Source organism: ANME-2 cluster archaeon, from assembly GCA_019429385.1.
GTDB lineage: Archaea > Halobacteriota > Methanosarcinia > Methanosarcinales > Methanocomedenaceae > Methanocomedens_B.
In genome coordinates this window covers 1-50,382 of sequence record JAHYIS010000015.1, presented here as the reverse complement: position 1 = coordinate 50,382, position 50,382 = coordinate 1, and the positions used below count along the sequence as shown (strand labels likewise).

General features: G+C 46.1%; 52 protein-coding genes and 1 pseudogene. 25 read left to right on the top strand and 28 right to left on the bottom strand.

Annotated features, from left to right (window positions below; all coding sequences use genetic code 11):
• Window positions 1-510 precede the first annotated feature (510 nt).
• Both K0A89_06860 and K0A89_06855 read right to left on the bottom strand, forming a co-directional pair.
• Window positions 511-768, bottom strand: coding sequence for a type II toxin-antitoxin system RelE/ParE family toxin (locus K0A89_06860; protein ID MBW6518205.1), 258 nt, complete (start codon window positions 766-768; stop codon window positions 511-513).
• Between the two features lie 2 nt (window positions 769-770).
• On the bottom strand, window positions 771-974 hold the full coding sequence (locus tag K0A89_06855; GenBank protein ID MBW6518204.1) for a hypothetical protein: 204 nt from the start codon (window positions 972-974) through the stop codon (window positions 771-773).
• Between the two features lie 440 nt (window positions 975-1,414).
• Between K0A89_06855 and K0A89_06850 the strand changes: the two genes are divergently transcribed.
• Entirely contained in the window at window positions 1,415-2,563 is a 1,149-nt protein-coding gene (locus tag K0A89_06850; GenBank protein MBW6518203.1) for an NAD(P)/FAD-dependent oxidoreductase, read from the top strand.
• Window positions 2,564-2,669: 106 nt separating this feature from the next.
• On the opposite strand, the gene K0A89_06845 is transcribed toward K0A89_06850, so the two are convergent.
• Both K0A89_06845 and K0A89_06840 read right to left on the bottom strand, forming a co-directional pair.
• On the bottom strand, window positions 2,670-3,677 hold the full coding sequence (locus K0A89_06845) for a HEAT repeat domain-containing protein (protein MBW6518202.1): 1,008 nt from the start codon (window positions 3,675-3,677) through the stop codon (window positions 2,670-2,672).
• Between the two features lie 191 nt (window positions 3,678-3,868).
• The gene (locus tag K0A89_06840) at window positions 3,869-5,419 is read right to left on the bottom strand and encodes an AarF/ABC1/UbiB kinase family protein (protein ID MBW6518201.1); all 1,551 of its coding nucleotides are present in this window, start codon (window positions 5,417-5,419) and stop codon (window positions 3,869-3,871) included.
• 345 nt (window positions 5,420-5,764) lie between these two features.
• Here K0A89_06840 and K0A89_06835 point away from each other — a divergent pair, with 345 nt between their 5' ends.
• Together K0A89_06835 and K0A89_06830 are read left to right on the top strand one after the other, a co-directional pair.
• Window positions 5,765-6,061, top strand: a complete 297-nt coding sequence (locus tag K0A89_06835) for a hypothetical protein (protein ID MBW6518200.1) — start codon at window positions 5,765-5,767, stop codon at window positions 6,059-6,061.
• Window positions 6,062-6,201: 140 nt separating this feature from the next.
• Window positions 6,202-8,247, top strand: a complete 2,046-nt coding sequence (locus K0A89_06830) for a sodium-translocating pyrophosphatase (protein ID MBW6518199.1) — start codon at window positions 6,202-6,204, stop codon at window positions 8,245-8,247.
• Between the two features lie 81 nt (window positions 8,248-8,328).
• Here K0A89_06830 and K0A89_06825 read toward each other — a convergent pair whose 3' ends face one another.
• From K0A89_06825 to K0A89_06785, 9 genes are all read right to left on the bottom strand, one after another.
• The gene (locus tag K0A89_06825) at window positions 8,329-9,279 is read right to left on the bottom strand and encodes a tyrosine--tRNA ligase (GenBank protein ID MBW6518198.1); all 951 of its coding nucleotides are present in this window, start codon (window positions 9,277-9,279) and stop codon (window positions 8,329-8,331) included.
• Window positions 9,280-9,370: 91 nt separating this feature from the next.
• Window positions 9,371-9,739, bottom strand: coding sequence for a response regulator (locus tag K0A89_06820; protein MBW6518197.1), 369 nt, complete (start codon window positions 9,737-9,739; stop codon window positions 9,371-9,373).
• A 60-nt stretch (window positions 9,740-9,799) separates the two neighbouring features.
• Entirely contained in the window at window positions 9,800-12,127 is a 2,328-nt protein-coding gene (locus K0A89_06815; protein ID MBW6518196.1) for a cache domain-containing protein, read from the bottom strand.
• 16 nt (window positions 12,128-12,143) lie between these two features.
• A complete protein-coding gene (locus K0A89_06810; protein ID MBW6518195.1) occupies window positions 12,144-12,470 on the bottom strand; it encodes a hypothetical protein in 327 nt (108 codons plus the stop codon).
• Window positions 12,470-12,769, bottom strand: a complete 300-nt coding sequence (locus K0A89_06805) for a hypothetical protein (GenBank protein ID MBW6518194.1) — start codon at window positions 12,767-12,769, stop codon at window positions 12,470-12,472. Before K0A89_06805 ends, K0A89_06810 begins: the two co-directional genes overlap by 1 nt.
• A gap of 24 nt (window positions 12,770-12,793) precedes the next feature.
• The gene (locus tag K0A89_06800) at window positions 12,794-14,242 is read right to left on the bottom strand and encodes a hypothetical protein (GenBank protein MBW6518193.1); all 1,449 of its coding nucleotides are present in this window, start codon (window positions 14,240-14,242) and stop codon (window positions 12,794-12,796) included.
• 8 nt (window positions 14,243-14,250) lie between these two features.
• A complete protein-coding gene (locus K0A89_06795) occupies window positions 14,251-14,616 on the bottom strand; it encodes a roadblock/LC7 domain-containing protein (GenBank protein MBW6518192.1) in 366 nt (121 codons plus the stop codon).
• 150 nt (window positions 14,617-14,766) lie between these two features.
• A complete protein-coding gene (locus K0A89_06790) occupies window positions 14,767-15,351 on the bottom strand; it encodes a DUF447 family protein (protein MBW6518191.1) in 585 nt (194 codons plus the stop codon).
• On the bottom strand, window positions 15,348-16,268 hold the full coding sequence (locus K0A89_06785) for a triphosphoribosyl-dephospho-CoA synthase (GenBank protein ID MBW6518190.1): 921 nt from the start codon (window positions 16,266-16,268) through the stop codon (window positions 15,348-15,350). Before K0A89_06785 ends, K0A89_06790 begins: the two co-directional genes overlap by 4 nt.
• A gap of 112 nt (window positions 16,269-16,380) precedes the next feature.
• Here K0A89_06785 and K0A89_06780 point away from each other — a divergent pair, with 112 nt between their 5' ends.
• The 3 genes from K0A89_06780 to K0A89_06770 are packed head-to-tail and all read left to right on the top strand — an operon-like array spanning window position 16,381 to window position 18,684.
• A complete protein-coding gene (locus tag K0A89_06780) occupies window positions 16,381-17,538 on the top strand; it encodes an FtsX-like permease family protein (GenBank protein ID MBW6518189.1) in 1,158 nt (385 codons plus the stop codon).
• A gap of 1 nt (window position 17,539) precedes the next feature.
• Window positions 17,540-18,196: an ABC transporter ATP-binding protein gene (locus K0A89_06775; GenBank protein MBW6518188.1), complete on the top strand. Its 657-nt coding sequence runs from the start codon at window positions 17,540-17,542 to the stop codon at window positions 18,194-18,196.
• Window positions 18,197-18,198: 2 nt separating this feature from the next.
• Complete coding sequence (locus tag K0A89_06770; protein MBW6518187.1) at window positions 18,199-18,684, top strand: DUF2318 domain-containing protein; 486 nt, start codon at window positions 18,199-18,201, stop codon at window positions 18,682-18,684.
• An 18-nt stretch (window positions 18,685-18,702) separates the two neighbouring features.
• On the opposite strand, the gene K0A89_06765 is transcribed toward K0A89_06770, so the two are convergent.
• Window positions 18,703-19,461, bottom strand: coding sequence for an AAA family ATPase (locus K0A89_06765; GenBank protein ID MBW6518186.1), 759 nt, complete (start codon window positions 19,459-19,461; stop codon window positions 18,703-18,705).
• 16 nt (window positions 19,462-19,477) lie between these two features.
• Window positions 19,478-20,110 (bottom strand): metallophosphoesterase family protein, encoded by a 633-nt coding sequence (locus tag K0A89_06760; GenBank protein ID MBW6518185.1) that lies wholly within the window; start codon window positions 20,108-20,110, stop codon window positions 19,478-19,480.
• A gap of 61 nt (window positions 20,111-20,171) precedes the next feature.
• On the opposite strand from K0A89_06760, the pseudogene K0A89_06755 reads away from it, so the two are divergent.
• Both K0A89_06755 and K0A89_06750 read left to right on the top strand, forming a co-directional pair.
• Window positions 20,172-20,546, top strand: a pseudogene (locus K0A89_06755) (tRNA (pseudouridine(54)-N(1))-methyltransferase TrmY).
• A gap of 186 nt (window positions 20,547-20,732) precedes the next feature.
• Window positions 20,733-20,933, top strand: a complete 201-nt coding sequence (locus K0A89_06750; protein MBW6518184.1) for a hypothetical protein — start codon at window positions 20,733-20,735, stop codon at window positions 20,931-20,933.
• Here K0A89_06750 and K0A89_06745 read toward each other — a convergent pair.
• The 11 genes from K0A89_06745 to K0A89_06695 all read right to left on the bottom strand — a co-directional run bounded on the left by K0A89_06745 (window position 20,930) and on the right by K0A89_06695 (window position 31,400).
• Window positions 20,930-21,790: a coiled-coil protein gene (locus tag K0A89_06745; GenBank protein MBW6518183.1), complete on the bottom strand. Its 861-nt coding sequence runs from the start codon at window positions 21,788-21,790 to the stop codon at window positions 20,930-20,932. The two genes, K0A89_06750 and K0A89_06745, sit on opposite strands and share 4 nt — an antisense overlap.
• A gap of 457 nt (window positions 21,791-22,247) precedes the next feature.
• On the bottom strand, window positions 22,248-23,531 hold the full coding sequence (gene aroA / locus K0A89_06740) for a 3-phosphoshikimate 1-carboxyvinyltransferase (GenBank protein MBW6518182.1): 1,284 nt from the start codon (window positions 23,529-23,531) through the stop codon (window positions 22,248-22,250).
• 30 nt (window positions 23,532-23,561) lie between these two features.
• On the bottom strand, window positions 23,562-25,148 hold the full coding sequence (gene pyrG / locus K0A89_06735) for a CTP synthase (glutamine hydrolyzing) (protein ID MBW6518181.1): 1,587 nt from the start codon (window positions 25,146-25,148) through the stop codon (window positions 23,562-23,564).
• A 17-nt stretch (window positions 25,149-25,165) separates the two neighbouring features.
• The gene (locus K0A89_06730) at window positions 25,166-25,825 is read right to left on the bottom strand and encodes a hypothetical protein (GenBank protein MBW6518180.1); all 660 of its coding nucleotides are present in this window, start codon (window positions 25,823-25,825) and stop codon (window positions 25,166-25,168) included.
• Between the two features lie 19 nt (window positions 25,826-25,844).
• Window positions 25,845-26,027: a methytransferase partner Trm112 gene (locus tag K0A89_06725; GenBank protein MBW6518179.1), complete on the bottom strand. Its 183-nt coding sequence runs from the start codon at window positions 26,025-26,027 to the stop codon at window positions 25,845-25,847.
• A gap of 264 nt (window positions 26,028-26,291) precedes the next feature.
• Window positions 26,292-27,167 (bottom strand): CBS domain-containing protein, encoded by an 876-nt coding sequence (locus K0A89_06720; protein MBW6518178.1) that lies wholly within the window; start codon window positions 27,165-27,167, stop codon window positions 26,292-26,294.
• A 225-nt stretch (window positions 27,168-27,392) separates the two neighbouring features.
• The gene (locus K0A89_06715; GenBank protein MBW6518177.1) at window positions 27,393-27,758 is read right to left on the bottom strand and encodes a DsrE family protein; all 366 of its coding nucleotides are present in this window, start codon (window positions 27,756-27,758) and stop codon (window positions 27,393-27,395) included.
• A gap of 68 nt (window positions 27,759-27,826) precedes the next feature.
• Window positions 27,827-28,291, bottom strand: coding sequence for an aspartate carbamoyltransferase regulatory subunit (gene pyrI, locus K0A89_06710; protein MBW6518176.1), 465 nt, complete (start codon window positions 28,289-28,291; stop codon window positions 27,827-27,829).
• A complete protein-coding gene (gene pyrB / locus K0A89_06705; protein ID MBW6518175.1) occupies window positions 28,288-29,211 on the bottom strand; it encodes an aspartate carbamoyltransferase in 924 nt (307 codons plus the stop codon). Before pyrB ends, pyrI begins: the two co-directional genes overlap by 4 nt.
• A 51-nt stretch (window positions 29,212-29,262) precedes the next feature.
• Entirely contained in the window at window positions 29,263-30,231 is a 969-nt protein-coding gene (locus K0A89_06700; GenBank protein ID MBW6518174.1) for a methanogenesis marker 12 protein, read from the bottom strand.
• A gap of 767 nt (window positions 30,232-30,998) precedes the next feature.
• Window positions 30,999-31,400: a DUF72 domain-containing protein gene (locus K0A89_06695; GenBank protein MBW6518173.1), complete on the bottom strand. Its 402-nt coding sequence runs from the start codon at window positions 31,398-31,400 to the stop codon at window positions 30,999-31,001.
• Between the two features lie 36 nt (window positions 31,401-31,436).
• Between K0A89_06695 and K0A89_06690 the strand changes: the two genes are divergently transcribed.
• The 3 genes from K0A89_06690 to rnz all read left to right on the top strand — a co-directional run bounded on the left by K0A89_06690 (window position 31,437) and on the right by rnz (window position 33,961).
• Window positions 31,437-32,393 carry a DUF72 domain-containing protein gene (locus K0A89_06690; GenBank protein MBW6518172.1) on the top strand — a complete coding sequence of 319 codons (957 nt, stop codon included), beginning with the start codon at window positions 31,437-31,439 and terminating at the stop codon, window positions 32,391-32,393.
• 302 nt (window positions 32,394-32,695) lie between these two features.
• Window positions 32,696-33,004, top strand: coding sequence for an MTH1187 family thiamine-binding protein (locus K0A89_06685; protein ID MBW6518171.1), 309 nt, complete (start codon window positions 32,696-32,698; stop codon window positions 33,002-33,004).
• Window positions 33,005-33,043: 39 nt separating this feature from the next.
• Window positions 33,044-33,961 carry a ribonuclease Z gene (rnz, locus tag K0A89_06680; GenBank protein MBW6518170.1) on the top strand — a complete coding sequence of 306 codons (918 nt, stop codon included), beginning with the start codon at window positions 33,044-33,046 and terminating at the stop codon, window positions 33,959-33,961.
• Here the strand turns inward: rnz and K0A89_06675 are convergent.
• The gene (locus K0A89_06675) at window positions 33,933-34,796 is read right to left on the bottom strand and encodes a metallophosphoesterase (protein ID MBW6518169.1); all 864 of its coding nucleotides are present in this window, start codon (window positions 34,794-34,796) and stop codon (window positions 33,933-33,935) included. The genes rnz and K0A89_06675 overlap by 29 nt on opposite strands.
• A gap of 121 nt (window positions 34,797-34,917) precedes the next feature.
• Here K0A89_06675 and K0A89_06670 point away from each other — a divergent pair, with 121 nt between their 5' ends.
• The 10 genes from K0A89_06670 to K0A89_06625 all read left to right on the top strand — a co-directional run bounded on the left by K0A89_06670 (window position 34,918) and on the right by K0A89_06625 (window position 44,909).
• Window positions 34,918-35,193 carry a type I restriction-modification system subunit M N-terminal domain-containing protein gene (locus K0A89_06670; protein ID MBW6518168.1) on the top strand — a complete coding sequence of 92 codons (276 nt, stop codon included), beginning with the start codon at window positions 34,918-34,920 and terminating at the stop codon, window positions 35,191-35,193.
• A complete protein-coding gene (locus K0A89_06665; GenBank protein ID MBW6518167.1) occupies window positions 35,190-35,534 on the top strand; it encodes a DUF4258 domain-containing protein in 345 nt (114 codons plus the stop codon). The genes K0A89_06670 and K0A89_06665 overlap by 4 nt, the downstream gene beginning before the upstream one ends.
• Window positions 35,512-35,727 (top strand): DUF2283 domain-containing protein, encoded by a 216-nt coding sequence (locus tag K0A89_06660; GenBank protein ID MBW6518166.1) that lies wholly within the window; start codon window positions 35,512-35,514, stop codon window positions 35,725-35,727. Before K0A89_06665 ends, K0A89_06660 begins: the two co-directional genes overlap by 23 nt.
• Window positions 35,728-35,749: 22 nt before the next feature.
• Window positions 35,750-36,859 carry a Fic family protein gene (locus K0A89_06655; GenBank protein MBW6518165.1) on the top strand — a complete coding sequence of 370 codons (1,110 nt, stop codon included), beginning with the start codon at window positions 35,750-35,752 and terminating at the stop codon, window positions 36,857-36,859.
• Window positions 36,860-36,970: 111 nt separating this feature from the next.
• Window positions 36,971-38,014 (top strand): hypothetical protein, encoded by a 1,044-nt coding sequence (locus K0A89_06650; GenBank protein MBW6518164.1) that lies wholly within the window; start codon window positions 36,971-36,973, stop codon window positions 38,012-38,014.
• Between the two features lie 25 nt (window positions 38,015-38,039).
• Window positions 38,040-41,204, top strand: coding sequence for a type I restriction endonuclease subunit R (locus tag K0A89_06645; protein ID MBW6518163.1), 3,165 nt, complete (start codon window positions 38,040-38,042; stop codon window positions 41,202-41,204).
• Window positions 41,205-41,705: 501 nt separating this feature from the next.
• Window positions 41,706-42,728, top strand: coding sequence for a cobalt-precorrin-5B (C(1))-methyltransferase (locus K0A89_06640; GenBank protein ID MBW6518162.1), 1,023 nt, complete (start codon window positions 41,706-41,708; stop codon window positions 42,726-42,728).
• Window positions 42,725-43,327, top strand: coding sequence for a cobalt-precorrin-7 (C(5))-methyltransferase (locus K0A89_06635; GenBank protein ID MBW6518161.1), 603 nt, complete (start codon window positions 42,725-42,727; stop codon window positions 43,325-43,327). Before K0A89_06640 ends, K0A89_06635 begins: the two co-directional genes overlap by 4 nt.
• Window positions 43,328-43,345: 18 nt before the next feature.
• Window positions 43,346-44,320, top strand: coding sequence for a radical SAM protein (locus K0A89_06630; protein MBW6518160.1), 975 nt, complete (start codon window positions 43,346-43,348; stop codon window positions 44,318-44,320).
• An 85-nt stretch (window positions 44,321-44,405) separates the two neighbouring features.
• Entirely contained in the window at window positions 44,406-44,909 is a 504-nt protein-coding gene (locus K0A89_06625; protein ID MBW6518159.1) for an amino acid-binding protein, read from the top strand.
• A gap of 19 nt (window positions 44,910-44,928) precedes the next feature.
• On the opposite strand, the gene K0A89_06620 is transcribed toward K0A89_06625, so the two are convergent.
• Window positions 44,929-46,308, bottom strand: a complete 1,380-nt coding sequence (locus tag K0A89_06620) for a hypothetical protein (GenBank protein ID MBW6518158.1) — start codon at window positions 46,306-46,308, stop codon at window positions 44,929-44,931.
• 115 nt (window positions 46,309-46,423) lie between these two features.
• Between K0A89_06620 and K0A89_06615 the strand changes: the two genes are divergently transcribed.
• The 4 genes from K0A89_06615 to K0A89_06600 all read left to right on the top strand — a co-directional run bounded on the left by K0A89_06615 (window position 46,424) and on the right by K0A89_06600 (window position 50,046).
• Window positions 46,424-46,615, top strand: coding sequence for a CooT family nickel-binding protein (locus K0A89_06615; protein ID MBW6518157.1), 192 nt, complete (start codon window positions 46,424-46,426; stop codon window positions 46,613-46,615).
• Between the two features lie 61 nt (window positions 46,616-46,676).
• On the top strand, window positions 46,677-47,699 hold the full coding sequence (locus tag K0A89_06610) for a type II glyceraldehyde-3-phosphate dehydrogenase (GenBank protein ID MBW6518156.1): 1,023 nt from the start codon (window positions 46,677-46,679) through the stop codon (window positions 47,697-47,699).
• A gap of 51 nt (window positions 47,700-47,750) precedes the next feature.
• Entirely contained in the window at window positions 47,751-48,812 is a 1,062-nt protein-coding gene (locus K0A89_06605; GenBank protein MBW6518155.1) for a threonylcarbamoyl-AMP synthase, read from the top strand.
• Window positions 48,813-48,828: 16 nt separating this feature from the next.
• Window positions 48,829-50,046, top strand: a complete 1,218-nt coding sequence (locus K0A89_06600) for a U32 family peptidase (GenBank protein ID MBW6518154.1) — start codon at window positions 48,829-48,831, stop codon at window positions 50,044-50,046.
• Window positions 50,047-50,382: the final 336 nt, after the last annotated feature.

Here is a 50,382-nt window from a genome sequence, read left to right as displayed (position 1 = left end):
TGTCTTTAGGGATGATTATTCCAAGGGAGTTGCCCCATCTCTTAAGCTCAACTGTTGAATGGCACATTTTGATCAAATATAAAATTGAAGTCTATTGTATAAATAGTTATACTTAATTGTATAACTCCGCCTCGCGATTCAATCTTTCCACAAACTACTACAGATGACTTGCCGGCTCCTATAGCTGCGGATGGGGACAAAAACGAGGAGTGTAAGATGGTAGAGTGTTTGCATGGCTGTGAAAATATATTTTTTATATCATACTCCGCCGCAAAGAACGCGAAGAACGCAAAGTTAAGGCAACAATGTCTTAGTGAACTTTGCGGCTTTTGCGGTGAGTTATTCAAAAACCAATACCACATTTATTCTGCAACGAACATGCCCCCCATTCGTTCCTGCGCTCTCTTCCCGCCCGCCTGAATCCAGCCCTCTACCCGGCATATAATGGGAATTATAGGTGATGAGCGAGTAATCTGAAAGTAGTGTATAGAAAGAAAACGAAAAAGTGAATTACTTATAGACATGCTCTCTTGTATCTATATCAATAATCACTATACTAAAGTTTTCATAATTAACTCGGTAAAGCACACGAAATTTGCCCACCCTTATCCTGAAAACTTTCTCCTTTATACCAATAATCCTCTTTGAATCGTGAGGGATAGGATCTTCAGCAAGCATCTCAACAACTTCAATAATTCTTTGAGAAATGCTATAATCAAGTTTTTTGAGAAATTTTTGGACAGGAATATCAAGAAAAATCCTAAACATTTCTAATTACCGAAACCTTTTTTGAACTCAGAAAGAGAAACAAGTTTTCCTTCCTTTTCATGCTTAAAACTTTCTGAAACAAGTATTCTTTCGTCCTCACTTATGATCGTATCTGCATCCACCATATGCTCTTTTATTTCATCCAATTCAGCTTTTATATGGGTAAGTTCATCAAAAATCTTCTTTTCAAATGCAATCCCGGCCATAATAATAGATTAATTAATAATTATTTAAACATACCGTCAGAATATCAATGATACGAATATGAATTTGCATTCATTTTATGTTATCCCCAAAAATAGGAAACAAAATTGTACTTCCCATCCGTCTCCTCAAACGCCAATAACTATAAGCGGAAGGTGGGGGAGTGCTGCCATGGCTGTTAAAATATAGTATTTATGTGATTATATAACCTAAACACAGAAATGCTGTCTTGCCCCATTCGTTCTTGCACTCTCCTCCCGCCCTCCTGAATATCACCCAACTGCACCCTCTTGTGATGAGGAAGATGGGGAGTAGGTGCAGGAAATAATGAGATTCCAATATCTGTCATCTGGGGCTTATCATTGGACAGGAAGGAAATCACATGAAATTTAAAATGTATACTTTATTACCTATCATTGAATAAACTATTAAAAGAGAAGATATGGAGAAATATGACATAATTGTGGTGGGAGCCGGACCTGCCGGGCTTGGTTTTTCGGGAACCATTAAAAATAAGAATGTCCTGGTAGTCGACAGGAAACCTGAGCTTGGAATTCCTGTAAAGTCTTCTGCAGGGACGTTTACTGATACGCTTACTGACTTTGAACTGGAAGAGGCTGTACGTCATTCATCAAAAGGATTTAGAATCATCCTTGGGAACGGCTTTACTAAAGAATTCCACTATGAAAAACCTGTACTTCATTCCCTGGACTTTCCACGAATGATAAAAATCCTGTCCGACAAAGCAAGAATGAATTGCGAAATGATACATCCTGCTTCAGTTGAGAACGTTACCCTTAAAAATGGCAACGTCGAAAGTATTGAAATTGAAGACACTCTTTACAAAGCAGACCTTTTCGTTGATGCTTCCGGCGAGGCAAGAGTCCTGTTAAAACATCTTAATCCGTCATATTACCAAAGACAGTGGCTTGCACATGGACTGGAATATGAAGCTACCGGACTTGATTTCGATGCTGATTCTTTTGACTTTTTCTTTAGTAATACTATCATCCCTGAAGGATATGCATGGGTCTTCCCTACCGGAAAGACTACTGCCAGGATTGGCCTGGGAAAACTTGTTTACCAAAAAGGCGGTACAAAAAAAGTGAATTTAAAGAACGCTCTTCATGAGTTCATATCTTCAGGTATTATTACGGTCAAGAATTTCAATGAGAACAATATTAATGAGATCCACGGCGGAACCATGACATATTATCAACCGCTAAAAGATCCATCCTTCAATAATTGTTTTGTGATAGGTGACGCCTCATCACAGTCAAGCTGTTTCCTAGGTGAAGGGATACGTTTCTCATTATTGTCTGCCAGGAAATTGGCCCTATTGCTCAATTCCCATGACCTGGAGACTGCCAGGCTGCATTATCAAACATATATTTCACATATGACAAGGCATTTCAAAATGTGCAAGATGTTTTTGCATTATTATAAACTGGCCCCTGAGAGAGGCATTTACGCATTCTTGAAAGCTCTGTCCGATTATGATGAAACAAATATGTTAAGAATTCTCAGAAGTGAATTCAAAGGAACTGATTTTACCCGGTTATTGTATACAGTACCACAAAACATGTTCTAATATCACAAAACCATAATCCAAAAAACGAATGCATGGCCTGTTCACGCCACTCTCATATCCGCCAGTTGAAATACTCCCCTCATATCCCTCACTTGCCTGCACACCATCACTCGTCGCTGTCCCGGCCCTTAGAGAGTTCCAGGAGGTCATGAGATGCCTGAACCTTATCGGTAACATACTGAAATACCAATCCGATCGAATCGGCAGCCCGTCTTCGCACATTGCGGTCCTCATCACTGGTGAGCGCCACCAGGTCGTTCCAGGCATTGGTTTTATCGGTCATGTGTGGGAATGACGAGCAAAGTGCATCAGCTGCAGCCCATTGCACGAGGCTGTCCTCATCCTTCGTGAGCACCAGTAGCCCATTCCATACCTGTTCCTGGTTGCTCATATACTGAAAAGCCAAACCAATGGCATCCACCGCCCCCCGTCGCACAAGATTGTCCTTATCCTGAGCCAGAGAAAGCAATTCCATAGATGCCTGAACCTTATCGGTCAGATACTGAAATGCAAAGCCAAGTGCTTCAACCGCCCGCCATCGTACCCCCCTATCCTCATCCTTTGTCAATGACAGGAGATTTCCAGATGCGTGGACCTTATCGATTATATGCGGAAATGCCGAACCCAGGGCATCTACTGCCCCCCTTCTTACGAGGCTGTCTTCATCCGTGGTGAGTTTCAGAAGGTCTTCAGATGCATGAAATTTATCAGTAATATGTGGGAAGGCAGAACGCAGGGCATAAGCTGCACGCCACCGTACACCACTGTCTTCGTCTTTTGTAAGTGCCAGTAGTTCAGTGGATGCCTCGTCCTTATCGGTGACATGCTGAAATGCCGAACCCAGGGCATCAGTTGCACCCCTTCGTACGTCGCTTTTCTCATCTTTCGTGAGGGTAAGCAGGTATTTCGTCGCCAGAACCTTGTCACTCATGTCCTTGAAGGCCAGACCCAGGATACTGGCTGCCCCCTTTCGTATACCGCTATGCTCGTCTTTCGCAAGCGAAAGGAGATATGTTGAAGCCTCTTCCTTTTTCGTGTCCAAAAGAATTGAAAAATTATAGTGCATTTGGTCTACTGCTTCTTTATGCCCTTTTGCATCATCATTTAAAGGCATCCCCCGGATTTTAGTATCATTTACCAAAAATATCTACCAATATTACTATTAAGTCATCGGTATTAAGGTATTCGAAATAATCCCTACCCTCTCCCACAGTTCCCTTTAAATCCCGCCCAATATCATCATCTGTTTCCACCCGGGTCATCAGACCGAAATATTCCATTTGTTGATGAGGTCGGCAGGATATTTCAGGTGAACCAGACAAGAATTGCAGCAGCCAATACCGCAATTGAAAGCATGAACATCCCTTTTTTCAAGATACGGTATCTTTGTTGCCGGGATGCCGTATTTCTCTCCATGGACAGAAAAAAAGAATCCAGAGAATTCAATGTCTGTTCAACCCTTTCCGGCAGTGACCTGAACATCATATAATAATTTGTCGCATCCTTCTGGCTATTCTTCGCAACCATTTCGGGACTGAACCTGGCACGCATTGACTTTCCGACCAGTGCTTCTGCCTCGTCCATGATATTGAACGCGGGGTCAAGTTTCATACAGACATCCTCGACCAGGAACAGTGCCCGCTCCAGTCGTGAGAATATCCTGGGCATGGAAATATTGTATTTTACCGCCAGCATCACGTAATTATCGCTTTGCTTCTCCCCGGCCTTACTGAAATGCTGCCTGGATATGAGCATGTCCATGTCCTCCTTGAACGCATGCATATCAATGTTCCTATCCTTCACGAACCCTATCCTGAAGAAATAATCCGCAGCTATATCCACATCTCTTTTATACACCCCGTAGAACAGGTTGAACAGGTTCCACTGGAGTTCACTGTCAAGCACACCAACAGCACCGAAATCCAGCAAGGCGATACTGCCGTTTTCAAGGGCTATAATGTTCCCGCCGTGGGGATCAGCATGGAAAAAACCGTCCAGGTATATTTGTTTCAGGTAACTTTCACTTATCAAAGTTACCAGTCTGTTCCTCGTATCCCCGTCAATATCACGCACGTCCTGTATCTGTGTCCCGTAAATAAACTCCATTACCAGTACCGTGTCGCGGGTATAATCCCAGAATACATCCGGTATCTTCACATTCTCGTTACCCTTGAAATTCTCCCTGAACCGCTCGATGTTCAGGGCCTCGCTTTTGTAGTCAAGTTCCCTGGTAAGCATATCCTTAAAATCGTCCAGGAACCCGTCAACATCAAAGTCCTTCCCGAAACCTAACATACCAAAAAGCACCCTTTTCAGGTCCTTCAAAATCATCAGGTCGAGGTTTATGGTATCTATCACATCAGGTCTGGCAATCTTTACCGCCACTTCCCGCCCCTTGAGCACCGCCCGGTATACCTGGCCTATTGAAGCGCTGGCAATGGGATCTGTATCAAACTCATCATAAAGGTCCAGGATATCATTGCAGTGGTAACAGAAAGGACTGTGTTCTTCAGGTACCGTGTCACATATACAGGTCCCTTCGAATGACCTCCTCATGCTCTCAAAAGGCAATACTTCCACATCGTCATGCAATTTGTCCAGTTCCATAATGTACGGTCTTGGCAGCAGGTCTGGCCTGTTGCTCAGGGTCTGGCCCAGTTTTATAAATGTGGGTCCCAGTTCTTCGAATGCCTTTTTCAGTTTGACTGCATTATTACGGTATTTCTGGTCTATCTGGCATGCACATTTCTTATCAGAAATATAATCCTGCTTGATGTCTGTGTATAACAGGGAGAAAAGATTGTATTTTATGAAAACAATTATTATCCTGAAATATCGACCTGATTTTTCTAACATAATCTGTAAAAATATTAAACGGTATTAGTTAAATCTGTTTGCATAATCTCATTCATCGAATTCGGTTATTAAAAACATAATACAAATATGCCCGGAGTGGTTAGCTCCGGACATGGTCAGTCTGCCGCCTGGGAGGTTTGCTAATAAGGTACGGATACATAGTTTATTTGTTGGGTGGTTGGTTATTTTTTAGATAGAAATCATGTATCCGGGCTGACTTGACCCAAAGATACATATGACTGGCCACATTAACCCTGTTTTGGTTTACAAATGTAAAACATCAATCCAATAAATTTTCAGAATAAATACCCATAACGGAACACGGTATAGAATGGAGATACAACCATGAAAGTTACCATCGAATTCGACTACACCCAGAAGGACCTGATGGGCGACATACAGGTACTGGACATACCGGAACATACTACTCTTCTCGTTTTCCTGGAATCTGTAGATACACTCATCGAAGAAGCCTGCACATTAAAAGGAGTTGGCTCAGGTAAAGTCAAGATACTCAACAGGAACGGTAACCTGAACAGCTGTATTGCCACTGTCAATGATGAGGCGCCGCCGGACCTGCTTGAACACTGTTTACAGGAAGGGGACACCATATCCCTGCTCTATGGATATTGCGGCGGGTAATACCGTCAATTCGATGCCTTCCGATAATCTTTTAATATATGTAAACTATTAAACGCCAGATTTAGCTTTGCTAATACATTTATTGCTGTAATTCAGCAAAAAACTATTAGAATAGTTATTGATTCGAGAGGAGGAAATACATGGACAAATTATTATATCTTGCCCCTCTGGCAGGATTGTTAAGTCTGGTATTTGCCGGGATCTTCGCAAAGAAAGTACTCAAAAGCGACCCTGGCACACCAGAAATGCAGGAAATATCCGGAGCGATACAGGAAGGTGCAATGGCATACCTGAACCGCCAGTATAAGACCATTGCTATAGTCGCAGTGATACTGGCAGTTGCCATGTTCATAGCACTGCCAAAAGAGAACGGATTGAACGTGAAGACAACCATCGGATTCCTGGTCGGTGCTGTGAGTTCGGCACTTGCAGGGTATATCGGCATGAATGTCTCGGTCAGGGCCAATGTCAGGACCGCCCAGAAAGCGAAAGAAGGCTTGAAGAGTGCCATGGATGTGGCATTTAAGGGTGGCGCTGTTACCGGTCTGGCCGTTGTCGGTCTGGCACTGCTGGGTACCAGCGGCTTCTTTATTCTTTTCGGCGCAGAACCTGAAAGTGTTGACATGGTCATTGGCTTTGGTTTCGGTGCCAGTCTTATAAGCCTGTTCGCCAGGGTCGGCGGAGGCATATTTACCAAGGCAGCCGATGTAGGTGCTGACCTTGTGGGTAAGGTCGAAGCAGGCATTCCCGAGGACGACCCCCGAAATGCCGGTGTCATTGCTGATAACGTGGGCGACAATGTAGGCGACTGTGCCGGCATGGGTGCCGACCTGTTCGAAACCTATGTGGTCACAGCACTGGCAGCTATGCTGCTTGGCGGTCTTGTTATTGGCCAGTTCCCCAATGCCATTCTGTTCCCGCTCATGCTGGGTTCATCTGCCATCGTGGCATCCATCATTGCGGTGTTCTTTGTCAAGATCGGTGATGACGGGAAGATCATGAAAGCACTGTATAAAGGCGTGGCGGTAGCGGCTATTATCAGTCTTGTACTGTTCTATTTCGTAACCGATATGCTGATGGGGGATATCAAATTCTATTACTCTGCCCTTATCGGCACGGTCATTATGGTTTTGATGGTAATAATTACCGAATACTACACATCCGGTTCGTTCAGGCCTGTGAAATCCATCGCTGATTCCTCACAGACCGGCGCAGGTACCAATATTATCACCGGCCTTGCCGTAGGTCTTGAAAGCACAGGACTGCCTGTTATCGTGATAGCTACCGGCATCCTGGGAGCGTTCTATGTTGGCGGAGGGTTTATCCCGGGCCAGGAAATTGTCGGCATGTACAGCATAGCAATCGCAGCAGCAGCAATGCTCTCGACCACAGGCATCATTGTTGCCCTTGATTCGTACGGTCCGATTACCGATAATGCAGGTGGCATCGCCGAGATGGCAAACCTGCCTGAAGAAACCCGAAAGACCACCGATGCCCTTGATAGTGTAGGTAACACCACGAAAGCAGTGACCAAAGGATATGCTATCGGTTCTGCAGGACTGGGCGCACTGGCCCTGTTCGCTGATTTCACACACAAAGTTGACCTGACTGCAAGTGACCTTAGTCTTTCCAATCCGCTTGTGCTGGTAGGTCTGTTCATTGGCGGATTACTGCCATTCCTGTTCAGTGCCGTCACTATGAAAGCGGTCGGAAAAGCCGCATTTGAAGTGGTCAACGAGGTCAGGCGCCAGTTCAAGGAAATACCCGGCATCATGGAAGGCACATCCAAACCCGAATATGGCAAGTGTGTAGACATTGTTACCAAAGCTGCCATCAGGGAAATGGCACTCCCCGGCATCATGGCTATCGGAGTACCCCTGGTTGTTGGAATGGTGCTCGGTAAAGAAGCACTCGCTGGCCTGCTCATCGGTATCATTGTAGTCGGTCTATTGATGGCCCTGATGATGGCGAACGGCGGAGGCGCATGGGATAATGCCAAAAAGACCATCGAGAACGGAGCGTACGGCGGTAAAGGTTCAGAGGCACATAAAGCTGCCGTAGTGGGCGATACCGTTGGCGACCCGTTCAAGGATACGTCAGGTCCGGCGCTGAATGCCCTTATCAAGGTAGTGAACATGATCTCGATCCTGTTCGCTGCCCTGTTCATAAATTCCGGGCTGTTTTAAGGATAAAATCTTATTTTAAGAAGGGGCTTTCCCCTTCTTAATACTTTTTTTAAAAAATAATTATTTCAATTCAAGGTCATATTACATCTTTTTGCGCACAGGCTCAAGTATCCTGTTCATGTAATCAGCAGCACCGCTTTTCAGGTCCATGGGATGCAATTCCTTTGATGCAAAGGCAGCTTCCATCTCTTCATAGGATTCATAATGAAGGTCACCACCATACTTTTCAGGCCGCTCGATAATAATTTTTTCGTACCGCGGGATAATGTGGTACTTGAACAGTGCCAGCACCGGGTTATCTGCAATCTCACCTTCGGGACAGAACGCTTTATTGACCTTTTTCTTTAACGCACTCGCTGTGTCATCCATGGAAATGAAGTTATTTGAAGATGAAGACATCTTCTTACCGTCCAGTCCCAGCAGGATAGGTGTATGGATGCAGATTGGTGCTTTGAAACCAAGTCCCGGCAATCCTTCCCTTGCAAGCATGTGTATCTTACGCTGGTCAATGCCACCAACCGCCACATCCACACCCAGCATGGCAATGTCCACTGCCTGCATAAGAGGGTATACCATCTGGGAGACCATAGGATTGTCAGCATTGCGACTCACCTCGTCCATACTCCGCCTGGCACGGTTCAGGGTGGTTGCCCTGGCCAGTTTCAGCACGTTCAACATGTAATCAGGTTCAAGCTGGTAATCAGAACCATAAACATAATTGGTCTTATCCTCATCCAGGCCCAGCGCAATAAAACACTCCTTATTAAAATCTGCAATTTTCCTGACCTCTTCCATGGTTCCCTTTTGGTTCAGGTAAGCATGGACATCCGCCAGCAGCACCGTGACTTTAAAACCCGCATGTTGCAGGTCAAGGAGTTTGTTCACGGTCAGGACATGGCCCATATGGATCTTACCACTGGGTTCATATCCAACATAAGCAGTAGGGGCTTCTTTTGCTTCAATAAGAGCTTCAAGTTCTTCCTGTGTTACAATCTCTTCAGTATTGCGCTTGATAAGTGAGAGTCTGTCCATTACGATTCAACCACCTGGTAGATTCCAGAGTACACTCTTTTAGATAATATAAATATATCTACCGCCTGAACCGGCAAATAATACGCCGTACTTACTCCCCAAGCGCCTTCTTCACACTATCAATGATTTCTTTCCGGCCGAACGGCTTGGTAATATAATCCGTTACACCTATCACATGCAACCCGATCATCTTATCGATCGGCTGGGCCTTGGCAGTCAACATGACAATAGGTATGTCCCGGGTCTCTTCGTCATTGATGATCTTCTTTCTGATTGCCCAGCCATCCATTTTTGGCATCATGATGTCAAGTAACACAAGATCAGGTTTATCGCTCTTGACCTTTTCAAGAGCTTCCTCTCCGTTGTATGCAACAGAGGTTTGAAATCCCTCGGTTTCCAGTACAAGTTTCACAAGGTCTACGGTATCAGGTTCATCATCCACTATCAATATCTTTGCCAAAAAAGTTCTCCTCCGGCTTATATCTATTTCTGAAGTTTATATTATTTATAGCTATACATTTCATTCATTATGCTTTATTGGAAGAATAATGTGAAAAACACTTCCATTGCTCCCATCCGGATTGTTCCGTACCCATATGGCCCCTTTATGCCATTCCACTATCTTTTTCGTTATGGCAAGTCCCAGACCGGTGCCCCCGTAGTTGCGGGTAGAACTGGCATCTACCTGGTAAAACCTGTCAAATATAAACTCAAATTTATCTTCAGGAATCCCAATCCCGGTATCACGAATCTCAACATGAATATGATGTTTATCCTCGTAATATGCATGTATGGATACACTACCACCGTTATTGGTGAATTTTATTGCATTTCCCAGCAGATTAATAAACACCTGCTCCAGTGCATCAGCATCACATTCCAGTACCAGGGTATCCGACACCTCAACAGTCACATCGATACCCTTATCATTTGCCTCTTTCCCTAAATCATCGACAGCATGCTTGATAATCTTCTTCAGTCCAACTTCTCTGACCACCCGTTCCTGCTGGTCAAACCTGGACAGGTCCAGGACATTTGATATCATCCGGGTTAGTCTATCAACATTTCTCAGCACCACTTTCATGCTTTTAAGCTGTTGCTCCGTGGTCTTGCCTAATGTACCATCCAGCAACAGTTCAGTATATCCCCTGATTGAAGTCAATGGCGTGCGTATTTCATGAGATATATTGGCAACCAGCTCAGATTTCATTGTATCAAGCTGTTTCAGTTCTTCATAAGTGGTCTCAAGATTCACGTATGATTCCCTTAATTCGTTTTCGAGTGTCTTTTGCTCGGTAATATCCCTGCGTATCATTACCGTGCCTGTAATATTGTCCTGTTCATCCCTTACCGGTGAACCGGTAATCTCAAAATAGGAGGAAGCACCAACCTCATCGGTAATAATGTGGATCGTCCGTGTGATATTTCCCGTTTCCATCGATATAATCGAAGGGCAGTCATCGCACACCTCACTTCTTCCTTCAAATACCTGATAACAGGATTTTCCAATGATATCATCACCATACAGGTCTTTTGCCATTCTATTCGCAAAGGTGATTCTCATATCCATATCCAGGGCGCAGGCAACATCACTGACACTTTCAAATATGGTCTCTACTTCATTCTTAGATGAGATCAGTTTAGCCATTGTCTGTTGTAATTCCACAGCCATATCATTAAATGCTGTTGAGAGTTTCCCGATTTCATCATGTGTGGTTACTTGTAAGCCTTTAAACTCCCCTTTTGCTATTGCTTCAGTACCTTCTATTAATTTATTGATAGGGCTGATGATAGATGCTGTAAAATAGCGTGATATAAACATAGAAATGAGAAAACCTAATAACAGGAAGCCGATATAGGCTAATAGTATCTTATATCCCGCATCAATATATGGCTGCTCAAGTATCCCCACGTACAATATACCAATGATATCGCCTTCAAAATTGCGTATCGGTTTATAGGCAGTAACATACCAGGCATTCACCACAAAAGCCCTGTCATTCCATGATTCTCCCCTCTCCAGTACTGCATCGTTGACCTCCTGCGATACCCTGGTGGTTATGGCCCGTTCCCTCTCATCTGTCAAAACATTCGTAGATATCCTGAAATCATCCTGGAAGATGGTCACAGTACCCACATTCCTTCCATCGTCCATCTCATCCATGTATAATGCGTCTTTAATCAGGTCCACAATTGCGTAATCACGGTTAATCAGGTCTGCTCCGTACAGCACTCCTGCCAGGGCACCGTTATCGTCATATATGGGAGTGGCCGCCATCAATACCATGCCCGAAGTTGAGTGGTTTTCGTTTCGAGGTTTTGCTTTCGGGGTGAGTGTGAACTCCATATATGCCTGTTGGGCAAGTAATTCATTCTCTTTGAGAAGTTCTTCGCGGCTGATAATTTCTACAGACGATACTGTTTCACCCATTAATGCCTGCCTGATGAGGGGGTTGTTTTCCAACGAATCCCCGAACATTGCAGGATTTCTGGCCCTGGCAACCACTACCCCATGGTTATCAGTAACAGTAAGAATTTCGATCGTATTATTGAAACGTTCATTGTATAAGTCAAAAAGTCCCTGCCGAAGGGTAGCATGATCATTGTTGAGAAGAGGGTCACGTATCTGTGAATAACCTGACGAATACTCTACAATTTCCTCGGTATCAATTAACCGGGTATGAAATATGATATCGGCCGCATCCAGGTCATGTTCAACATCATGCTGGATGGTTGCTTGTATCATAGTATTGAATAAATAAAACCCTACTCCGCCAGCTATGAGAAAAGAAGCTAAAACAATTACTAAAAATGCAAATGCAAGTCTTTTCCTGATGGATGTCTGCATATCGTCCTCATATTCATCAATTTAAAATCTCTTTTATCAGCCATCCCCAGTATTTCAAGGCCGGTAACAGACATAGGGTCACACCAAATGAACGAATCAATTTTACTATGAATATGTACTTCACGATTTCATTATCAGAGATATATGATTGATTGAACAGTATTATAGAATTTGCCATCCAGGAAATGAAAATTATGATACCACCAATAATAAATAGGTAATAATACGGTTTCATCTGCAGGGCTTCACCCAGACGCCGGCTGAGATGGTATAACACATAAATTATCAATAAAAGAGCTATACTGGAAAACTCATCATACAGCAATCCTGATACCTGATGCATCACATGGCTCCTGTCATAGCTCTAAATAATTTTAAGGATAAAAATGAAGCGAACAGTATACCTGATAGTTCGATAAGTTCAACATTTATAAAACCTACAATATAAATATTTAATAACTCGCCTCCATTCAGAACCACGCTTAATGTTAAAACAGCAGACAGAATAAATATATTATAATTAGTCTTGATATTGAATTTTTTCTGGTAAAAGAAACCGATGGCTCCGGTGATAAGGATTAAAATGCTTATCAGTATCCAGGTATACAAATGAAGCAAGTCAATCATTATATGATAGTCCATTATAATCACCCATCTAACGATATGTTATTTTTTGAATGCTTCCACAAAAGCCTGTGATGGAGATTTTACTGGATTACCTGACATCAAACCAGAATATTCAGTGAAGGGTAGTTTGACTTCAACACCCTTTTGATTGATAACCAGTTCCCTGATCTCTTTATCATGGTTGCTGCCCCTCATTTTCAGGACAGAAATAGTTTTTTTCATTTCGCTCTGGATTTCAACATATCGCAACAGGATGATGCTGTCCATCACTACAGATGTACCATTTCCTGTGATGGTGGAAGAACCCATTAGTTCTGAGGTCTCATTGGTAAACAGCGAAATGATGTTCCTGGATGAAAAATACCGTGACAGGACAGATATATATTCACCCATACTCAAATCGTCCAGCAGTGCTATCTTCAAATTATTGACCCCGTCCAGGACCACGCGTTTGGCACCCAATTCCTCAATGATGGTTTTCATTTCAAGAGCCAGCTTGTTCACGTCAAGTTGACTAACATTTGAATATATTATTTTAAGTAAACCATCTGCTTCCAGTTTTTCCAGGTTCCAGCCAAAACGTGCCGCATTATTCCGAAGCAGCACCGGATCCTCTTCAAGGCTAACAATGACACCTGGCTCGCCCATAGTTGCACCATCTACAATGAACTGGAGACCTATCAAGGTCTTTCCGGTTCCGCTCCCACCGCTCAACAACACATTGCTACCCCGGATAAAACCACCATTGGTCATATTATCCAGTCCTTTAATTCCCGTGGGAACATGCTCATAGGTCAGTGATTCCCTTGCACCAGGAAGCAGCGAGGGATAAACCTCAAAACCATCATCAGTGATCTCAAATGAATGTTTGCCGGACAGATACTTCTGTCCCCTCATTTTGAGTACTTCCAGATGCCTCACCCGTTTATGTCTCAATCGTTCATTTGAAAGGTAGATAACCCCATCTGCAATGTAACTGATCGCGTCTTTTAAAATATGTTCCCCGGAAAATTCACCGGTGATCAGTACCAGTGAATTCCATCCTTTCATTTTATTAAATAGATGATAATAGAATTCCCTTTTCTCGCGCTCATCCATCCAGCTTGTAAGCACATTCACCGGGTCAATGACAATGCGGTCCGGTTTGATAACTTCAATGTTACGTTCGATCTCCTGGACAATAGCTGAAGTACCCTTTTTGATCTGTTCCGGGTCAAGTGGAACATACTTCACGTTCCCCTTCCCCATCATAGAAATACTGTAAAAACTAAATCGCGACATGAACGTGTTTATCATGGCAATGGGTTCTGATATGGCAGTAATGTACATGCATATCTCATCTTCCCTTGCGGCATTGAATAGGCTTTGCATGGTAAATGTTGTCTTTCCTGTACCCATTACACCCCCAATAAGAACAGTGGACGGCCTGATAAAACCTTTACCAAGTATTTCATCAAGCCCGGAAATTCCTGATATAACTTGCTTCATAAAAACCCCTAAATGATTTCCTTTATTTGAGCAACTGCCTTTTCAATTTCCAGTAAAATCAAACCGAGTCCGGCATCATGCTCGGTCATAACAACAAGCAGTGCTTTTGGTCCCGCACCCATGCAAATCAATTTCCCGTTTTTCGATTCGACAATAACTCGACCCGGTATTCCTTTATTGAGTTCGGATGCAGCTGTTTCAGCAGCTCCCAGCATAGTAGCTGACATGGCGGCGAATGTTTCACCCAGCACACCCTCGGGCATATCTGAACTCATTAATAAACCGTCACGACTGGCTATTGCACATGCTTCAATGCTTCCCAGATTTTTCAGGTTGGCAAGTATCTCCTGAAGCATTTCAGTTGTTGTAGTCAAGATTTTTCCACCTTCTGTTATCTAAAATTCAGAGTAGTCAGTATATGGTTAAATTAATCTGTATGTCATTGCATAGCTTTGAATAGGTTATTACAGCGTGTTTTAACATCTTAAATTTTTAATTGCAGGTATGTATAGTGAAAATCCTAATTACAATAACCTGAATATGAGCTCATATGCTTTTTTTTCTATACTCCCTCCACATTTATATATAATATTACTGTATGCTTCCATCTGTATTAAATATTTTTCCATTTTAAAAACCTTGTAACGTGTGGCGAGAATCACTGCTTCGATGACCGCATTGAAAGCTCGATTTACCGGTCTTATTTCCTGGGTCCTGATCGTGCCGGTTATGGTTTTCAATTCAGCCACCAGCAGATTTTCACCTCTGGTATGCTCCACGTGAAAAAGCATCCATGCACTGCAATCCACTATTACCGGAAAAATCCTGCCATCGTCTGTCGCTATGAACTCGAACTCTTCCTCTCCCATATCAGACAATGCGCAGCGCACAAACAATACCGGGTCATAGACCATATTGGCTGCCAGCAGACCTGTTTCCATGATATTGGTATACGTATGCGAGCCATTGTATACCCTGACCGTGAGCTTACCGTCATGCCTGATGATACCTATGGGTGCCGCATTGGGTTTCCCATCCAAAGAAACCGTTGTCATAATGACCTCGTTGATACCCTCCCACAAACCGTACCTGTCAAGTTCCGGATTCAAACTTTCAGCCCTCCCATCAATGCAATGAACAAACCGGCTATTATAATGTCTGCAGTTGACCCGGGATTTATACCATCACGTATCAGTTCTTCATCAAAGGTGCGGATGTCATCCTTTGCATTATCAAATCCTGAACGCTCAATGGTATGAATAATGTCCTTTGCCCTTCCAGAAACATTTTCTGCTCTCTGGGTGTCGAACTTTATCCCGATGAACGTATCCGGATTCCTGGCGAGTATCTCAAGGAAACTCCATACAACTGCATCATTTAAGCATATCTGTTCCTTTTTCCCAAGAATGCTGCTTGCACAGGAAAAGGTAAGAGGGAACCCGCCGGTCCACTCCCTCGCGATCATATCATACGAAGATGATATCTCCATCAACTGGTATAATGTGGTCCCATTGCTCCTGATGTTGTCAATAGATGCCGGGTCGTTCAGGTCAAGTTCTGATACATCTTTTACCTTCACCCCTGCCTTTGAAAATGCCCTGTAGACCTCAACCGCATCATCCACAGTAGTATTTTGCACCAGTTCCACGGTCATCCTTTTCAGCTCCGGGAAAATCGCAGGTGTGTTCTGGTTCTTGTTTTCAAGTTTCCCTGCTGCCATTACCAGAGGCATGAGAAGCAGAAAAGCGCCAAAATGAGTATTCCCCCCCAGTTGCCATTTGCCGCTTTCAAGGACGGCCTCGTGGATGTATCTGCCAATACCCATGTTGTCTTGAGAAGCCATCTCAACAACCGGGTAGACACTTACAGCCGAAGCCAGGAAATGTTCAAGTCTGGTATCGGGATAGTTGTGGTCCCTGTCCACGTTGCCGGGTTTGGGAGTGGCACATACTTCCAGTATCATGGCAAGTTGGGCATACTGGGCTATACGGTGATCATTATAGGTGATATGCACTGGGTCTGGCATTCTGGCTGGATTTTATGTGCCGATAATATATTATCCTGCTGTTATTACAATAACGAGGAACTCGTTTACATTTGTCGTAAACTATATATCCTTTTACAGTTATTGTAAAGCCATGCAGATGCTCAACATTACGGTAAAGGATTTGACCAGACGTAAGGCTAAACTTCTGTTAGCTTTACTGAGTGTAGCAATCGCAGTTTCTGCTTTTGCTGCCATTACTACTATTTTTTCGGCAGCCGAGGATGGACTATGGGATGAGGCTTCTAAATACGGCGCCAATATTATCATTAAACCCAGGACAGAACAGGTATCATTGCTTGCCGGCTCCACGACACTAGGCACTCTCGCCACAGGAGACAATTATATCAACGAATCTGATCTGGGACTGATTTATAGCATTGAAAATAAAGCGAACATAGCAGTAGTAGCGCCAAAACTGTACGGGATCATTGAAGTTAACGCCACAAAATCAGTTCTTCTGGGTATTAATTCCGCGCAGGAAAGCCGGCTCAAACCCTGGTGGAAGATAGAAGGTGAATGGCCGGAGGAAGGAGAAGTATTATTGGGCACGGATATTGCACACAATCTCCGCCTTGGAGTCGGGGATGTTTTCCAGGTAAATAATGGCCACGCGCGAAATTTTACCGTTAGCGGTGTACTGGGAGGTACAGGAGCTGCTGAAGATGCATTTATTATTATGAACCTGCATGATGCACAGGCAGTGCTCGAAAGACCTGGTCTGGTCAGCACTGCAGAGGTCCGTGCATTGTGTAATGACTGTCCGGTGGAGGAGATGAGCCGCCAGATAGAGGGTGCCGTCCCTGGTGTGGAGGCAAGGGCCATCAGCCAGATAGTCATGGGCGAGATGGCAATGATCGAAAAGACCAAATCATCTGCAATGGCAGTGGCACTGGTGACGATCCTGGTCAGTGCCATGACCGTAGCATCCACGATGCTGGCGGCGATCAATGAAAAGACCAAAGAGATAGGGATCATGCGCGCAGTGGGTGCCAGTGACGGACAGATAACGTTCATGGTGATGCTGGAGGGCACCATCATCGGATTTATTGGCGGAGTCATCGGGTTTGCCGGGGGAACGGTAGCAGCAATGCTCTTCGGGCCGATGCTCTTTGATGCAGTTGTGCATCCCCTGTATGACCTGCTCCCCATTGTTATCGTTATATCCATGCTCATCTGTATGGTTGCAGCTTACCCCCCGGCCAGGCGCGCGCTTGACATCGACCCGGTGGAGGTGTTGAGGGATGTCTGATATGATAACACTTGCAGGCGTTACCAGGTCATACAACCTGGGCGATCAATCCATCACCATTCTGAATGAAACAGACCTGAACATTGAAAGCGGGGAGTTCATCTGCATCATGGGGCCATCCGGCAGCGGCAAGACCACGCTGCTCAATATCATGGGCCTTCTGGATACCCCCTCCACAGGTACGGTCAGCATTAAGGGTGAAGAGGTGGCGAAGATGTCGAAAAAAGCCATAATCAACCTGAAACGGCGTACCATTGGACACGTATTCCAGCAGTTCCACCTGATACCTACCCTTACCGCAGCAGAGAATGTGGCACTGCCCATGATATTTGCAAATGATAACATGGACGGGCGCGTGGAGGAAGCACTTGAGCTGGTTGGCCTGTCCCACCGCCTGAAGCATAAACCAGGCGAATTATCGGGCGGCGAGCAGCAAAGAGTGGCTATTGCCAGGGCACTGGTAATGAAACCTGACATTATCCTGGCCGATGAACCAACAGGGGCACTTGACCAGAAGACAGGTGCCAACATACTATCCCTGCTCGAATCAGTGTCTGAAAAGGTTACGCTGGTCATGGTAACCCATAGCAAAGCTCTTACTGCGGGTTCTGATAGGATCATCAATATCGAAGACGGAAAAATCATAGGAGAAACATGAATATGAAACCAAAACACATTATGATAACAGTATTACTGGCAGGACTGGTACTGGTCACAGCCGGATGTACCGGAGAGTCTAACACACAATCGGGCCCGGTAAAAGCTAAATGGATAACGGCAACGGTATCAGGGGACCAGGTAAGCATTCCCCAGAGCGATGTTGACAAGTATACCAATGTCCATTTCAATGTGCCGACCAGCAATTATGGTCCGCTTGCATTTATGGCCTACAACCTCGATGGCAAGACATATGTCAGGGCAAATGTATGCCCGCCATGCAACAGTATAGGATTCACCCTGGATAACGGCGTCCTGGTGTGTGATTCATGCGGCACTCTATTTGAAGCCGATACAGGAAATGGTATCAGCGGCGGATGTGTGGCATATCCAAAAGAAGAGGTGGCATATACTGTCCAGAACGGGCAGATAGTCATGAATATCAATGATGCCATAACTGCTTATGGCGATACGGTACAGGTAGGTTGAAGGAAAATTATACTGGTATCAATATTGGCCCGATAACAGCCTGTCTTTGACATCTTTCATTGCATCAACGGCCAGGCCGCCGCTCTTCAAAGGAGGTTGTCCGTTAAGGTCAGCCTCCACCATTGAAATATCATAGGGAAGCATTCCCAGCACAGGAATCCCCAGTGCTTCCAGCCTGGATTCAACAACACCGATATCCCCCTCCCTGACCTTATTTATCACAGCAGCAAACTTCCCTATCCCAAGTTCGGTACCCAACCTCTTTATCCGCTCAGCTGTCTCAAGACTGCGGGAACCCGGTTCCACCACCACTATCATCAGGTCGATACCCTTCGTGGTACCCCTGCCCAGATGCTCGATGCCAGCTTCCATATCCATGATGACCACAGACGATTCCCTGAACACTACATGACGCAGCAATGCCCTCAAGAACGACGACGCGGAACACATGCAACCTGACCCGCCCCGCTCCACGGTACCCATGATGAGCATCTTCACTCCATCAGGCCCGACCACCCCGAAACGCTCCACCACATCGTCTACCTTCGGGTTCAATTTGAACATCCCGTCCGGACCACCCGCCCGCTCGTCAATAAATTCCTTATAATCGGTCAAAGGACCGGGCGGATTATCAATACCCAGCGCAGACGCCAGGTTCATATCCGGGTCCGCATCAATTGCCAGGACATCCATACCGTCCCGTGCCATAAGCCGTGCCAGCGTACCTGCCAGGGTGGTCTTGCCCACCCCTCCTTTTCCTGTTATAGCGATTTTCATACATTGAAAGATGCGTTTATACTTCAATAAGTTCTACGCAAATAGTGTCGTTCAAGATTATCAATGCACCGTACCCATGAGATGCCACCCCGACATTGACCATGGTAGTATTCCCGCTCACAACCAAACCCCTGGCCTCGTGAATATGGCCGCATACGATAAGGTCAAAGTGGTTCAGGAATTTGGCAATTGCATGGCTGCCCACGTGCCCTATAGAAAGTTCATCCACATGACCAAAGGGGGGCGCGTGGCTCAATAATATATTCCTGATACCAGAACAGGACTTCAGCATACCATCAAGTGCTTCTTCCATATCTTCATCAGTCAGTTCGAACGGCGTGTTAAAAGGAGTACTGTTCGAACCTCCCAGCCCCATAAAACTTGCATCACCCATAGAATAACATTTCTTATGCAGGTTAATTGCACGGGAACTATCCAGCACCTCAAGGATGCCGGGCAGGTCACAGTTACCGGGTATGGCCAGTACAGGCATATCGAACATGTCGATAAGTTCACGTGCCCTCTCATCAGGCCCGAAATGAGTAATATCACCCGAAATCAGCACACCATCGATCTCACCCGCATGTTCAAGCAGAGCCTGCACTTTTGAGAAATCTCCGTGAAAGTCTGATAGTGCCAGTAGTTTCATGTAATTACCTATCAATTCATGTACGTTAAACAGATATATGTCTTGTGCATTGTACATTTGCATGCGAGAGTTTATTGTAGTGGGACACAGGGCCGTAACTGACGGACAGTTCAGTCTCAACGACCTTCCGGGTAGTGCAGGCAGGATGGATATAATGTGCCGTTGCGTAAACTCGGCATTGTTCTTAAGCCATGACCTGCGCAGGGATACCGTGATTTACCTGGTACTGCTGGGCGTTCCAGGACCACCGAAGATAGTAAAGATCAGCGGCCGGGATGTGCGTTACCTTAACCCTGACGAGCGCAGCAGCGGTTCTCTTATCAAAAAAGCACTGGAGTTGAAGTCGGCAATCAGGTGGAAAGAATCCACACCCGGCGTATGGGTACGGCAGGGAGGCCTTGAAGACCTGCTGGCCGAATTGAACATCGACACCGGTATTGATGATGGGAATGGGAATAGTAGCGATAATGATGCCGGCGGAAGGGTAAATAAGGATGCCGGCAGGGAGATAGATGATGATACCAGGGGGAGAGAAAATGAGGATGTCGGAGCGAGTGCTGTTGAAGACATAGGATGCAAACTGTATTACCTCCATGAAGACGGTATAGATATAAGGGATGAGATGAAGGGACCCTTGCCCAAACGGGCTATATTCATCCTGGGCGACCATGAAGGTATGACAACCGATGAGGAGCAAAAAATTATAGGTGCAGGTGCCAGCTCCCTGAACGTGGGACCCTTGAGCCTGCATGCTGACCACTGTATCATTGTGGTCAATAATGAACTTGACAGAAAAAATAGTAGAAGGAAAGGGTGCGATTAAAGCAACCCTGACCTCTGCAATACAAGCAAGTCTTCTGTACTGATCTTTTCACCCAGTTTGAACTGGGAGAATATCTCTTCTGCATCGATCTTGGTTTGGGCCATGACAGCAGAATCCTTTGTTTTCTTGCCTTTTCTTCGAAGACCCATTAAGGTCTTATCAATATCCCGTATCTCTTTTTGGGTCTTTATGAACTGGGCGTGCTGTTCATCGGCAGATTCCTGGACCTTTACGAAATCCTTGTGTACTGAATCAGACTCTGCCCTGACCTTATCAGCCTCTTTGAAGGTGGCAATCATCTTTTCGTGATATTCCTGGGCTGCATCGGCAAACACCTTCACCTGTTCATGGTATACAGAGGCCTCATCCCGTAATTTCTGTGCTTCTTCAAGAAGTGTTTTGAGTTCCTGGTTACCTTCAAGTTGTGTCTTGCGGCGCTTGAACTCATCGGTGAGATGCCCGATCTTTTCAACCAGTTCGCGTTCAGCACTGGGTTTCATTACCGTGGTCTGCTGCTTGAATTCAAGAGTATCAATTTCATGTCTCATCTCTTTTAAGGATGGACCGGTACTAAGATTCAGATCTTTCCTGATTTTGTCGATCTGAGTATAAAATTTATTGGCCTTCTCATTCAATTCATCACGCAGGGTCTTGTTCGTACCCACAGATTCATTGTTGGAATCTCTCTGGGTCTTAATTTCCTGTGCTTCTTCAATGAGTTCTTTTGTGCGTTTGTTAAGTTCGTTCCGCCTGGAAGCCAACGCACTGGCTTCGGTATTGAGATCGTTACGCTTTTCCTTGTACTCTTCTGACTTTATTTTAAGTTCAGTTTTCCTTTTTTGCAGTTCATCTAGCATTACCTAATAGTCCTCCTTCTCCAGCAATGAATGCTGGTATTTCATGCACCTCATAATGCACGATACCGTACGAGAGCAACCTTTCAACACACTTTGGTTTCATGGCCACTTCGGTTTACGTTTCACATTTTGGCTTCCATCGTACCTGATTGGTGAAATACTTCATGAGCTAAAGGATACTACTGAAAAATTGATTCTTAAAAAAATCTAATGTTTATATAGTCTGTCCTTCTTATTCCCGCGGAATCCACAAGTATTATCACGATCAAAGCAACTATGAATGCTTTGGTGTTTGAGCTTTAAGGTAATTACATCCTTTTAACCTTTTCGGGTGATTTCAGGCTGTTGTATCCCTTATTATCAGGATGTCAGGGGATTCAATGTTCCTCCCTATTGTACACAAGAGAAATAGTATCTGGTAAAAAGGCTATAAGAAATGACAGTCCTGAAAGAGAATTCATTCCAGTGTACTATCTCCGCCAAGTGCCTTTATGGTTTCAAAGAACCCCGGATATGAGATTTTAACTGACTCTGCCGTATCAATCACCGTATCTCCGACAACCAATCCTGCTACGGTCAAAGCCATTACAATACGGTGGTCGTGCCAGCCGCTCACCTGTGCACCATGAAGGCCGCCGCCCCGTATCACCAGCCGGTCAGGTTCCTCCCTGATAGCCACTCCCATCTTTGCCAGTTCCACAGTCATGGCATGCAAGCGGTCAGTTTCCTTGTACCTGACATGTTGGGCATTCGTAATGACCATCTCGCCCCGGGATAGCGCACCCAGCACCGCAAGTGTAGGTACCAGGTCAGGTGTCATGCTCACATCAACGGTAACACCCGTCAACTGGCTTTTGTTCACCTTTACCTCACCTCGTTCCCGGTCCCATTCAAGGTCGGCACCCATGTCCTGCATTATGGGTATAATGGCAGCATCGCCCTGCCTGTTCGGATACAAACCCCCCACAATTAATCCGCTGCCTGCAAGTGCACCGGCAGCCAGCAGGTATGAAGCTGAAGAAAAATCCCCTGGCACTGTGTATTCGGTCAGCCTGTATACCTGGTTCGGTGGAATAATAAAAGACAGGTTCCCATTATCACCTTCAACAAGATCGATTGCAATACCTGCATTTTCCAGCATTTCAATAGTAATTTCCACATACGGCCTGGATTTTAATTCACCGTCCACCTTGACAACGGTTCTGGTCCTGCACAGCGGGCAGGCCGTGAGCAATGCTGAGAAGAACTGGCTGCTGATACTGCCATCCATCACTGCCTCACCACCTTTCATCGGGCCTTTTACCACAATAGGTGCGATCCCATTACCCCTGGTGGACAGAACGCTGGCTCCAAGCTGGTTCAGGACACCAATAAGCGGCGTGTTAGGCCGGGTGCGGATAGAATCATCCCCGGTCAGCACCGTTGTACCGTCACACAGGGCACTTACCGCCATCAGAAGCCGTAACGTGGTTCCGCTGTTTGCCACATCGATAACATTGTCGGGCGTGATTGGTTTTCCTTTCACACCTTCTACAATGAGGCTGTCATTCTCCTCCCGTATCACAGCACCCAGTGCCCTGCATGCCCGAATGGTGGCAACAGTATCGGCAGACAGCAGGGGACGGTTGATTATACTCCTTTCTGCCAGTGATGCCATGACTACGGCCCTGTGGGTATAACTCTTGGAAGGGGGCGCAAGTACCTTACCCTTCAGGACAGAACAGTTAATTTTCGCCTTCATTGTTCACCAAAACCGCATCATAAATGAGTATTACTTGTTTTTCTCGAACATGGCCCTGACGAAACCCAAAAACGGTGGCGAAGGCCTGTTGGGTCTGCTCTTGAACTCTGGATGGAACTGGCTGGCAAAGAAGAACCTGTGTCCGGGAATTTCGGCAATCTCCATCCGGTTCTTGTTCCTGCCAGTGAATTTCAATCCCGCATCTTCTATTTCATCAATGTACTTCGGGTTGACTTCATACCTGTGGCGGTGTCGTTCAATTATCACATCAATGCCATACAGTTTATTGGCAAGGCTTCCCGGGGTCAGTTCAGCAAAATAATCACCGAGCCTCATTGTAGCCCCCATATCCATCACTCCTTCCTGTTCAGGCAAAAGGTCTATCACCGGATGTCCGGTAGAAGCCAGTTCCGAGCTGTTGGCATCTTCATATCCCAAAACGTTCCTGGCAAACTCAATAACCGCGGTCTGCATTCCCAGGCATAATCCCAGATATGGTTTATTGTGCTCCCTCGCGTATTGTATCGCCATGATCTTGCCCTCGGTCCCCCTTACACCGAACCCACCGGGCACAAGTATTCCATCATACTTTGAGAGCTTGTCAATGGAGCCCGGCTCTTTCTCGAAATCCTCTGCATCCAGCCAGTGGACATTTACCTTGCACCCCACCTCAATGCCCGCATGTTTCAGGCTTTCCCTGATGCTCAGGTACGAATCTTCCAGGTCAGTATACTTGCCGACAACGGCAACATCCACTGAACCGCTGGCCGAGCGCATCTTTTCCACCATCCGGTCCCACTCTTTAAGGTCATCCCTGGATTTCAGGCCCAGCTTGGACAGCAGGTAATCCGCAGCACCTTCATTTTCCAGCCTCTGGGGCACCATGTAAATATCTTCGGCATCGTGGGCGCTTATCACCGCTTTTGCCGGCACGTCACAGAACAGGGCTATCTTTTCCTTGGTACCGGGCAGCATTGGCTTTTTACATCTGGTAACTATCATGTCGGGGTGAAGACCCAACTGGCGCAGTTCCTTGACCGAATGCTGTGTCGGTTTTGTTTTTTGTTCCCCCTGGGGGTCCATGGGTACAAGGGTCACGTGGATGAATACCACGTCCTCAGTGTCCTCTTCGTTATGCAATTGCCGTACTGCTTCCAAAAACGGCATGCTCTCAATATCGCCGACCGTGCCCCCCACTTCCACCAGGCATATCTCGGCACCGCTGTTCCTGGCAACGTTCCTTAACCTCTCCTTTATTTCGTTCGTGACATGGGGAATTATCTGTACGGTCTTGCCCAGGTAATCGCCCCGGCGTTCCTTATTGATGACCGCCTGGTACACTTTCCCTGTTGTAATGTTATGCTCCCGGGTGAGTTCAATGTCAAGGAACCGCTCATAGTTACCCAGGTCCAGGTCAGCTTCCCCGCCATCCTTCAACACAAAAACCTCGCCGTGCTGGAAAGGACTCATTGTCCCGGCGTCGATATTGATGTACGGGTCAATCTTAATGGCCGTCACATCGTAACCTTTGTTTTTTAATATCCTTCCCATTGAAGCGGCGGTAATACCCTTACCAAGTCCGCTCATCACACCGCCGGTTACAATGACATATTTCATAAGATCCCTCAATTATTTCATTCATTTTTTTTCAGTAAATGTATTGCAGCGTACATCAGGATCACCATCAGTATGATAGATGCAGCCACAGCTCCTGTTAATTTATCGATCATGTTGAATGTAAATGTGGCCAGCAATACCATCAACGCTATCAGGACCAGGAGCAAGGGCATAAGATATTTGTCAAACTGATGAGCATGCCTGTCCGACACGTCTGCTTTTTCATAATTGCTATCTTGTTCATTACTCATATCAGATGGTAACGCATAGGTGGTATTTTTCAAATAACGGGGAGTGCCCAGTCTTTCGTCAACATCAACGGTGTGCCTGGTTTTGGCCTCAGCCTGTTTGATCCCGATGAATATCTTAAAAGTATCTGATTGTGCACCATAACCGGTAGCCACCTTGATCTCCCCTTCAACCCATTCGTGCTCTGCAGGAAGATGTACCACTACCGGCAAATATTCCTGGTTTGCCACATAAGGATTCTCGTGCAAGAACTTGACATATTTCCTGACATGATTGTCAGCTGAAAGATGAACATGGGTAGGACTGCCATAATTACTTATCACTATTTCAAAACTACAATCATTTCCCGGTCTTAAAGGCACGGTGATCTCAGGACTGTCAAATTCAATGGCATTACCCGGATTGCGGTTAATATGTATCTGCTGCACTAGTAGCGGCCTCTTGGAGTTATTCCCGCAGTTCGGGTGGAAGCATATTTGGGATGCTGTCTTCTATAGGATAATGCTCATCACACTTTTCACAGAACAATGAGCCCGAAATAATCTCATTTTCATCCTCTTCATCCACGGTAAGTACCAGGTCACCTTTACACATTGGACAGCATAATATTTCCATAAGTTCATGTTTCACAGTTCTCAACTCACAAAACTTTTTATCGTGTTTATGGTTACGACATATTCGTTCATCAAATTATCGGTGTATACTGGGCTGGCAATACTCTGTTCAATAGAAAGAAAACGTATTCCCGATGATCTCGTAAAAATCCCATGTTCTAAAATCAAGAGACATGAGGCCCCTGGTTTGTTGAAAGGGAATTTGTTTCTCCGAATTACTGAAAAATCCTTGCCTGAGTTTATTCGAACTGAAACTCAAAAAAAGTGATATGTCGCTGCCTTAGTAAACGACCATCTCATGAAGAACGTCTGTCTTGCTGATGATACCTATATATTTGCCCCCGGAAGTTACCATCAATCTTCCGACCTTCTTGTTATCAAATAACTTTACAACATCGTATAGTGCAGTATCGCCATCCACAGAAATGATGTCTTTTGTCATGATCTCCCGTATCTTGAGGTTCATCTTTCCGCTGGCAAGGGTATTACCAATATCGGTATAGGTAATGACCCCTACAATACTGCCTTTATCCTCAACAGGGGCACCATGAATGTTATTTCTGGTAAATATCCTTGCAGCTTCCTGAATGGTAGCATTGGCTGGTACGGAAATTGTTTTATCAGATAGATATTCACGTATTGGACGTTTGGGAAGTGAAACCATCTCAGTAATAGAAAAAAGTAAAGCATTGGATGAATCATCCCGCCCCATTACTTTTCCTCGAACGATTAGTTTATTGACGGGTGTTGGTCCTACCTGTATGACATCACCAGTATCAAAATCACGTATATCGCCAAGAATGCGAATGATACCATTGCAGGTATCTGGATGGCGCACGGTAGTAAAACTAATCTCTGCAGCTGTCAGCCCATCAACAAGCTGATGATTTTTATATATGGGGACTACTGCTTCGGTATCCATTTCAGTAACATTTAACACTTGATAGGTAGCACCGGTTGCTTTGTACCCGCCTTTGGGACCTGGTACCCCTTCGACCAATCCAAGCGCTTTCAGTGACTGCATCTGATTGCGAACTGTTCCGGGATTACGGTTAATTATTTCTGCAATCATTTCTCCTTTAATTGCACATTTATTCTGTCGATAAAGATTAATTAAAGCAGTTAAAATCTCTCTCTGAATTGGCGTAAGTTCCATGTTTAACTTGCTCCTGATAGTAATTAGTAATAATAATAATGAATAATGAATATATAATTATATTTCCTCTTACTTAAAGTCATGCTTCAAATTTATGCATAGTTTGTTTTATGCAACAATAGGGATATTTTGCTATTATGGTCAACTTAAAATATATTTTATCAACCATTAATGTTTCTGTATTGTCAATGATAAATCATTGTTTAAATGAAATACGGTAAATAGTCACAAACTTATTATCAGCTGCCCTTCTTTTTGATACTCAAGGAACATTTCAGCTACTTCAAACGACTCAACAACTTCAATACCTTCCATGAAATCGTCATCCTGGAGCCCGACCATGGAACATGCCAGGCGGCAGCATTTGAACCGGACACCAAGGTCCAGGCATTCACGTACAGACCTGTCATAGACAGGGGTGCCCCTTTTATCTTTCTTACCCAGGAGCACACCCATCGGACCCCACAGTACAACTACAACATCAAGTCCTTTTTTGCGGTAGTATTTTGCGAACCGAATCGTTTCCTGGGGGCTGGTGCTCTCATAGACCATATTTTTCAAAAGCAAAAGTACCCGCGTGATCTCAACCATAAAAATATCCTGTAATATCTATTAAACACCTGTTACTATCCCTGCTGAATAACCATCGCATATACCTGCTAAATAAGATGTTCTGCGATATTTTCCGTTATCATATGCTCGCAATAGATACATCTTAATCGTATCGGGTCCTTTTTCACTTCGAACTTTGAGGTCACCGGTTCATTGGTATTTGAAATACAGTCCGGGTTTGCACACCTGACCATACTTTCCACCATTTCAGGCAACTCCACACGATGCTTGTCTGCAACGCCAAAGTCGCGTATAATATTTATTGTTGCTTTGGGTGAGATGAGGGATATCTTGTCCACTTCTTTATCTTCCAGTTCCCTGTCCTCAATCTTTACAATATCCTTGAACATAATATCCCGGCTGGACACGTTCATCGCCACTGAAATAACAGCACTGGACGAACCCGTTATACCCAGTATCTTTAACACATTCATAGCCTGCCCGGCATTGATGTGGTCTATGACAGTGCCGTCACGTATTGGATGTACCCTCAATTCCTTTCCAGGGGTCATACATCGACCCCCAGCACGAGAGTAAGCAATGCCATCCTGATGGGCACCCCGTAGAATGACTGCTCGAAATATCGGGCATGAGGTGAATTATCCACTGAACTGTCAATCTCATATACCCTGGGAAGAGGATGCATGACTATCATATCCTCCCTGACATTGTTAAAATGCTCTCCTGTTATCTTGTAGGCACCCACTACTTTGTTGTATTCGGTCGGGTCAGGGAACCGTTCCTTCTGGATGCGGGTCATGTACAGCACATCCACGCTATCCAGTACCTCGTCAAGGTTTTCAGTCTCGCTGACCCTGGCACCCATTGCTTTGATGTCCCCTTTTATCTGTTGCGGCATCTTTAACTGGGGTGGGGATACAAACGTGATATTTGCACCGTATAAAGAAAGGGCATAAGCAAGGGAATGAACAGTACGTCCGTACTTCAGGTCCCCCACTATGGCAATGTCCAGATCATCAAGATGGCTTTCCTTTTTAATGGTATACAGGTCAAGCAGGGTCTGGGTGGGATGATGCCCGGCACCGTCTCCTCCGTTTATAATGGGGACTGATGCAAATTCAGCTGCCATGCGTGCCGAACCTTCGCTTGGATGACGCAATACAATGGCATCCGAATAGGTACTTATCACCCGAATGGTATCGGCCAGAGTCTCCCCTTTTACAACACTGCTTGCCTCTTTTGAGCCCAGGTTCAATACGTTGCCGCCCAACCGTAACATTGCAGTCTCGAAAGACATGCGGGTTCTTGTGCTGGGTTCATAGAACAACAGTGCCAGGATCTTTCCTGTCAGGATATCTGACCTGCCGCCCCTGGCCAGCGTTTCGAGTTTAAGAGCCCTCTCCAGAATAAAATCAATTTCGTCCCGGGTAAAATCCTTCATTGAGAGAATGTGACAGCGGTCAAAGTTCATCATCTTTAATATGGAGATTTAGTGATTTAAACCTATTGAATATCTTGCGAATCAATCTATATCGACGCCTATTCCCATGATGTCCCTGGCACCGCCACATATATCCTCTGCAATACGTGCGCAGCCCAGGGCACCAGACCATACTCCAAGACATTCCACACCTGTACCAACGTGTGACTTTATCCTGTCCCTGGCATACTTGATATCACTGACCGAACCTGCTAAGAATATGCGGGGGTCCTCTATGCCTTTTTCCCTGAGCAGCAGTTTCATGGAAACTATCTCCATTGCTGCAAACAGGGCTGCGGTATCCAGAGCAAGGACTGCAGAAGGGTCACCCGCAGAAAAAGCAGCCATTAGAGCCTCTATGTCCTTCACCCCTGCCATCTTGACCACTCCTGCACGGGTGAAGGCTTCATTAGCGGTAATTTCTCCATAATCCACATCCCGTATTCCTTCCAGGTCTATAGGACCGTGATGTATTCCGGGCGCAAATATGCACGCATCCAGCGCACCCAGCAATGTACCCTGTGCCACTGCCAGTGTTACCGTGTTGGAACTGATATCAGATACAACCATGTTATCATATCCTTTCCTGTAAGCATGGTATACGATGCCAATTTTTTCAGGGCTGGCACCATGGGAAAATACATTGAACCTGGCATCGGGCGTATTGCCCCTGTGAAGCCCGGGTATTACCAGTGCCGGAATGCCTGAATTTTTGATAGTGTCATAGACCAGCGTGCCTCCACCTACATGAAGCCCGGCACCGTGCCTGTCCTTTATACCCCTGTCAGGTACACGGTCAATGGGTGTGACCATGTCTATCCCGTCACCCATGGAATACGTTACGGCCATCATCGTTATTTCTGATACAGAAGTGTACAGTCCCTTCAGGAATGCATTCCGGATATCTTCACCGGCCATCTTTGCCGCATGAAGTCTTGATAGTTTGAATACACGGCCGTCTGTGGATGCAAACCGTATGTGGGTAGTGCCATGGTCTATGCCGACAAACATAATTATCTGGAATGTTTTATCGGTATTAACACTGTCTATTTATACTGGTTTTGAAGATTGCATGGTACATGAGTACGCGGATAACAGTACCTGTCCCCTGCATAATTTCGAGCATGGTCGGTGAAGAACTTGCATGCCCATGTACATGACATTCGTTTTAGAGATCAAATTCGATTATTTTGAATAAAATTGGATCAACTATAATTGTAAAATTATGGTCCTCGACATAAAGCTGCTCGATCTTTTTTATATCATATCCTGCTTTCAATAATTGTATCCTTTCTTCAGAGGTTTCTAACATTGCAATCATTTTATCTCCCCGAACTTTGACTGAAAATTATGCAGGTACTGACCAAAATCATCTAAAACAATTTTGATATGTGCTATAAATTAACCCCCACTCCCCAGCCCGCTAATAATTTGCATTTACGGTTGGAGAGGGGTATTTTCCATGATCAATCTCCGATTTCCACTAAGTTATAGTTAATTAGTATGGTATGTGTCTATATATATTTTTCGATTTTAGTAATATAAAATTTTTATAGTCGTGCTTATATATTAAAATGATAATTCTTGAATTATTATAAAATTAGATATTTGCGCTTTAATGTCCATGCCATGTGCACAGGAAATGCCACGCAGAAAAAATAAGCAACAACGAGAAAATGTACCTTTTGCAGTCGCAGTTATTTGAGACTCTGGATAGTATCCAGGGTGTCCGCAATACTCTGGCAATCATAGAGTCATACGAAATTAACTATAAAAATTCACCCCGTATACGGCCTGAAATCCCATTTCTGCCCTTTCACCATATCCAGCAGCAATTTCCCTTTTTCCGGTGGCATGGCCAGCTTCCCTGCTCTTTTCAGCGGTTCCATAAGCTGGCAGAACCTGTGCACATCCTCTTCCACCCCGGTTGCCAGGTCAAGCTGTTTATCGTGGGTCACCAACCGGTTAAGCTTTACCGAGAATACAAAATCATCAGGGGTATGAGCTGTCCATCCCAGCACCAGGCCGGGTTTTGGGTAGCTGTAGAACGTGGAATTTATCTCTGCGGTATTGAACAGTGAAGTATATGCCCTGAGCTTCGAAGGCTCGTCCCGCTCATACAGCGTACCCCCACAGTCACGATAGTCCCAGCCTGAACATCCAAGCCGTATAGTACCCATACACATCAACTCCAGCAATATTATTACCCTTGACAGATGATAAATCAATTGATGCCGGATTACAGGACAGGGGCCTGTGGCTGGGGATATTTCAGGATACCGGGTGCAGATACCCTGGAAGCATATTCCCGGGTATTCGACTTTGTGGAAGTGAACTCTACGTTCTACCAGACACCGTCCCCTGAGGTGGTGGATTCCTGGGTGAAAAAGGTTCCTGAAGGTTTTACCTTCTCGGTACGGTGTCATCGTGACCTGACCCACCGGTACATGCTGGCCCCGTCTGAACGTTCATGCAGGCTGCTTGAAGAGAGTATAGGGATTTGCAGGAGGCTGGGCTCAGGATTATTGGTACTGGAAACCCCCCGGTCCTTTGATCCAAACAGGGCGGTGAAAGGGATACACGACCTTCTGGCCTCGGTCCCGCTGGATGATGTGCGGCTGGTATGGGAGATCAGGTGGGGGCTCCCGGGAGACGAACTGGTTCGATCGATGCAGGAGTTCAATATGGTGCACTGTGTGGACCTGTCAAGGGAGTCCGGACCTGCCTATCGTTCAGACATTCTGTACTCAAGACTGTTCGGACATGGTTACCACAACCTCTACCAGTTCGATGATGAAGAACTTATTGAGATAGACAGGAGGGCACAGGACACCAGTTCCGGGTCTATGTACCTGTCATTCCACGGCGGCAGGATGTACAGGGACGCGGCAAGGTTGAAAGTTTACCGCAAAGAGGGACGGTTCCCGAGAGTAACAACGCATAACGGGGCAGAGGCCCTGGGAGAGGTACTGCTGGAAGATGCACGGTTCCCGGCAGGGAAGCAGGAACTCATTGCCTCCCAGGGATGGAAGGTGATAGATATGGCCGGAGACAGAAGGGTGCATGTACGTGTGTTGCTGGAAAGGTTGGATGAAGGAATATACCAAAATAGAGAAGACGTTTTGAGAGACCTCAGGAGAACCATGGGAAAAAAGAATGCCGGCAATCCATGAGGATAACATCTAAAAATAGTTTTAACTAGCCCCTTCTTTCAACGGGAAATTATATTAATGTGCATATAATAATTATTATCATAATGATGTTGTTGTTTTGTTGTTAATAATCACTGATAATCTCGGATAAATATCGTTTTTCATGCTGAAATTATGAATTACGGTATGACAATTTTATCCATATCTGGCATTATTACCGTATTTTTATCATTCATAGTGCATGCTATATAGAAATAAACGCATATCTTTTCTTGATTAGTACTAAACGTATCACTTCACGTAACAATTAGGGGGTATTCCTATTGACTGAATTAATAATTACTGCACAACTCCAGTTAGCAGTCCTGGGCGAAGGTGATTCCTTAAGCCGCTATATATCGACCGCCGTAAAAGCACTGGATGAACACAATGTGCAATACCAGATATGTCCAATGGGCACTGCCATACAGGCAGGGAGCATAGACGAGATATTCGATGCGTGCAAGGCAGCCCACAAAGCTGTAATGGATATGGGCGTCAACCGGGTATTGACCAGCATCACGATAGACCACCGGCTGCAAGGCTGTAAAGGACTGGATGAAAAAGTAAGATCAGTTAAATTAAAAATGTAAGGATATTATTTAATAGCATAGATACCATAAAACCATTAGATGCTCAGAGTTACATTCCTTGGTACCGGCGGCAGTGTACCAACCCCAAAACGAAATCCTTCAGCTATTCTGGTAAACCGCAAGGGCGAGCTTATGTTGTTCGACTGCGGAGAGGGCACCCAGCAGCAAATGATGCGGGCCAAGACCGGAATGGGCAACCTGACCTCCATATTCATCACCCATTTCCATGCCGACCATATCCTTGGTATCCCGGGCCTGATACAGACCATGAACTTTAACGGTCGTACAGAACCTCTTAAAATATACGGTCCCCGCTGGGTGAATGAATTCGTCCGGTTGATGCTGGCAATAGGATTCTATAAATTGAAATACGAGATCCAGGCCATTGAATTACATCCCGGGGACAGGGTGGACAGGGGTGAGTATTACATTGATGCTATCAGGACCGAACATAGTGTACCCTCTGTTGGTTATGCCCTGGCGGAAGCAGACAGGCCCGGACGGTTCGACCGTGATAAAGCCCTCGAACTCGGTATACCTCCAGGACCGCTGTTCAAGCGCCTGCATAATGGAGAAGATGTCGAATTCCAGGGAAGGATCATAAAGAGCAGTGACGTTGTAGGCTCCCCGAGACCGGGCCGCAGGATAGTCTATTCCGGTGATACCAGGCCATGCAGCGGCGTTTTTGTAGCAAGCGACAAAGCAGATATCCTTATCCATGACTCGACCCTTGCCGATGACATGGTGGACTGGGCCAACGAGTCCATGCATTCCACGGCAGGGGAGGCGGCATCCCTGGCATCCCTGGCAAATGTGCACCAGCTTGTGCTGACCCATATCAGCTCCCGTTATTCAGAGGATACATCACAGTTACTGGAAGATGCTTTGAAGGAGTTTAACAATGTATGCATCGCAGAAGAGTTCATGGTCATCGAGATACCGTACCGCGACGATTAGTTCTTTTTCGTATCGGGTCTGCCCGTTTCTTTGTAATATCCAGTTTACGCATATCCTTCAGTTTTCCCAGCCTGGTACCATCCAGCAGGTACGCCTGCCCGTCATCCATATTCACAACCTTTGCTGCAAATAGCGGACCCAGCAGGTCTTCGTGCATTGATTCATTGAATGCCACTCCCCCGCAGAGCTGGCAAAATGCGGGCATGATCACCACTTCAGGGTCAGACCACGGCAGTTCATCACCGGTCAGGCGGTAATGTGATTCCAGCGGTGAGCGGAGTAACCGGGTGCGTATCCAGGCAGGTTCGGTACTGCTGGAACCCAGTGCGTCCGTGAACCTGATTGTGGGGTGGTTGTGTGCCATGATAATATGGCTGCAGGCCAGCAGGCCAGGGTCCGGCCAGGTATGACCGTGGAAGTACCCCACGCCATCTTGCACAAAACCCCTGGCCGGTTGCAGTATCACTTCAGGCCCTGCCGGGATTTGCCTCAACAGGAATTCCATGTCCCCGTCATGGTTGCCTGGCACGATGTCAACCGGAACCCTTCTGGCAATACGTTCAAGGAAATGGGGCACTTCCTCCCGTTCCTGCCAGGATATCCGTGGCACATTATGTTTCACATCCCCCAGCAGCACGAGCCTGTCAGGTTTTGCTGTATCCAGGTATTCCAGTATCCTTGCAAGTCCTCCAGCGGACTGGCTCGGGACCACAATACCGCTATTGCCAAGGTCCCATTCGATCCCAAGATGGATATCTGCCACCACAAGTACCCGGATGGTATTCTCAATAACCAGGGCAGGTTCATCGACCATGGGTTCCAGTGCGACGGTCATATGCTAACATATATTACGATTGATTATAAATTCACAGGCTAGAATAGCAGCACCGTTATGATTCAGCAAGTTCTGTTTCATATCATTACCAATCTAAGAAAAATGTACGTGAGGTATACACATAGCTACCAATAATACCGAAATAGAAAAACGCCTGTGGGAAGCCGCCGACGAGCTCCGCGCCAATTCCAAACTGAAATCATCCGAATATTCAACACCTGTACTGGGCCTGATCTTTCTCCGCTACGCCGACCATAAATTCACCATAGCCAGGCAGGAATTGGAAGGCAAGAGCACCAGCGTCCGCACCTGCGACCTGCTCCTGCCGAAGCTGATCTCAGGCGAGATGGATGTGGAAAAAATTAACATTCTGATGCCGGATAACGGTGGAGCATGAAAATCAAAATCTTGGGAACCGAAGACAAATCAAAAGGCAGGCTTTATAAAATCAAAGTTGCAGCCAAAGAAGTTGAATTGCTACTTACATGGCACTCATTAGAGCGTATCGCTGTATGGAGTTTAAAACCCGAACAGGTTATTGAGACCTTGCTATTTCCGGAAGAAGTGGTGACCGGTCATAATAACAGATTTATTGCTCATAAAAGATATAATGGACATATAATTAGAGCAGTCTATGAATATGACCATAAATTGCCAGTTCTTGTAACGGTATATTATCCAACCGCAAAAAGATACTTTAAAGGAGGTAATAACTTTGCAGATAAAATACTCCCCTGATACGGATGCATTGATAATTCAACTCAGGGAAGGTAAACCCGTAGATTCTGTTGACCTTGCTGAAGGAATTATCGCGCATTACTCGAAAGACAAGAAGATACTTGAGATAGAAATTCTGGATGCCTCAAAGGTTGTGCAAATGAATGAATTGAATGTGTCGCTAAAGGGTGCACAGGCCGCATTGGTGGCTTGATACTTTTATTGGGGTCTGAAATATGACATTCTGGCACCCCACCTACACCATAGCCCCTGCCACAGCCGCCGCCCTCATGCAGATCGAAGCTGACCGGACCGTGGTGGAACAAACACCGCTTCCCCTGGCAGTACAGGAAGAACTGCGCCGCCGTGCCCGCATCCGCTCCACCCACTATTCCACCCGGATAGAGGGCAACAGGCTCACACTGGAAGAGGCAGAGCAGGTCATCGAGGGAAAACAATTCCTCGGCCGGGAGCGGGATGTGGGTGAGGTGCGCAACTACTGGAACGCCCTGCTACGCGTAGAAGAATGGGCGGCTAAAGGGGTGCCTCTTACTGAAGACCTTATCAAGCGCCTGCATGCACTGGTTGAGAAAGGGGCGAGGGCCGGACCCAGCCCGTACCGTGACGGCCAGAATGTGATACGGGATTCTGCCTCCGGTGCTATTGTGTATATGCCGCCCGAAGCCAAAGATGTGCCCGTACTCATGGCCGCTCTGGTCAATTGGGGCAATACGGCCACAAAAGATGGAGTGCCAGTGCCCCTCATCGCTGCACTGGTCCATTACCAATTTGTCACCATCCATCCCTATTATGACGGCAACGGCAGGACAGCCCGGCTGATGGCCACGTTTATCTTACACAGGGGCGGTTATGGATTACACGGCTTCTTTTCACTTGAAGAGCACCATGCACGCGACCTTGACGCTTATTATCAGGCTCTGGTCGTCCATCCGCACCACAACTATTACGAAGGCCGTCCCACAGCCGACCTGACCTCATGGCTGGAATATTTTGTCAGGCTTTTGGCAGAAGTATTCACTGCTGCCAGGGAGGAGGCACTGCGCAGTCTGGATGAAGGCATTACCATTGAACCTGAAGCTCTGCGCCGGCTTGATCCGCGGGCAAGGACAGTACTGGCACTGTTCACCAAAAAGGAGCAGATCACCTCTTCTGAAGTAGCCAATACCTTAGGCCTCTCCCAGCGCATGGCACGGGTGCTGTTAAAGAATTGGGTGGAAGAAGGGTGGCTGGAGGTGGCAGACCCGTCCCGGCGGGCACGTGCCTATACATTAAACGAACATTATCGGCAATATATCGGCAATTCAACGGCAAAACGGACAAAATAGGACTATTCAGACTGCGACCCACTTGAGGGATGGATTGCAGATCCTGATTTGTTAGATTTGACAATTCAATAAAGTGGGTATATATATAAAAAATAACAATAGTGTTCGCAGATGCAAGATAATTATAGTATTTACAATGTGGATTTGAACACAAGTCACTTCACACCATTTGCTCTCCGTAATGCTTCTTCTCTTAAAATTAATGAAAAAAATATTGAGAATTGGATGGCCACCGAGCCCAAATTATTATTTTCAAACCCTGATTCAGTTATGATAATCGCACAGGAAATCAGCGGTGAAGTTATGGCTGATCTTCTTGCTGTGGACAGTCAAGGAAATCTGATAATCATCGAAATAAAACGGGATTGGTCAGATAGAAATACAGTGGGACAAATCCTTGATTATGCAGCACTGTTGGCATCTTGGGAATACGAAGATTTCAATGATAGGTGGAAAAAATATAAAGGGGTAAATGCTGGTGATTTGTTTGAAGAATTTAAAAATTTTAGTGAAAATCCTGATTTTCGAGATGATGAATTCCTAGAACAAAGACGATTGTTCATTCTTGCGTCTTCAGTAGATGAAAGTATGAAACGGATAATAAAGTGGTTGAGTGAATTATATAATGTCCCCATTGATTATGTTCCGTTCCAATTCTATGAAAATAATGGCCAGGTTTTTCTTCAGATTTCAAAAATTGATATTCAACCTATTGCCCCAAAATGGGGCTGGTCTGGAGATTGGTTTTTCAATACTAATGAAACTTATGGTAAAGGTGCATACCAGAAAATGTTTGACCAATCAGTTATTGCTGTTCATGGTTATCCCAATACCCAGGAATATCTAAACCGGCCAGAACCAGGAGGACGTGTTTTTGCATACATTAACGGACGTGGCGTAGCTGCTGTTGGAATATTAGGAGAAAGGGATGCATTTTCTTCTGGATCAGTCTTCGGAAAAGAAAATGAACAAGAATTTAATCGTCACGTAACCTGGGAAACAATTGTCCAACCTGAAAAAGCTGTCAGACCAGCTGAATCCAGCCAATGGGGGTATAACCTTCCAATTCGCTCCACATTATGTAGGATGTACCACAAAAGCATAGCACAGAAAATTGCTGACGAACTCAAAAGACGTGAATCTGAAAATAAATAGTCAAAATTAGAAGGATAAGCTAAAAATGGTAAATGACTACTCAGAAGACAATCTTGTTGAACAACCCGCAATTGCTCTATTTGCCGGATTAGGGTGGGAAACTGGCAACTGTTTTGATGAAAAATTCGGTGAAGATTGTACACTTGGTCGTGAGACATCCAGCGAAGTAGTGATATTGCCCCGATTACGTTTGGCATTGGAACGATTAAATCCTGCTCTTCCCAAAGAAGTCATTGAACTGGCTATTGAAGAACTGGCCCGTGATAGAAGCATTATGAGCCCTGCCAATGCCAACCGCGAAGTATACCAATTATTAAAAAATGGCGTAAAAGTCTCATTTCAGGATAATGAGAATGAAGAAATTGTAGAAACAGTACAGGTCATTGACTGGAACAATCATTCAAATAATGACTTCTTCCTTGCGTCCCAGTTCTGGGTGTCAGGTGATATGTACAAGCGCCGGCCCGATCTGGTGGGTTTTGTCAATGGACTGCCCCTCGTTTTCATTGAACTCAAAGCATCCCACAGGCGTCTGGAACATGCATATCAGGATAATCTGCGCGACTATAAATCAACCATCCCCCAGGTCTTCTGGTACAATGCATTAATTCTACTCTCAAATGGAAGTATCAGCAAAATCGGCAGCATGACCGCTGCTTGGGAGCACTTCACAGAATGGAAAAAGATCAACAGCGAAGGGGAAGAGGGTATCATTTCACTGGATACTATGATCCGTGGGACCTGTGAACCTTCCCGCCTGCTGGATATTATAGAGAATTTCACCATTTTCAGTGAGATCAGTGGCGGTCTCGCAAAATTCGTGGCAAAGAACCATCAATACCTGGGTGTGAACAATGCCACTGAAGCGCTATTACAGATTAAAGAGAATCAGGGGAAACTGGGAGTATTCTGGCATACACAGGGAAGCGGGAAGAGTTACTCAATGATCTTCTTTTCCCAAAAGGTACTGCGCAAAATTCCCGGGAACTATACCTTTGTTATGATAACCGACAGGCAGGAACTGGACGACCAGATCTATAAAAATTTTGCCAATACGGGAATCGTAACAGAAGAACACGTACAGGCCACAAGTGGCAAACACCTGCAACAACTCCTGAGTGAAGACCACCGTTTCATTTTCACATTGATACAGAAATTCCGAACCGATAAAGATGAAACCTACCCCAAGATCTCAGACCGGGATGATATCATTGTAATCACTGACGAAGCACATCGCAGTCAGTACGATATACTTGCCACCAATATGCGCAATGCTCTTCCCAATGCTGCCTTTATTGCCTTTACCGGTACACCCCTTATCATTGGCGAAGAAAAAACAAAAGAAGTATTCGGGGATTATATCAGTATCTATGATTTCAAACAATCAGTAGAGGACGGAGCTACAGTACCGCTGTATTATGAAAACCGCATCCCTGGACTTCAGCTTACCAATAAAGACCTCAATACAGATCTGGAATGCTTGATAGAAGAAGCAGAATTGGATGAAGAACAGGAAAAGAAAGTCGCCCGGGAATTTGCCCGGGAGTACCATCTTATTACCAGGAACGACCGGCTTGAGAAGATCGCAGAAGATATTGTTGCACATTTCATGGGCCGTGGGACCACTGGCAAGGCAATGGTCATTTCCATCGATAAAGCAACTGCGGTAAAGATGTATGATAAAGTGCAGGAGTACTGGCAAAAATATCTCAACGAACTTGAATCAAAACCAGTCTCCGTTAATGAAATTGAGAGAAAAGAACATCTGATCAGAATCAAATTCATGAAAGAGACCGACATGGCAGTTGTGGTATCCCAGGAGCAGAATGAAATTGAAACCTTCAAAGAAAAGGGATTGGATATTGCCCCACATAGAAGGCGGATCGTAAATGAAGACCTGGATAAAAAATTCAAAGATCCGAATGATCCATTTCGCATTGTATTTGTCTGTGCTATGTGGATGACCGGTTTTGATGTCCCTTCCTGTTCTACCATCTATCTCGACAAACCCATGCGCAACCATACGCTAATGCAGACCATTGCCAGGGCAAACCGTGTTTTTGGAGATAAGTTAAATGGCCTGATAGTGGATTATATCGGAGTATTCCGGAATCTGGAAAAAGCTCTGGCCATCTATGGATCTGCTGGTGGTGGAGAAACCAAAGAGGGCGAAACTCCGGTAAGGGATAAAAGTGAGCTTGTTCAGTACCTGAAACAGGTGATCAATGAAACAACAGATTTTTGTAAAAAACGAGGTATCAACCTGGCTAAAATTCATGCTGCTGATGGTTTTAAACGTGTGAAATTACTTGATAATGCTGTTGAAGCAATTTTAGTCAATGATGATTCGAAGAAAAAATACCTGTCACTGGCAGTGAACGTAGCTAAAATATACCGGGCGATTCTCCCCGATCCAGCCGCAAATGAGTTTGGACCCAGCCAGAAACTCATCACAGTAATAGCTGTAAAAATTCGTTCCCTGACACCGAAAGCTGATATCTCAGATATTATGGGTGAAGTTGAAGATTTGTTAGATCAGTCAATTGCTACAGAAGGATACATCATCCAGGATCCATCCGAACAATCTGATGTAAGCAAATACCTGGATTTAAGCCAGGTTAATTTTGAAGCATTAAAGGAAGCTTTTGAAAAAGGCCATAAACGGATCGAAACAGAAAAATTGAGAGCTTCAGTTGAAAATAAATTGGCGCAGTTGATTCGTTTAAATAAAAGTCGGATGGATTATCTGGAGAAGTTCCAGGAAATGATTGATGAGTATAATTCTGGCTCACATAATGTGGAGTTCTTTTTCACGAAATTAATGGCTTTTGCTCAAGAAATCAATGCAGAAGAAAAACGGGGAATTGCCGAAAAACTTAGCGAAGAGGAATTGGCAATCTTTGATCTATTGACCAGGCCGGAAATTACTTTGAATGAGAAAGAAGAATCACAGGTTAAGAAGGTGGCACAAAAGCTTTTGGAAACCCTAAAAGATGAGATGTTGGTGCTGGATTGGCGTAAAAGACAACAATCCCGGGCTGCGGTCTTTGTATCTATCGAAGAGACGTTAGATCTTCTGCCTCGAATTTATACTCCAGAGGTATATCAGAATAAGTGTGATGTAGTATATCAGCATGTATATGATTCATATTTTGGGCAGGGACAGAGTGTTTATGCTGCTTCGGTATGAAGATGGGGCGGTATGTTAAGACGTGCCGGACCCATCTGAAATATATCTTTATTGTGATAAAAGTACGGGCTCCATTCATTTCTTCACTTCCAGCTACCTCCATTCCTGCACCTTACCCGCCGCCTCTATTCTTGCATTGATGCCTGCGCCCGGTCCGTACTTAACAGAACAGTTTTCGACGAGACATCAACCACCTCCGCAACTATGGATTATGGTGCTTGACTTCTGCCACAGAGCTTGATGGATTATTGACCATACTAAAACATGTTTACTAATCAAGTCGCTGGAAACCGCAGGATATTCAGTATCTGCTATTTAAGGTTTATGCTCACAAAATACGTGATGGTCTCCACTTTGTTTCGTTAAATAATATTTAACAATACATATATAACTCAAAAAACGATAAGTACTACAAATTATTTACTTTATCACGCTAGAAATTTTATACAAAAGTTATATAATAAAATTGTTTGAATAGTAAGCCACAATATAGTACATAATATGAAATTAATTGACCCCGTAAACGATTTTCAGATTCCCAGGGAATGGCTCGACCGGGTGGACATGCCGTCCCGGGAACTGGCCGAAGGCGTGAGAGCAGGACTGCTGGTGGTACTCTCAAACGGCAAGGTGCTGCACAGAGGCTTTACCACAGGTACAACCGCTGCAGCCGCAGCTAAAGCTTCAGTGTTATCAATACAGGGAGAGGTGGATTCAGTATCGGTACCTACCCCGGCTGGAATACGGGCACACCTTAGCACACAGGCAGCGAGCGGCAGGGCAGAGGTGGTAAAGATACCGGGCGACCATGAAAGCGATGCAACGGGTGGTCTGGTATTCATTGCTGAGGCAATTCCCTCCTCCCGGATTGAACTGCTCGCAGGACCCGGTATTGGCAGGGTCACCAGAGGCGGACTGCAGGTTGAAGTCGGGATGCCTGCCATAAATCCTGCTCCGTACCGCCAGATACTGGAATCTATCCAGGAGGCACTGGATGAGACCGGCCTGGAAGGTGCCATCGTGAGCCTGTCTGTACCTGATGGCGTAGCTGTGGGGGCACAAACCCTGAATCCGCGGGTCGGTGTGGAAGGCGGCATATCCATACTGGGAACGACCGGATTCGTGGAACCATGGAGCGACCACCTGGGCGAGACCAGGATGGACCTTATACGAGATGCCTCGAACGTGGTACTGACCACAGGGCGTGTCGGGATGCGTTATTCCCAGATGCTGTTCCCTGAACATACGGTCGTCATGGTGGGCAGCCGGCTTGACGAAGGTATTAAGGCGTCAGGGGGAGAAACGATACTATGTGGGCTCCCGGGATTGATATTGAAATGGGCAGTGCCTGATATCCTGGAGGGGACAGGGTTCAACACCGTGCTTGAGATGGTGGATAATGACCCGACGAACCCAAATCTGGACCGGGCGCTCGAGGCGGCTGTGAATAAAGCAGGAAGGACGAGGATAATACTCCTTGACAGGGATGGCACTATTATAAAGGATACGGAGAGCATAGCATGAAAATCGTTGGCGTTGGTATCGGTCCTGGTATGGTGACCCCAGAGGCCGCCCTGACAATACAGCAAGCCGGGATGGTGTATGGTTCACCCCGTGCCCTTGAACTGGCAGCTGAATATATTTGCTGCGAAGCCAGGGCGATAGAGGACTATGGACGGGTACGTGACCTTCCCTCCGATGCTGTTCTCCTTTCAACCGGCGACCCCAACCTTTCAGGCCTGGGTAAATTTGCAGGACCCAATGATGTGGTAATACCCGGGATCTCATCTTTGCAGGCTGCATGTGCCCGGTTGAAAGTTAACCTTGCCGGTATCGTGGTGGTTAACGCGCATGGCAGGAATCCGGCACCTGTAGCAATAAAATTCAGGCGGGCCATTACTTTGGGTTCAACCATTTTCTTGCTTCCTTCCCCGCATTTTGGTGTCGATGAAGTGGTATCGATCCTTGGAAGTATCAGACTCGATGTACCGGTTGCAGTTCTTGAAAAGTTAGGGTATCCTGACGAGCACGTGGAAATTGGAACAATAGATAATAAACCCGTTATATCATCACAGCTATACTGTATGATTGTTGGACCGGCACTGGAACATACCATGAAATGACCTCAATACCTGACCTCTATGAGAACATTCTCCCCCATTCTTGCATCTAAAGCCCTCTGGCAGCTCAGGATCAAAAAAAGACCTTTCGTCCTATCCCACGGTATCAATGCAAGGTGCAACATGCATTGCGATTTTTGTGAATACTGGAAAGAAGAAAAGGACGAAATGGAGACGGGGGATATCCTGCGCATGCTGGATGAGGCAAAACGTTTTGGCATCAAGTATTACAATGCCTGGACCGTAGAACCATTATTGAGGGACGACCTGCCCTTTATCATGGCATATGCCCGCGAGCTGGGAATGATAACGTCCATGATAACGAACGGTAAACTGCTTAAACAGCGGGCGCATGAACTGGATGTGGTGGACTACCTGTCAGTATCAGTAGACGGGACCGATTCCTATAAAGATATCAGGGGCATGGATTTCAATGACCTTCTGGCCGGTATCGAAGCGGCTAATGATGGGCGCAGGAACCCTATCCTGATGAACTGCGTCATCTCCGGACAGAACCTGGATGATATTGAGCCGCTGGTACACCTGGCCAGGGAGATGGGAGTATGGATATCCTTTGAGGCGCTGAACCAGTCAGGAGGCATAGGTCAGGATGTGTGGGACAGGATAGGGATACAGGATACTGCCAAATACGAGCGGGCTGTGGACAGTATAATCAGGCTGAAGAAAGAAGGATATCCTATTATCAATTCCCTGACATACCTGAAAATGGTACGGGACCGTACCATGGATTTCACGTGTCATGCCGCTGATATTATCCTCAATGTCACATCAGATGGCTGCATAGAACACTGCCGGGTACAAAAAGAACGACTTGGTCATGCAAGCGAGGGGCTGGAACATGTATGGGAGTCGTCAAAGGACCAACGTGCCAGAACAGCACGGAATTGTGGTGGATGCCTGTTTTTCGGATACGTTGAGGGTAGCCTCCTGTTTGATTTCAAGCCAGAGGTAATGGCACATTATGAATGGATTTAAGAATGATTAATATACTATTGATATTTAGTATAATTAATTTACTATTGATATCTATTATAATAATTAATTTTCAGGTTCGCAATCCATGTGGAGCAAAATACTGAACAACTTTAAAAAACATCCTGCACAGGAGAAGGTCATCAAGCTCTTGCTGGAGCGCGGTTTCCAGGTCAATGAACAGGGCCGGGTAGTATCGGGAAACATCGAGATACCCCATACCCAGGTGGGCAGGGAGATAGACGTGGACCGGCGTGTCATTGACTCCACGTGCGAAGTGATACTGGATGACAGGACCCTGAGCAGTATTTTCCGTAATATTCATACCATACCGTTCCTGAAGGACGTGGCACCCGAATTGGGTCTTGGGGTTCTGGTCATAACACCCGGAGATGCCTCCAGGACAGGTATTCTGGGCAGTGTGGCCACCGCAGTGGCACGTCGGGGTTTAAGTATCAGGCAGGCAGTGACCGACGACCCTTATTTGACTGAAAAACCACAACTGACTATCATCACCGATAGTAAGATACCCGGTGACCTTGTTAATGAATTGATGAAAGTACCCGGTGTAAAAAGCGTAACAGTATCGTAATAATCAACAATTCGTAGGGTTATTTTTTAGGAGCGGTTTTAGGAACTGTCTTCTTTACAGTTTTAGGAGGAGCTATCTTGTTTGTGCTTTTGGCTCCAGTCTTCTTTGCAGTTTTGTCTTTTGCGGCAGTTTGGCCAGTTGTTGCTTTCTTTTTTGTAGTTGTCCTCTTGCCCTTAGTATTACCAACCGAGGTTTTTTTCGTTTTAGGTGCAGTCTTTGTTCCGGTCGTCTTTTTACCGGAAGGACCTTTTTGGGGAACAGTCTTCTCAGCCGGAATGACTTCATCAGGCCGTGCCCCTTCGGATGCTGTTTCTATTTCAGCAGCGATCTTCGCTTCTGTGATGGCTTTTTTGGTTTTGGAACTACCTGCAGAAACTTTTATCCCGGTCGTGCCCGACGATGTGGTTTTTGGTTTTGCAGCAGTCCTGGTTTCACCGGCTGAAAGCCGGATGGCTGTATTCATTCTCTTTTCAGGGATTACAAATAGTTCCTCTTTGGGTTTCTTTTTCGCGGCTGGTTGTGGCACCAGATCCAGGATACCACTCATTCTCGGTTCTTTCTCTATCTCGAACCGGGAGATTGTCACGCCGCCAGGGGCCCGCATCGGGCCGTCCACCTTTGCATCTTCATGTACCGTGACCACGCCGCCGTTGATCTCACCAAGGATGTGGGTGCCTTTACCCACGCGCACATTCCCCCTGGTGACAAGGTTCCCATGAATGGTATTGCCTTCTCCGATGACGATATCATCCATGGTCTTGATGCTGCCGAACAGCGTATTATTATTCCCCATGACCAGTGACGCGGCCCTGATATTCCCCATCAACCGGCATCCACTGCCGATATTTGCCCTGTCAGGTACCCTGATGGTTTCCATATCCACCTTTGAACCGCTGGGGATTATGAACAGTTTCCCCTCATACAGGTCATCATCGTCGTCACTGAAAAGTTCACTCAGGGCTTTTTCAACTTCCTCGCCCTTGCCCAATCTCAGCATTTCGGTAAGATAAAGGTAAATGTATATAATAACGGGAATGGGATTCCTGACGACTATCCAGCCTTTTGCCTCAAAACCCCCACCGATCTTCACATCCTTGCCGATATCCAGGTCGCCACCCACAACCAGTTTCCCGTCAATGTCAACAAATTCACCGATAAAGGCCTGGTTTTTGGTCCTTACATCACCACCAACATGGGACCACATATCGATACGTATCTCTTGCGGCCCTATCACATTACCGTCGATACGTACCCTCTCGCCTGCTATTACCGAATCCGCAATTATGCCAAAACCTATGTCGCAATAATTGCCTATAATGGCTCCGCCATCCACCACAATGGAACGCTCTTCCATTTTGGTGTTATCAGGTATTGTGAACGTCCTCAACAGTTCTTCCATCACGTTTTGCTCCGCAATAATTTGAGGTATTTAGTATCCAGAGAATATAAAGTGTTTTGCTTTTATTTCTCGAACGTTTTATCTATAATCCAGTCTAATCTACAGCCTGATTATTATGTGCGAATTACATGCCATGCTGGTTGACGGGACCGAGAGGAAATTGTTGATGGAGGATGTTGTACGGTTAGTTGTTGACAATGAGGACATAACCATGACCGGAATGTTGGGCGATACCAAGAATGTCAAAGGGAAGATACTGCGCATAGACCTCACGAAACAGGAAGCCCTGATACAGAAAATCGATTAGGTTATGGTATAGTAAGGAACTCTTATAAATAGTGGTTATCATTTCAATTGAGGGAGAATAGATGTCTAAAGCTAAGATTGCAATAAATGGGTATGGTACCATAGGAAAACGTGTGGCAGATGCGGTTGCTGCCCAGGATGACATGGAGATTGCAGGTGTCGTGAAAACGCGCCCCAGTTTTGAGGCAAAAATGGCAATTGACCGTGGATTTGACCTGTATGCAGCTTCTCCTGACAAGATAGATGGCTTAAAAAAGGCCGGGCTTGAGGTCTCAGGTTCACTGGATGACCTGCTGGCAGGTGCAGACCTGGTGGTAGACTGCACACCCGGAGGCGTGGGAGCTGCCTATAAGGAAGTGTACCAGAAGCACGGCATAAAGGCCATCTGGCAGGGCGGCGAAGACCATGAGTTAGCAGGTTTCAGTTTCAATGCAGAGGCAAATTATGCTGACGCCATTGGCCGCGATCTTACCAGGGTGGTCAGTTGCAATACTACCGGGCTTACCAGGGCACTGTATCCCCTTGACCAGACCTTTGGTGTAAAGAAATCCAGGGTCACCCTGATGCGCAGGGCAGCAGACCCGGGCAATATCAAGAGCGGACCGATCAATGCCATTGTGCCCAATCCCATCAGTTTACCCAGCCACCACGGGCCTGATGTAAATTCCATCCTGCCCGACCTCCAGATTGCCACCGTGGCTGTAAAACTGTCCACCACGATCATGCATTTCCATTCACTCAATGTAGAACTGAAACGTGATTTCGAACCGCAGGATATCATAGACCTGTATGCTTCCCGCCCCCGTATCAGGTTCGTATCAGGGGCAGATAAGATAACGAGCACTGCAGAAGTAATGGAATTCGCCAGGGACCTGGGGCGCAGCCGCAGTGACATGTTCGAGAACGTGATATGGAAGGACAGTATCAGCAAGTACCAGGGCGAGCTGTACTTCTTCCAGGCCATTCACCAGGAATCTGATGTGGTCCCCGAGAACGTTGATGCCATCCGTGCCATGTGCGGACTGGAATCCGACGGTGCAAAGTCCATAGCAAAGACCAACAGGACAATGGGAATAGGCAAATAAGCCTGTTCCTTTCATTTTTTCCCTAATGACCTATACTCAATAACCGGGCGAATGGTGAGCAAGACACGCATTTTCAGGATAAAAAGCGGCAATCTTGAGGAGATTATCACAACAGCCGCACAGATTCTCAGGCAGGGCGGTACCGTGGCATTCCCCACCGAGACCGTATACGGCCTGGGCGCCGATGCATTGAATCCCGGAGCGGTCCAAAAGATATTCCAGGCAAAAGGGCGCCCGCTGGATAATCCACTTATCGTGCATATAGCAGACAAAGAGCAACTGGACGTGCTTGCCAGGGATATACCCGACAGCGCCCGCAATCTCATGGATGCATTCTGGCCCGGCCCCCTGACCCTTATCTTCAGGCGCAGGGACATTGTACCTGACGTCACTACCTGTGGGCTGGACACTGTGGCGGTCAGGATGCCTGATGATCCGGTGGCAACGGCATTGATACGGCAGGCAGGCACACCCATCGCAGCACCCAGTGCCAACCTGTCCGGCAGGCCCAGTCCTACAACTGCAGAGCATGTGATTGCTGACCTTTCAGGCAGGATAGATGCGGTGATCGACGGCGGGCCTGTTCGCGTGGGTGTTGAATCCACGGTGCTGGACATGACCTCAGACATTCCCGTGCTGCTCAGACCGGGTGAGGTGGATGTGGAGCAGATACGGGAATACGTGGGTGAGGTGCGTATTGGTTACACGGAACACATGGCGGCCCCGGGAGAGATTGTCAGGTCGCCAGGCCTGAAATATACCCATTATTCACCACAGACGAGACTGGTGCTGGTCAAAGGGAACAGCCAGGCTGTTGTGGACAGGATCGGGGAGCTGGCCAGGGAATACCGGAAACAGGATTTCCGGGTAGGGTTGCTGGTTACTGATGAGACTGCTGAGTACGTGTCGTCGGATGAGGTGTTCCTGCTGGGGAGCAGGTACGATACATCCGCCATTGCCAGTAATCTGTTCGCTGGCCTGCGGTATCTGGATCAAAAAGACCTTGATGTTATCATTGCTGACGGCTGGATAGGGGAGGATGGTGTGGGTGAGGCAGTGAGGAACAGGTTGAACAAGGCTACCGGTGAATCGGTGGATACCGGAACCGGGTAATAAGGAGGGTCTGACCATGCCCGATATTCCTGAACTTGTGGCTGGCGTACGCAACATCGCGGCTCTCTCAGCGTGCAGGGACCATGCCGATGCCGTGTATTTTTCCCTTGACCGGTTCAGTCTCAGGTCACGCGCCCGGGACATTACCCTGGACAGCCTTGATACCTTTGTCGGGCAGGTAAAAGACGGCGGTCTCAAGGCATACCTGGCAGTCAATACCGTGATGTATCCTGATGACCTGCCTGCTATGGACTCAGTGGTGGAAGCGGCTGCCAGTGCCGGTGTGGATGCAGTTATTGCCTGGGACCCGGCAGTCATCAGCAGGACCGTGGAGTGCGGGCTTGAACTGCACATATCGACCCAGGCCAATGTGTCCAACGGCCGGACGGCAGAGTTTTACCGGGAACTGGGCGCCAGCCGGGTGATACTGTCCCGCGAGCTGACCCTTGAGCAGATACGGGATATCAGGCAGCATACTGGTGTGGAACTGGAGGTGTTCGTGCACGGCGCCATGTGCCAGGCAGTTTCAGGACGCTGTTACCTGTCCGCGTACCTGCTGGGGGGCTCGGGGAACTGCGGTGCGTGTACCCAGCCGTGCCGCTGGCAGTGGACACTGCACGGCGAGGACGGGGCAGAGGTGGAACTGGGCGGGAAATACCTGCTCAGCGTCAGGGACCTGTGCATGATAGAGCACGTGCCAGAACTGGTGGATGCGGGTGTGGATGCCTTCAAGCTGGAGGGCAGGCTGAGGGACCCCGGCTATACTGCTGTGGTCTCCCGGTGCTATCGAGAGGCTCTGGATGCCTGCAGGGACGGTTCATACCGGGGGGAGCGGGCACTGCAATGGAAGGAACAGATGGCTGCCGTTTATAACAGGGGCTTTTCAACGGGTTTCTATTTCGGGGCGCCGGGTCCTGACGGGATGGCAATGGAGAAGGACATGAACGCTTCACAGGTGCGCAGGCAGGCTGTGGGTGTGGTAGTGAATTATTTTCCTGAGCATGGGGCTGCGGCTGTCAGGCTTCGAGAGGATGGGTTGAGTGTTGGTGACCTCATAGTGATTGAAGGTGCCAGCACGTTTCTTGAGCAGCAGGTGGGGTCATTGATGAAAGACCACCGGGCTATTCAGATGGCTGAACAGGGGCAGGATGTGGGACTGGCTGTGGCTGGCAAGGTCAGGAAGAATGATATTGTGTATAGGATTGAGAGGGGTGGGGGAGAGGAAGGGTTATAAGGAAGAATTTTGGGGATTGCTTCTACACCTTTGAGGCTGATAAGTTTGGATAATTTATATATAATGTCGAAAACTTACATTAAGATTCTATTTCCCAACAATTTTTAGAAACTTAAAGTGATGTATTAACCATTCATCATGATTCAAAACAACAAATCAATTAATTAAAGTATGGTAAGACCTGGTACTATCAGTACGAGGATAGTTATTCTACCGGGAAAGCTATCCTGTGCATCTAAAAAATATTATAATCCAAAACAACAATTCTTAAAATAAAAATGGGGGCTAAATTAGACTGCAGATAGAGCGCAGTCTCACAACATTTTATTTAAGCAA

What these genes read in the sequence shown, in the direction of transcription:
- K0A89_06860 (MBW6518205.1), bottom strand. Translation starts at nt 768, where the DNA reads ATGTTTAGGATTTTTCTTGATATTCCTGTCCAAAAATTTCTCAAAAAA.
- K0A89_06855 (MBW6518204.1), bottom strand. Translation starts at nt 974, where the DNA reads ATGGCCGGGATTGCATTTGAAAAGAAGATTTTTGATGAACTTACCCAT.
- K0A89_06850 (MBW6518203.1), top strand. Translation starts at nt 1,415, where the DNA reads ATGGAGAAATATGACATAATTGTGGTGGGAGCCGGACCTGCCGGGCTT.
- K0A89_06845 (MBW6518202.1), bottom strand. Translation starts at nt 3,677, where the DNA reads ATGCCTTTAAATGATGATGCAAAAGGGCATAAAGAAGCAGTAGACCAA.
- K0A89_06840 (MBW6518201.1), bottom strand. Translation starts at nt 5,419, where the DNA reads ATGTTAGAAAAATCAGGTCGATATTTCAGGATAATAATTGTTTTCATA.
- K0A89_06835 (MBW6518200.1), top strand. Translation starts at nt 5,765, where the DNA reads ATGAAAGTTACCATCGAATTCGACTACACCCAGAAGGACCTGATGGGC.
- K0A89_06830 (MBW6518199.1), top strand. Translation starts at nt 6,202, where the DNA reads ATGGACAAATTATTATATCTTGCCCCTCTGGCAGGATTGTTAAGTCTG.
- K0A89_06825 (MBW6518198.1), bottom strand. Translation starts at nt 9,279, where the DNA reads ATGGACAGACTCTCACTTATCAAGCGCAATACTGAAGAGATTGTAACA.
- K0A89_06815 (MBW6518196.1), bottom strand. Translation starts at nt 12,127, where the DNA reads ATGCAGACATCCATCAGGAAAAGACTTGCATTTGCATTTTTAGTAATT.
- K0A89_06810 (MBW6518195.1), bottom strand. Translation starts at nt 12,470, where the DNA reads ATGCATCAGGTATCAGGATTGCTGTATGATGAGTTTTCCAGTATAGCT.
- K0A89_06805 (MBW6518194.1), bottom strand. Translation starts at nt 12,769, where the DNA reads ATGGACTATCATATAATGATTGACTTGCTTCATTTGTATACCTGGATA.
- K0A89_06800 (MBW6518193.1), bottom strand. Translation starts at nt 14,242, where the DNA reads ATGAAGCAAGTTATATCAGGAATTTCCGGGCTTGATGAAATACTTGGT.
- K0A89_06785 (MBW6518190.1), bottom strand. Translation starts at nt 16,268, where the DNA reads ATGCCAGACCCAGTGCATATCACCTATAATGATCACCGTATAGCCCAG.
- K0A89_06780 (MBW6518189.1), top strand. Translation starts at nt 16,381, where the DNA reads ATGCAGATGCTCAACATTACGGTAAAGGATTTGACCAGACGTAAGGCT.
- K0A89_06775 (MBW6518188.1), top strand. Translation starts at nt 17,540, where the DNA reads ATGATAACACTTGCAGGCGTTACCAGGTCATACAACCTGGGCGATCAA.
- K0A89_06770 (MBW6518187.1), top strand. Translation starts at nt 18,199, where the DNA reads ATGAAACCAAAACACATTATGATAACAGTATTACTGGCAGGACTGGTA.
- K0A89_06765 (MBW6518186.1), bottom strand. Translation starts at nt 19,461, where the DNA reads ATGAAAATCGCTATAACAGGAAAAGGAGGGGTGGGCAAGACCACCCTG.
- K0A89_06760 (MBW6518185.1), bottom strand. Translation starts at nt 20,110, where the DNA reads ATGAAACTACTGGCACTATCAGACTTTCACGGAGATTTCTCAAAAGTG.
- K0A89_06750 (MBW6518184.1), top strand. Translation starts at nt 20,733, where the DNA reads ATGAAGGGACCCTTGCCCAAACGGGCTATATTCATCCTGGGCGACCAT.
- K0A89_06745 (MBW6518183.1), bottom strand. Translation starts at nt 21,790, where the DNA reads ATGCTAGATGAACTGCAAAAAAGGAAAACTGAACTTAAAATAAAGTCA.
- aroA (MBW6518182.1), bottom strand. Translation starts at nt 23,531, where the DNA reads ATGAAGGCGAAAATTAACTGTTCTGTCCTGAAGGGTAAGGTACTTGCG.
- pyrG (MBW6518181.1), bottom strand. Translation starts at nt 25,148, where the DNA reads ATGAAATATGTCATTGTAACCGGCGGTGTGATGAGCGGACTTGGTAAG.
- K0A89_06720 (MBW6518178.1), bottom strand. Translation starts at nt 27,167, where the DNA reads ATGGAACTTACGCCAATTCAGAGAGAGATTTTAACTGCTTTAATTAAT.
- K0A89_06715 (MBW6518177.1), bottom strand. Translation starts at nt 27,758, where the DNA reads ATGGTTGAGATCACGCGGGTACTTTTGCTTTTGAAAAATATGGTCTAT.
- pyrI (MBW6518176.1), bottom strand. Translation starts at nt 28,291, where the DNA reads ATGACCCCTGGAAAGGAATTGAGGGTACATCCAATACGTGACGGCACT.
- pyrB (MBW6518175.1), bottom strand. Translation starts at nt 29,211, where the DNA reads ATGAACTTTGACCGCTGTCACATTCTCTCAATGAAGGATTTTACCCGG.
- K0A89_06700 (MBW6518174.1), bottom strand. Translation starts at nt 30,231, where the DNA reads ATGTTTGTCGGCATAGACCATGGCACTACCCACATACGGTTTGCATCC.
- K0A89_06695 (MBW6518173.1), bottom strand. Translation starts at nt 31,400, where the DNA reads ATGGGTACTATACGGCTTGGATGTTCAGGCTGGGACTATCGTGACTGT.
- K0A89_06690 (MBW6518172.1), top strand. Translation starts at nt 31,437, where the DNA reads ATGATAAATCAATTGATGCCGGATTACAGGACAGGGGCCTGTGGCTGG.
- rnz (MBW6518170.1), top strand. Translation starts at nt 33,044, where the DNA reads ATGCTCAGAGTTACATTCCTTGGTACCGGCGGCAGTGTACCAACCCCA.
- K0A89_06675 (MBW6518169.1), bottom strand. Translation starts at nt 34,796, where the DNA reads ATGACCGTCGCACTGGAACCCATGGTCGATGAACCTGCCCTGGTTATT.
- K0A89_06665 (MBW6518167.1), top strand. Translation starts at nt 35,190, where the DNA reads ATGAAAATCAAAATCTTGGGAACCGAAGACAAATCAAAAGGCAGGCTT.
- K0A89_06655 (MBW6518165.1), top strand. Translation starts at nt 35,750, where the DNA reads ATGACATTCTGGCACCCCACCTACACCATAGCCCCTGCCACAGCCGCC.
- K0A89_06650 (MBW6518164.1), top strand. Translation starts at nt 36,971, where the DNA reads ATGCAAGATAATTATAGTATTTACAATGTGGATTTGAACACAAGTCAC.
- K0A89_06645 (MBW6518163.1), top strand. Translation starts at nt 38,040, where the DNA reads ATGGTAAATGACTACTCAGAAGACAATCTTGTTGAACAACCCGCAATT.
- K0A89_06640 (MBW6518162.1), top strand. Translation starts at nt 41,706, where the DNA reads ATGAAATTAATTGACCCCGTAAACGATTTTCAGATTCCCAGGGAATGG.
- K0A89_06635 (MBW6518161.1), top strand. Translation starts at nt 42,725, where the DNA reads ATGAAAATCGTTGGCGTTGGTATCGGTCCTGGTATGGTGACCCCAGAG.
- K0A89_06630 (MBW6518160.1), top strand. Translation starts at nt 43,346, where the DNA reads ATGAGAACATTCTCCCCCATTCTTGCATCTAAAGCCCTCTGGCAGCTC.
- K0A89_06625 (MBW6518159.1), top strand. Translation starts at nt 44,406, where the DNA reads ATGTGGAGCAAAATACTGAACAACTTTAAAAAACATCCTGCACAGGAG.
- K0A89_06620 (MBW6518158.1), bottom strand. Translation starts at nt 46,308, where the DNA reads ATGGAAGAACTGTTGAGGACGTTCACAATACCTGATAACACCAAAATG.
- K0A89_06615 (MBW6518157.1), top strand. Translation starts at nt 46,424, where the DNA reads ATGTGCGAATTACATGCCATGCTGGTTGACGGGACCGAGAGGAAATTG.
- K0A89_06610 (MBW6518156.1), top strand. Translation starts at nt 46,677, where the DNA reads ATGTCTAAAGCTAAGATTGCAATAAATGGGTATGGTACCATAGGAAAA.
- K0A89_06605 (MBW6518155.1), top strand. Translation starts at nt 47,751, where the DNA reads ATGGTGAGCAAGACACGCATTTTCAGGATAAAAAGCGGCAATCTTGAG.
- K0A89_06600 (MBW6518154.1), top strand. Translation starts at nt 48,829, where the DNA reads ATGCCCGATATTCCTGAACTTGTGGCTGGCGTACGCAACATCGCGGCT.